The sequence below is a fragment of the Arenimonas aestuarii genome, from assembly GCF_054781715.1.
The window spans coordinates 451,462-504,660 of sequence record NZ_BAAGTW010000006.1; the positions used below are offsets into that span (position 1 = coordinate 451,462).

The window sequence follows — 53,199 nt, forward strand, 5'->3', positions numbered from 1 at the left end:
CGTGGCCGGGCAGGGCCAGTTCGAGGTTGCGCCGAGCGACGCGCGGCTCGCGGCCGTTGGCGCGCCAGGCCAGTTCACCCAGGGCCGTGCCCAGTCCGCGCTGCAGCGCCCGGGGCAGGCGGCCTACGAGCCAGGCGGCGGCATAGAGAAAACGGCTGGCGACGGGCACGGAAGGCATCGCCGGAGTGTAAGGGAATCGCCAAACCGCCCGGCCGGATTGACCGTCCGTGCGGCGCGCGGCGACGATGCCGCCATGATCGCCCTCATCCAGCGCGTGCTTGAAGCCAGTGTCCGAGTCGACGGCGAGGTGGTGGGCGCCATTGGCCCCGGCCTGCTGGCGCTGGTGGCCGTGGAGCCGGGCGACGACGAGGTCCGCATCGCCCGCATGGCCGACCGGCTGCTGGGCTACCGGGTCTTCGCCGATGACCAGGGCCGCATGAACCGGTCCCTCGCCGATACCGGCGGCGGCCTGCTGCTGGTCAGCCAGTTCACCCTGGCGGCCGACACCCGCAGCGGCATGCGGCCCAGCTTCACCTCGGCCGCCAGCCCGGAGGAGGGCCGGCGGTGCTTCGACCGGCTGGTGGAGCTGTGCCGGGCCCGGCACCCGCACCTTGAAACCGGGCGCTTCGGCGCCCACATGCTTGTCAGCCTGGCCAACGATGGCCCAGTCACCTTCCGACTGCAGTCGTAGGCGTCCAAAACCCCCTGTTAATCAAACAGATAGCTAGGCGGGCGGGCGTCCTGTATACTGCGCGGTTCCATTTTCCCTCGTCTCGGGACACGTTTTCATGGCCAACGATCGTCCGGCGCAGCAGTCCGAAATCAAGCAGCTGATCAGCAAGGGCCTCGAGCAGGGTTATCTGACCTATGCCGAGGTCAACGATCACCTGCCCGACGACATCGTCGATGCCGAACAGCTCGAAGACATCATCGGCATGATCAACGGCATGGGCATCGAGGTGCACGAGGTTGCGCCCGACGCCGAGACGCTGCTGCTGTCCGATTCCTCGTCGCAGCGTGATTCCGACGACACCGCCGCCGAGGAAGCCGCCGCCGCGCTCACCGCGCTCGACAGCGAAGGTGGCCGCACCACCGACCCGGTGCGCATGTACATGCGCGAAATGGGCTCGGTCGAGCTGCTCACCCGCGAAGGCGAGATCGCCATCGCCAAGCGCATCGAGGAAGGCCTGAACCAGGTCCACGCCTCGCTGGCCAGCTTCCCGTGGTCGATCCAGCTGCTGCTCGAGGACTACGACCAGCACCTGGAAGGCAAGAAGCGCCTGAACGAAGTCGTGGTCGGCTTCCTGGACATGGAAGAGCCCGAGGCCGTGGTGCCCGACGCGGCCACCGCCAGCGACGAAGACGCCGAATCCGAAGACGACGATGACGCGACCGACGGCGACGACGAAGAAGAAACCGTCGTCGACACCGGTCCGGACCCGGCCGAGGTCGGCCGCCGGATGGACGCGCTCAAGGCGCTCTACACCAAGTTCCAGAAGACCCACGTCAAGTACGGCGCCTCCGACAAGAAGACCGTCAAGGTCCGCGAGGAAATGGCCGCGGAATTCCTGCGCCTCAAGCTGCCGCTCGCGCTGATGGACGCCTTCGTGCGCAAGCTGCGCGAGGTGGTCAATTCGGTCAAGGAACACGAGCGCAAGGTGCTCGACATCTGCGTGCGCGGCGCCCGCATGCCGCGCAAGGACTTCCTGCGCGCCTGGCCGGGCAACGAGATCAACCTCGACTGGGCCGACGAAGTCATCCGTCGCAAGCAGAAGTGGGCTTCCGGCGTGCGCGAGCACAAGGACGAGATCGTCGCCGAGCAGCACAAGCTGGTGGGCATCGAGCAGTCGCTGTTCCTGTCGCTGCCGGACATCAAGGAAATCAACCGCGCCATGGCCTATGGCGAGGCCAAGGCCCGCAAGGCCAAGAAGGAAATGGTTGAGGCCAACCTGCGCCTCGTGATTTCCATCGCCAAGAAGTACACCAACCGCGGCCTGCAGTTCCTCGACCTCATCCAGGAAGGCAACATCGGCCTGATGAAGGCCGTGGACAAGTTCGAATACCGCCGCGGCTACAAGTTCTCCACGTACGCCACCTGGTGGATCCGCCAGGCCATCACCCGCTCGATCGCCGACCAGGCGCGCACCATCCGCATCCCGGTGCACATGATCGAGACCATCAACAAGCTCAACCGTATTTCCCGCCAGATGCTGCAGGAAATGGGTCGTGAACCGACCCCGGAAGAGCTTGCCAAGAAGATGGAGATGCCCGAGGACAAGATCCGCAAGGTGCTCAAGATCGCCAAGGAGCCCATTTCGATGGAGACCCCGATCGGCGACGACGAGGATTCGCACCTGGGCGATTTCATCGAGGACATCAGCATCGAGTCGCCGATCGACGCGACCACGAACCTGGGCCTGATGGAAACGGTTCGCGACGTGCTGGCCGGCCTCACCCCGCGCGAGGCCAAGGTGCTGCGCATGCGCTTCGGCATCGACATGAACACCGACCACACCCTCGAGGAAGTCGGTAAGCAGTTCGACGTCACCCGCGAACGCATCCGCCAGATCGAAGCCAAGGCCCTGCGCAAGCTGCGCCACCCGACCCGTTCGGAACAGCTGCGCAGCTTCCTCGACCTCGAGTAAGTCCGGCTCCCCCGGCTCCCTCGCGGGAGAGGGGCGGCGAGACCGGAAAAACGGCCGCGCAAGCGGCCGTTTTCGTTATACGATTCCCCCCACGGGCCTATAGCTCAATGGTTAGAGCAGGGGACTCATCGAAAGGTGTCGCCGCCCAGGAATGGGCGGACGAGAACGGGATGAATTCAGGGAAACCGCAGCGGCGTGGCGACACGGACGGCGGCAATCCTGAGCCAAGCCGGCGGTACACCGCCGGAAGGTGCAGAGACTACCTGGGGGCTGAAGTGCCCTTGATGACAGGCTAGAGCGTCCCGCACCCCACACGCCTCGGCGAAGGGTGAAGAGATAGTCCGCGCCGGGGGAAACTCCGGGACCACGCGAATCCCTTGGTTCCAGGTTCGAGTCCTGGTGGGCCCACCACATTGGCATCCAGCGGTGTCCAACACATGCAACGCTGGCAGCTTTGGGGGCGTTTGGCCGAATGCAGAATTGCTAAGCGGATCGGGGGTATCTTCGAGGCTTCCGCCAAAAAGGATGGCAGCGGATATCTCGACAATCTCGCCTTGGCGTATATCGCGAGAAGCGAAGACACCAAGCCCTTTGGCAGTGCCTGTATCCCCGAGGTAGCCGATTGGTGCTTTGAATTTAGCGGGGGAGTTGTTCATCTAGCTGTTGCCATCACCCAAGCTGACTACGCGATCAAGCATGGTGGCCGCCCCTACGGGTTTAGCTGAACTTCCTTCTTCACGACGGCGCCATTGCGCGACAAGGTCACGACCACGGTCTGGCCTCGCTTCGAGTCCGTGATTTCGCCAAATCGAGTCTGGTCCGGTATGCGGGTTCCGTCGATATCCAGGAGTACATCCCCAGGAAGGATGTCCGCGTAGAAGGCAGGCGTGTCGTTCACTACCGTCTGGACGACCACAGCCTGGTTCGTCTGCAGTTGCTGCCTTTCCTGATCCTCCAAGTTTCGAACGTATGCGCCGAGGGTGAAGCGCTGGCGGACGAAGTAGGCGGCTGCGTAGTCATTCCGGTGCGTCGTGATGGGGATATAGGTCGTTTGGCTGCCGTAGGTGGTCGTGGTCGAGTTGCCGTAGACGTTTACCGAACCAGCCGAGCCATACGCAGTTGCCGTACCGCTGGTGTACGACGTGGTGGTGGTTGGCGTCGTGATGGGTAGATTGGACGTCACTGATCCGGTGTAGGTCGGGTTGACCACCAGGACGATATCGGCCCCCACGGCTTGACCCTGCTCTAAGGCCGACTGCTCCGACTCGCGGGCACCGCTGTTAAAGCTTGAGTACCCGATGAGCCCATATCCGCGCTGCGCATAGGCAGCGACTATCTGCTCCGGATTGGCAGGGGCTGACTTTTCGAGTGTTGGCATCGGAGGCGCGGGGGCCGCCCGACGCTTTGCGATGTTCTCGGGTGTCACTCCTGGGACGGGGGTATAGAAGGCCTTGTAGCCGCTGCTTGCGCAGCCGGCCAGAACGAGGGTGAGGAGAGCCAGGGCTGTCCCTGCCCGCATGCAATTCTTGGTGTCCACAGTTTTCCCCTGTAACGGCAATCGCTGGGACCCGAGAGCGTGCGGTCCCTATCCGGCGAACGGGCTACCCCAGCCTGTCCGGCCAAGGGTAGACCACCCGCCGTGGACCAGCGGCGAGAATTACTCGCACCCCACCCCATCATTGTCGCGATCAAGATGGCTGCCGTACCCCGGATCGCCCCGCTTGACGGGCGCCGCCCCAGCCTCCCTGGCCTCCGTGCAGTTCACGTAGCTGGTGGAGCTAGCCTTCGCCGCAAATGGCCTCTGCAAGGCCGTGGAAGGGGGTGCCGCACGCGGCTTCGCCTTCGGAGAGTGGCAGTGGTAGTCCCCGGTCTTTCGGTTCGTGTGGCACCCGTCCGCATTTGTCCCGCCGCTGTGGGCCTGAGACTGCCACGCAACCGCACAGGTCGCTAAGACGACGAATAGCTGCGCCATCCTGGGCAAGCGCATATTGGTCACCGATTGGTCGATACCCCTGGCCAACGGAAAGCATGCCACGAGGCGGCCATGCCTAGGCCTCCTTGGGTGGCCGGACTGCCACGGACTTGGCGTTTCGGTTAAGGACACCGGAAGGGGCGATGTCAAAGCCAGATTTCCCGCCACTGTTGCAGGCTGGGTTCCACCCGCTCGATCGAGCGGGCTTGGAGGAGCTGTGTGTGTCCGCGTTTCCAGGGAGTACGACGCGGCGGGAGCTGCTGGACCAGTTTGACGCGTTTATGGGCGAACTCCGTGGCTATGGCCTGAAAGGCCAGATATGGATCGACGGCTCCTTTGTCACTGAGAAACCGGACCCAAGTGACATCGATCTGCTTTGGGTGCCGGAGCCTGAATGTTTGCCACAGTTCACAGCCAACCAAAGTCGCCTGAATCAGCTATTCGGTACTTCGCGTGGGGCGAAGGCCATCTTTCAATGCGATGCTTTTATGGTGAATCCTGGGGACCTGAATCAACTCGCATACTGGCGCGGTCTTTTTGGCTTCTGCCATGACCAAGAGACCCCCAAAGGGCTTATCGTAGCGACACTATGAACAGGATCGCTTGGCTGGAGCAGCAGATCGAGAGTGCAGCGGCCCTGATCCCGCAAGGCAGTAGCGCGGCTGAGCCATTCGCGACACTCGCGAGCGACTCCATGCGAGCTCACTTGGCTGAGCTCCAGCATGATCTCTATCTCGCGAAAGCTGAGCGTGCAAAGGAGCTAGTGACGCTTCGATTGATCGGCCCTCGGCTAAACGCCGGGGCGATCCCGCTGGTGTTTCTGTCCAAGCTGGCAGATAGCTTTAGTCGAGCGATGGAATCGATCTCCTACAAGCTGCAGCATGGGGTGGATGAGAAGCGATCTTCAGAAGCGCTGCAGAACATTTTGGATTTGCGGTTGGCCGATGTCGTTGCGGGTTCTACACAACTGGTCATCACCGGGAATGTGACGCCCGACCTTGCGGGTGACTCCCTTCTGGAGTCTAGCCTCAAGGCGACGTTTCAGCTCCTGCGTTCCGACGCAAGCGAGCTGGCGGCAAATGCACTGAACGCTGGGCCAAAAGGGGCCCGTCAGCTTGGGAAGCTGCTGAAGGAGCTGGAAGACGAGAAGTGTAGCGTTGAGTTGGCATGGACGGACCCGGCAGACGTCAGTCACAGTTGGACGGCATCGCCGTACAGGGTGGCTGAGCTTCGCTATAGGCTGGCGCAGCTTTCTGAGGTTGCGCCGGAGGTGTTGACTGTATTCGCAGAGGTAGAACTGCTCAGCGCGAGAGGGCGAATTACACTGCGAACCAACGATGGCGATAAGATCGCAGCTAAGTACCCGCGTGAACTGTATCCCGCCGTCCAAGAGCTGCATCTCGGTCAGAAGACGGAGTTCAAGGTGCTGCTCAACAGGATGCACAACCCAACAACAGAGCAGGACATTCAAAGCTACACGCTTCTAAGCGTGGGGCCAGCCCTTCCTCAGGTCAGTTAATCGCGTAGGTTGAGCTGGAGCAAACACTCTGAGCATTAGGCAACACCTTCAGCAGCCTCCAGCAGATCCGCTTGAAACTCCGTCCAGTTACGGCAGTTTCTCGCTGCTCGCTTGAGTTGGTCAGTCGGGATGCCAGCCAAGTGAGAATCCTCAAGCATCCCCATGATTCGGTACTCGTCCACGTACACCCGCTTCCGTAGGATTCCTCGGACGTAATACAGGTCCTTGATGTAGGGCTTGGTCTTCTCCAGCTCCCGGATGCGGCAGATCCCCGCAACCCTATTCCAGGCGACCTCGACGGACTCTTGGGTGGGCTTGTCCTCTTTGTACTCAAGGTACTGACTGGTCGCGATCTGCATGGCCTCCATGAGTTCGCCGGCCTCGAATTGCCCCGCCAGCTTCCGCAGGGTTTGGCGGCCATGCTCATTAAGCACGTAGCCCGGGACGAGGCGGCTCCATAGGTCGGCCATCCGGTCCACCGCCAAGGCCCGAAGGTCGCAAAGACCCTCCTTCCACTGGATCATCATTTCCAACTGTTCGCGGCGGTCGCTCAGCTCCTGCAGCTGGTCCCGCTGTTTCTCCAGGACCGTATGGTCCCCCAGCTCGCGCTTGCCCTTTCCGGCATTGCACGGCTCGCACGCTGTAATCAGGTTAAGGATGTCGTTCTTGCCTCCACCCGCAACAGGATGGATGTGGTCAACGACCAATAGGACATCTGGAGCCGACGCCCCACAGTACTGACAACGAAACCCGTCTCGCTTGAAGACCTCAAAGCGAAGGTTCTTGCCTAACCCTTTTCGTTTAGCGGCCACGACGGCATAAACCACCCCTAACCCCGGTTTAGAACAGGCTGGGGGCGGGGAGGGGGCATCTCAAGGGTCTGGATAGGCCTAGGAGGCCCGTAGAGGGGGAGCCGCAGGGAGAGATGCCCCGCTGGCGGGGGCGACCCTACCTCTGGGGTAGTTACCTCGTGCGGCACCCTCTCTGCGCCGGCTCCAATGGAGGGGTTGAGAGGGCAAGACCCCAGGGCCCCATGTGACCAGATCGCCAAAGTTAAGCGGCGGCGAGCAGGACGGAATTAATCACGTACCAGCCCAGCGTCGATAGCCCACCTGCAAGTCCAAAGATGGTGGCTAGCGAGAATGTCCACAACCAATGGTCATTGATTGCATCGATCTCCATTTGTGCATCAAGGAGGTTCGATTTCCCTTTTCGGTAGCGTTGGTAGGCTAAGCCAACAACGAAGGCCTTATAGAGTTCGAAGCCAATAAAGAACACGATGGAGGCGGCAATACACGCGCCCGCGCCCGCAGCCAATGCGGGAGGCATGCCGTCCTTGGCATATACCCACAGTGTGAAGAAGCCGCCATATCCCACCGCGGTGACTAGCTGAGCGTAGTGCTTGTTGTCCTCGCTCGCTCTATCCGCCTGCTGCGTGAGAGTCGCAGCCCTTGCCATTTCAGTGTGTCGGCGCTGTCTGGCCTGTTCCCGGTTGTGGTCTGACTTGCGTTGCTCGGCATTCCTCTTGCTCTGGTTTCTAGCCGATCGATTTGCTGTTTTGGGATCATCGTTGGTAGGCATCATGGCAACTGCGACTCCGTAGCTTGGGCTGAGCGCTAAGTGCAGGGTATGCCCCCCGGAAGCCAAATTCTCGCTAGCATGGCCTTGTCAGCGGGAGGTCCCACCCCGGGCAATCGTAGCCCGGTGGTCGTCTCCCGCTGGCAACCAATCTCGGCCGGCGCGACTGGACTAATCCAGTCTGCCCCCATGCACAACTGCGGCACCCGCTACTGCCTTGCCGTTACGCTATCGACTGACCCTCAGGCGGTCAGGAGAGTCGTTGCCACCTACAACGAGAGTCGGGAGCCCGACGCCCAGGGCCAGCCTGGTCGTGTGACGGCCCGTCAGCTGGTTAGCGTCTTCGTGGACGGCTACCCGGTTCTGCGGCCCTACAAGGACCTCAGGGAAGCCTTAGGCGGCGCCTACACCGTGGTGTCCTTCAGTCGGGCGGCCGGGCCGGCGTGGCACCTGGGCGCCCGCGACTCCAAACTTAGCCTGTCCCGCCGCGCGAGTCAGGAATGAGAGTGCATTTGACCCCTCCGCGGCGACGCAGAATGATACGGTCTCGGGATCACTAGGCGCACAGATGAACTACCCACCTGAAGCAATCCAACACTTTGAAACTGAGCTTCCACGAGTTACGACGAAGCTGATGAGAGCCAGTATCCAGGCTATTGGATTTGCTCAGCAACACCTGAACCAAGCGGATGCCAAGAAGTTCATGCTTCATGGGGTTGCGCGTCGGCTCAACCTAATTCGGCGGTGTGCTGAGCGAATTTTTGAACAATTTCCGCCGGGGCAGGTTGCACCATTAGCGCGAGAGGCGCTGGAGGACGTAAACATATGCCTGCACGCCCTCGTGCTACATGGAAACGCAATTCAAGACAATCTCGCCTGGACGTACACATCTGAGTTCGGCCTAGATTTCCAGCGGTACGACGTATCGCTGTTCAAGGGCAAGCTGAAGAAGCTTCTCCCTCAAGCAATTAGGGACTACCTAGACAAGGCAGACGTTCAGGCGTGGCACGCCATTTACTCAACTGATTTCCGGGATGGGTTGGCACACCGAATCCCGCTTTATGTTCCGCCAGCGCAACTAACAGAAGAGGATGCGGGTCGAGCAGAGGAGTTGCAGAGAGTATTCAACGAGAGCATAACGAGCCCCGATCCTAGAGGTGCAATCGAAGCGCAAGATGAATTGAACTCCTTGGGGGTGGCGTGCCCGTACTTCCTGCACGAGTTGGGAGACAGTCGGATGATTCTGCATCCCCAGGCACTGAGCGACGCCCTAACTGCTGCAGAGCTATCGGACACAATGATTGAGAATTGGGCGCCTCCTGAGTATGCAGCCTAGCCTCCCCAGGGGGGCTAGGTTGGTTCGGGTTCGCCCAGGAGCGTTGAAAAGAGTTCGCGAGAGTTACGCGATTCAAGTCGAGCGGTTCTCCTACATACACCTGCAGGTCCCGTCTGGCACCGCGTGCCTGCCGCCCCGGATGCCATCTGCGCGTGCCGGCCGCCTGAAGAACGGAAGAAGCTGAGCCGTGGGCGGCAACTTTTCTTAGGCTTCTAGCCCACTCGGCCCTTAGCAATCGAGGCGAGATGGCCGGCGATAACGCGAAGCTCGTTCCGAATCTCCTGGACAGTAGTGTTGTTCGGCCCCTTGAGGGCGTCGACTATCGCTTGGTCCGCGCTGGTGCGCGTCGGCATCGATTGAAGGTGCTTGACGCTCAGCACAAATTTCTCTCGGCCGTTGCGCTCGAATCCTATTGCGTTCCTGTACTTGTACGAAAAAGTTACGGTCAGGCCATCTTTCAACTGACTGTCCAACCCGGCGTACTGGCCACCGTTAAATACGAAGCGCTGGCTTGGCGCAACAGAGGGAAAGCCAGAGACAGGAATGGAGCCGGCATCTTTGTCCGGCTTTTCAATACCAAAGCAATTAACAGGAACGGGCACCGAAAGTGCAACCGAATATGCGCTGCCACCGCCAGCATTCTCGATCACCAGATCGATCAGCGAAGGGACGTCAGGATTGGGTTGATAAAATGCTAGAAGCTGAGGCTCTGTACCCTTCGATACGGCCAGATACGCCACCCATACCGCCAGAGCGGTTGTCAGCGGAGTAAATACATACGCAATGAACTCAGCGAGGGACATGAACGGCTCCTTGAGTCTGCTATGGCTTGTGCCGCAGGCGGCCTCAGTCAGCCCACGACATCATCTCGGCCATCGCGCGGTCAAACCCCTCTTGTCTGGCCAAGACATGTGACATTGCCTGTGAACTGGGCCGCGCCTGAATCTCCCTGATGACTGCGATCAATGCTGCCTTGTCCGGGTGCGTCTTGATGAGCGCGGCGATAATGATCCGCAGAGCGTCAACATACCCGGCCGACTCTTGCAGCTGGGCACTGAGGGGTGAATCAGGCAGCAGGTTTTCCATGGTGAACTCCAGTCAACTGGCTAGGTAAATAAAACGGGAGCTATGCTTGGCCAAAGCATTGACGCCGTTGTCGGGTGAGGCCCTACTTGATGCCCCTCGCCCTAAGCCTCTGATACGCATCGCTAAGCGAATGCCTAATGAAAACAAGTTGATCCGGATGTCGCTGAGCAAGTTCTTGAATAGCTAGCCCGTTTGAAAACAACCGCTCCTTCGCTGCTGCGTACCTTTCGTCCGTCTCCTTGATCTTTGCCACCGTTTTCTTCCATGCCTCGGATTCATCCAGGCCTTGAACTAGGACCATCGAATCGCGGAGAGAATGGAATGACCGCCAAGCAAGGGAGCTGGCTTCGCTGGCGTACACGCGCGCTTCCTCAGCTTGCTCAAGCTCAACCACGAGGTCATTTAGGTCGCTGTTGAAAGAGTTCACTTTCGAGTCTCTGTAGGCGAATGCGGACTGGATCCCAAGTTTCTTCCAACGCATACGGTCTAACTAAGCGGCCACCCGCTTCCGCAACGGACCTGCCACTGCAGCGGTCTAATTGACGAAGTTCGATGACCTGGCCAGTCTGGACTTGCCCATGGGCGCGAAGGCATTTGGAAAGTCCAAGCTTCCGGCGAACGGTCACAGCGGGCTCCCTAAGCCACGGCGGGCTGCCCAGTATCACCAGTTCACGAGGCGGGCTCTATCCCACGCACCTTTTGTTGGTGCTTGTGCCCACGGGCAAGCAAGTGACAAAGTGAGTAAGAATGTGAGTAAAGCTAAGCTCTAGCCGTCATCTATGCCAATAGAAACAATTAATTAAGCAGTCCGTATGGTTGCTGGTGGGCCCACCACATTGGTATCCAACGGTGTCCAACCCCGTCCCGCATCCCCCTGTGTTGCGGCAGCTCGCAGATCTCCTGGCCGGAGGCCGATCCAAGGAGCCCCGAGGTGGGTTGCCTCAGGCTTGAAAGCCAATGCGCGTTGCTCGCCGGTTACGCGCTCGTCATTGCAGAAGAGCTGAGTGGTGGCGAGATGCCTCGTCCGGCAACCTTTGGAAGGGCCGATCTACCCCAGGCCGCCCGCCGCTGAGACCAGCTGAACTCCAACGATGACAGCGTTCATGAGCCCATGCGCAGCAATGGCAATGACCAGGCTCCCTGTCCGATAACGTATCCAGCCGAAAACCAGGCCAGAGACGAACAGTGAGACGAAGCCTCCAATATCCGAGTCGTGAGCAAGGGCAAAGGTAGTTGCAGACAAAATGATGGCAGTCCATGCCCCTGTCGATTTCTGGAAGCACTCCTGAATCACGCCGCGGAAAATAATCTCTTCAAGTAGAGGGGCAATCAACAGGCTTCCGAGCAGAGCTTCGGGCTGTGCGAGATAGTGAATCTGGCTTCCCTCAGGGTGCTCTCCCGTCAGTGCCCAATAAAGTAGAGAGACTGAGGAAGCGAGCCACAAGATCGCAAGGCTGAGTGCCGATGCGCGCCGGAACGGGCGGCTCTCCCTGGGCATTCCCTCAAGCAGTCGGGTGCGGACAGTCCAGAGTGCGAGCAGAACAGCTGCGAGGATCAGCGCGTTGCCCACCACATATATCGGCCAATTTATGAGCTTTCGTGACGGGCCACTTGTCGCAGTGAAACCCTGGCCTTCTTCGAGCTTCCAGCGCGAGTCCCGCCTGAAGTAGGAATAGGGATGGCTTTCCGGACTCGCGACATCAGTGCCCATGGTCACTTTGAACCGGCAGACAACAACGTGCCCTGCGGCAGATGACTCTATTCTGGCTCCACCTGCATCAAACGAGGTCCTGCGCTCGCACAGGACCTCGTTCGCTTTGCCAACGCCCAATCCATGACTCTCAACAAGCGAAGTGCCCGATCGAACTGGACTTTCCTCGAAGACTCCCGCAACGGTGATGAGCTTTTCTTGCCCATCAATGGGGCGGAAACCAACGATTTCGCCGGTGAAAAGGATTGCGACCAGTGAGGCAACGATGGCAAAGATTATGACGCGCATGCGTCCTGCTTAGGTCAGACCGGAGTGCAAGAAGTATTGCCCGGAATGACTCCGCATCCAACCTGTTGAGGTGCGGTTCCCTCAAACCTCATGACCTGGCCGGATTGGCGGGCTTCGTTGGCACAAGCTGCCGCGGCATTCATGTAGTCCGTCAACGCCGACCGGTAGGCAGCGGCGCACTCCCACGCGGCATCCCGTCTCTGCGTTTCTTCAATCAGGCCCCAAACAAAGCCAAGGAGCTCAGTGGCACAACTCTCCAGGTTGGAGCAGTCAATGACGCCATCCTCATCCTCTGAGAGCATGTCCAGGAGGAGATCACGCCTGGCAATGCTGATCGTCCCCGAACCGACAACTTGCCCTGCTGCATTGCGGACTACGTATCCACGATTCGACAGGTTGACGAGTGCCTCGAAGTACCGGCCCTCGTCGTCAACGAATGGGATGGTGGCCGACTGAAGCGTGGGGTTGAGGTCGACAAACTCGACCATGGGCGTAGGCTGGCCCAGCGGTTCCCGAGTGAGGGTCATTTCAGGAGACTGGTCATCTCCAAGAGCAACAGAGCTGGCCGGTGATGAGAAGCCAGCGCAAAGCAGTGCCGCAGCGAGAAGTGAAATTTTGGTCACGCGCATATTTCCCTGACTTTAGTGATGGGTTGCGCCCAACTTCATGGCAGTTGGGCTGCGCGATATTAGTTGTAGAGTTCGATTGGCCCTCGTTAGCTCAGGCAGACACGACTGGCTAAGCAGCTCTAACAGAGCGCGCTTCAAGCGGTAAACGGTATTGCGCCGCGGCTGCTTGTGTTAGCCGCGCCAATCAAACTCCCGCACGACAGCGAATATTTCTCGCATGCGTAGTCTTCTGAGCAATTCCGGATCTGCGGTGAAGCATCCCTTGGTCGCCAGCGGCGGGCGTGCTCGCGCACCCGTGGTCGGATGGTTGTCATCCACGGGCACTCGGTCTCGGCCTGCGCGACTGGACTGACCGCGTCTGCGTCCATGCACAACGGCGGCACCCGCTACTGCCTCGCCGTCACCCTCTCGGCTGACCCTCGGAGGGTCAGAAGGGTCATCGCAACCTGCAACGAGACCCGAGAGCCCGTGGCCGGCAAACCAGATCGCCGCGCAGCACCAGCGATTCGACGGTCTGGGTCGCTCACCCTGGGTTTATGCCTGGTGCGAGAGAGTCAGTGTCCAAGACCACCCGGAGACGAACATGACCAGGATTCCTGCCGATTCATTGATCGTAGTCGCCGACGGCGCGGGCGCCCGCGTATTCCGCAACGAGGGCAACGAGCAGAAGATCAAGCTGCACCAGTTCGACATCCTCGAACTCGGCGAAATGATCGACGGCCCCGCGGGCAGCATGCCCAAGGACGCCACCGACCAGCAGATCGTCGAGGCCACCTTCGCCAAGCAGCTGGCCCAGGTGCTCAACGACGGCGCGCTAAACCATCGCTACGAGCGCCTGGTGCTGATCGCCGACCCGACCACCCTGGGCCGCATGCGGCCCCTGCTGCACCATGAAGCGCAGCAGCGCCTCTTGGTCGAAGTGGCCAAGACGCTGACCAACTCGCCGGTGGAAGACATCCAGAAGACCCTGCAGGCGCTCGACTGAGGTTTCCGGGCGGGATGGCTTGACATGCAAATGCGAAGCATTATCATCAAGGCCGATTCCCCAAGGAGCCGGCCATGCACGTCCCCCAGCCCGAACCCGCCCCGATCCCTGCGTCCATCCGTCCTGGCGTCCAGCCCGACCACGACAGCCGCGAACTGATGCGCGGCAATCGCGAGGTGCTCATCCGCCATGGCGACCAGGTCTACCGACTTCGCCACACCCGCAACGACAAGCTGATCCTGGTGAAGTAGGGCGCCAGGCCCGCCATGACCGGCAATCCCGAAACCCACCGGCTGTTCACGCAGGGCCGGCCCCACCCACGCAGTCTCTGCGCCCTGGGGCCGGTGCTCTGCCTGCACGCAGCCAGCGATCCGCATCCGCTGGCCGGCTGGTCGAAGGCGCACTGGGCCGCAGGCTGCGTCCGGCTCGAGGCCGACGGCCCGCGTGAGTCCGTCTGCTTCTACACCACCGGGGGCGAAACCTGCTGGCAGCTGCACGTGCTGCCCGACAGCGATTTCCTGGCCTGGGCCCGCTTGCTCGAAGGCCTGCCGTCATTCGACGGCGGCAGCGTTGCTTCAAAGCATTGGATTGAACGCTGCCGGCGCGTCGTGCGTCCTGCCTGGCGCGCCTGTGCCCTGCGCCTGCATGCGGTGCCTGGCCGCGCGGGGCAGGTCGCCCTGGCTGCCGCAGAGGTACGGCTATCGCCCTTGGGCGCGGACCGCGCGCGCCGCATTCATCAGGACCTGCACAGCGCACTGGCGCCAGCGGCAGGCTGACCGGCTGCAGGTCGCGACGCGGCGGGCATAATGCGGCTTTCCGCCCGAAGAAAGCCCTGCCGATGCCTTTGCTGGAAACCGTAGAAAAAGAAACGGGTGCCAACCCCGCCTGGACCATCCTCTGGCTGCATGGCCTGGGGGCCGACGGCCATGACTTCGCACCAATCGTTCCCGAGCTGCTGCGCCCCGGCTGGCCGGCGCTGCGGTTCGTGTTTCCGCATGCGCCGGTGCGCCCGGTCACGCTCAACAATGGCGTGCCGATGCGCGCCTGGTATGACCTGAAGAACCTCGACCTCGACCAGCGCGCCGACGAAACCGGTGTGCGCGAATCCATCGCCCAGGTCGAAGCATTGATCGAGCGCGAAGACGCCCGCGGCGTGCCGCCCGAGCGCCTGCTGCTTGCGGGCTTCTCGCAGGGCGGCGCCATCGCGCTGGCCGCCGGCGTGCGCCGCGAGCGTGCGGTCGCGGGCCTCGTCGGCCTGTCCACCTACCTGCCGATGGGCTCGACCACGAAAGCCGAGGCCACGCCGCAGGCCCTGGCCACGCCGACCTTCATGGCCCATGGCACCCACGACCCCGTGGTGCCGGAAGCTTTCGGCGCCCGCAGCCGCGACCTGCTCAAGACCCTGGGCGTGGACGTGGACTGGCACAGCTATCCGATGCAGCACAACGTCTGCGCCGAGGAAATCCGCGATCTGGGCGCCTGGATGGACCGGCGGTTCGCCGCGGGCTGAGCCGGCGGCGGCTCTGGGGCATACTTCGGGGATGAAGCTGCTTATCGTCGACGACGAACCGCTGGCTCGCGAGCGCCTCAAGGCGCTGGTGGGGGAAGTGGGTGGGCATGTCATCGCCGGCGAGGCCGAAAACGGCCGCGATGCCGTCGAGCAGGCCGAAGCCCTGGGCGTGGACATCGTGCTGCTGGATATCTCGATGCCGGTTATGGACGGCCTGGAGGCCGCCCAGCACCTGGCCGGCCTGAGGCCCGCACCGGCCGTGGTGTTCTGCACCGCCTACGACCAGCATGCGCTGGCGGCCTTCGAAGCGGCGGCCGTGGACTACCTGGTCAAGCCGGTGCGCCGGGAACGCCTGGCCGAAGCCCTCGAGCGCGCCCGCCGCCAACGCAGCGCGCAGCAACTGCCCGGACTCGGCGGTGGCCAGCCGCGCCAGCGCAGCCATCTCAGCGCGCGCCTGCGTGGCAGCCTGCGCCTGATCCCGGTCGACGAGATCCGCTACCTGCAGGCCGAGGAAAAATACGTGGTCGTGCACCACGCCCGCGGCGAAGACCTGATCGAAGAATCGCTGAAGTCGCTGGAAAACGAATTCGGCGAGCGTTTCATCCGCATCCACCGCAACTGCCTGGTGGCCGCCGACGAATTTGCCGAACTGCGCCGCGGCACCGACGGCCAGGTGCGCGCGATGCTGCGCAACGACGACGCTGCCCTCGAAGTCAGCCGCCGCTGCCTGCCGACGCTGCGCGAACGCTTGAAACACCTCTAGGGGGAGGACCGATGGAAAAGATCCGCCTGGCCACGCGTGAAAGCGCGCTGGCGCTGTGGCAGACCGAACACGTGGCCGCATTGCTGCGCCAGGCGCATCCGGCGCTGCAGGTCGAATTGGTGCCAATGACCACGCGCGGCGACCAGATCCTGGACCAGCCGCTGGCCGAGATCGGCGGCAAGGGCCTGTTCCTGAAGGAACTGGAGGTGGCGATGCTGGAAGACCGGGCCGACGCCGCCGTGCATTCGCTCAAGGACGTGCCAATGGCGCTCGAACCGGGATTCGCACTGGCCGCGGTGCTCGAACGCGCCGACCCTTTCGACGCCTTCGTGTCCAACACCTTTTCCGGCTTCGAGGAACTGCCCTTCGGCGCCCGCGTAGGCACTTCCTCGCAGCGGCGGCAGGCACTGCTGCGCGCGCACCGCCCGGACCTGGTCATCGGTGACCTGCGCGGCAACGTCAATACCCGCCTGGCCAAGCTCGACGCCGGCGATTTCGATGCCATCGTGCTGGCCTGCGCCGGCCTCGAGCGCCTGGGCATGGGCGCGCGTATCCGCGAACGCCTGCAGGCCCCGCGTTTCATCCCCGCGGCGGCCCAGGGGGCGGTGGCGGTGGAAGTGCGCGCCGGCGACGCCGCCACGGCCGCGCTGTTCGCGCCGCTGCACCACGCCGATACGGCGGCTTGCACCAACGCCGAGCGCACGATGACCCGCCTGCTGGGTGGCAGCTGCCGCGTGCCGATCGCCGCCTACGCCACGCTCAAGGGCGACAAGCTCTCCCTCGAGGGCCTGGTCGGCGACGCAAAGACCGGGAAGACCGTGCGTGGTTATGCCAGCGGCCCCGCCAGCGAGCCGGAGAAACTGGGCGAGCAGGTTGCCGACATGCTGGTCGCGCGCGGCGCCGACGCCCTGCTGCCCTGACGCGAAGGCGCTCCTGCCGACCTATCGTGGGTCAGTAATAGAGCATCACCAGGTGCTTCGCTTCGGCGAAGAACAGCCAGCGTTCGACGAGCGCACCCAGCAGCGACCCCAGCACCGCCACCGCCAGCACCGGCGTGGCGGCCTCCGGGAACATCCAGGCCAGCCAGCAGCAAATCACCGGCACCAGGCCGAACAGCAGCACCGCGATCAGGCGAAGCTTGCGTGAGTGCTTGCGCGCCAGCACGAAGCCCATCTCGGTGGTCAGGTAGTTCGCCTCGGTGTGCGGGCGTTCGAACACGCTCACCTCGCGCCCCTCGGGCAGGCCCAGGGCCGAGGCCTTGCTGACCGGCAGCGGCCTGCGGTCGATGCCGCGCCAGTACAGCCACTTCATGAAAGCCAGGACTACCGCCAGCCCGGCCGCCACCACCAGCAGCGGCGCGATGGCCACGCCGCCGGCCAGGCGCTGGCCCAGCATCATCAGCAGCAGTCCGCACAGCAGCGCGAAACCCAGGTATACCGGCAGCACCAGCGGGTGCCGCCAGGCCGGGATCGGCTTGAGCGATGCGTAGATCATCGCCGTGCAGATCACGGTGCCCAGTGCGAAAAGCAGTGCCGTCCAGATCACCCAGCGCACGTCATCGGGCAATCCCGCACCGGCCTCCACGCCGCGCAGGGGCGCCGACAGCCACCAGGTCAGCGCCGCCACCGGCACGTAGACCAGCACGGCCATCACGCCCTCGCGCGAAAGCCAGGACGTGCGCCACTGCGAAAACGCCCGCCAGGCACGCTGGGGCTGCCCCAGGTGTCCCAGGGAGCTGAGCAGGCCGATGGTGAAGAAGGCGGTCGCCCCGGCCAGCAGCCCCAGGAACAGCGCCGGCGTATTGCCCATCAGCGCACCGGGGCGCTCGAAGGCCAGCAGCAGCATTGTCCACACCAACAGGCCGTAGCCGGCGCCGGAGAAGGTGGAGAAGAACAGCACGGAAAAGGCGGGATGCATGTCAGCGGCTCAGGGCGCGGTCGAGCCAGCGCAGCAGCGGGTTGAGTTGCGAGGGGTCGACGGTTTCGCGCGGGGCTTCCGGCGCCGCCGCGGTTTCGCCCGGCGGGCCGGCGCGGCGCGGACGCGGCGGCAGGTAGCGGTTCACCGGCGCGTAGCCCAGTTCGGGCATCAGCGGCGCACCGCCTCGTTCGGCCACCAGCTTAGAAACCTTCGAGTCCGGGTCGCCCAGGTCGCCGAAATGACGCGCGCGCGTCGGGCAGGCCTGCACGCAGGCCGGCTCGCGGGACACCTCGGGAATGGTTTCGTTGTAGATCCGGTCCACGCACAGCGTGCACTTCTTCATGACGCCCTCGACCGCGCTGTATTCGCGCGCACCGTAGGGGCAGGCCCAGCTGCACAGCTTGCAGCCGATGCACTTGTCCTCGTCCACCAGCACGATGCCGTCCTCGGCACGTTTGTAGCTGGCGCCGGTGGGGCAGACGGTGACGCAGGCCGGCGTTTCGCAGTGCAGGCAGCTGCGCGGGAAATGCAGGGTGCTGGCGGGTTGTTCGGCAGTGGCGGCCACGTCGTAGCTGTGCACGCGGTTGAACCAGACCCCGCTGGGGTCCTTGCCGTAGGGCCGCTCGTCGGTCAGCGGGCCGGCGATGCCGCCGGCGTTCCACTCCTTGCACGACACCGCGCAGGCGTGGCAGCCCACGCAGGTGTCGAGGTCGATCACCAGGCCCAGCTTCTTGGCAGAGGGTTTGGGCAGCGACGTCATCAGAACGGGAAGAACTTCGGGATTAGGAACACGGCCATGCCCCAGAAAATGAGGTTCAGCGGGATGCCCATCTTCATGAAGTCCACGAACCGGTAGTTGCCGGCGTTGTAGACCATGGTGTTGGTCTGGTAGCCCACCGGCGTGGCGAAGCTGGTGGAGGCGGCGAACAGCACCGCCACCAGGAAGGGCGTGGGGCTCACGTCCATGGACACGGCCGTGGTGAAGGCGATCGGCGTGATCAGCACGGCCGCCGCGTTGTTGCTCATCAGTTCGGTCAGCAGCGCGGTGGTCAGGTACACCACCGCCAATACGGCCAGCGGCCCGAAGCCGCCGACCCAGTTCACCGAAAAGTCCGCGATGCCCTGGGCCAGGCCGGATTTCTGCATGGCGATGCCCAGCGGCAGCACGCCGGCGAGCAGCACGATCACGCGCCAGTCGATGGCCTGGTAGGCCTGGTCGTTGCCGATGCAGCGCGTGGCCACCAGCGCGATGCCGCCCAGGATCGCCGAGGCCACGATCGGCAGCCAGCCCAGGGCCGCCACCGTGATCGCGGCGGCCATGATGCCGATCGCCAGCCAGGCCTTGCGCTTGGGCAGGGCGGCTTCCTCGCGCTCGTTGAGCACGATCAGGTTGTGGTTGGCACGCAGCACGTTGAGTTCCGACTTGGGCGCCAGCAGCAGCAACACGTCGCCGACGTTCAGGTTCACGTCGCGCAGCTTCTCGCGCAGCACTTCGCCCCGGCGGTGCACGGCCAGCACGGTGGCGTTGTAGGTCCACTGGAAGTCGAGTTCGAGCAGGGTGTGGCCCACCAGGCGCGAGCCCGGCGCGACCATGGCTTCCACCAGCACCTGCGACTGGTCGCCGTCCTCACCGCTGAACTGGCTGTCCTGGAGCTTGAACTCGGGCTCGAAGTCGAGCTTGCTGCTGTCCTTGAGCGTCTTGATCTTCTCGAGGTTGCCGCGCACCAGCAGCACGTCGCCCTCGCGGAGTTCTTCGCCGCGCGGCGACCAGTGTTTCTGTTCGCCGCGCATGAGCTCGAGCACGTACACGGAATGTTTTTCGCCCAGCTGCGCCTGCGCCACCGACTGGCCGATCAGGGGCGACTCCGGCATCACCCGCAGTTCGGTGATGTACTTGCCCAGCTCGTAGGTTTCGGTGATGGCCGCCGGCGCGTGCTTGGGCAGCAGCCAGCGGCGCATCAGCAGCAGGTAAACGAAACCCACGGCCATCGTGATCAGGCCTACCGGCGCGAAATCGAACAGGCCGAAGCCCGGATGGCCCAGGTCCTTGGCCAGCGAGTTCACCAGCAGGTTGGTCGACGTGCCGATCAGCGTGCAAACGCCACCCATCTGGGCCGCGTAGGACATGGGGATGAGGATCTGGGACGGCGACTGCCGGTTGGCCGTCGACGCCGCCAGCACCAGCGGCAGCAGCACCGCCACCGCCGCCGTGTTGTTCACGAAGGCCGAGATCGGGCCGACGATGAGCATCAGCAGCAGCATGAACAGGAAGCCGTTCTTCACCCGCCCGAACAGCCTGCCCAGCGACGCCAGCGCGCCGGTGTGCGCGAGGCCGGCGCTGAGCACGAACATCGCCGCCACCGTAATCGTGGCTTCGCTCGAGAAGCCCGACAGCGCTTCCACCGGCGTCACCAGGCCCAGCACCAGCAGGCTGGCCAGCACCAGCATGGCCACCACGTCCACCGGCAACTTTTCGGTGACGAACAGGGTGACGGCGCCCACCAGCACCACCAGCGTCAGGATGGCATCCATTTCCATCGTCAGGATTTCCTGAAATCGGCGCCGTAGCGCAAGGCGGCATTGTCGCCGTTATCGCCCAGCGCGGCGAACTGCGGATGGCTTTCGTCGGTGGGGCCGGCCTTGTGGATGGCCACGCGCAGGTCGAACCAGGCGGCCTGGCCGGTCACCGGGTCGGCATTGGCGTAACCGCCGTCGGGCAGCTTGTCGGAAATCAGGTGGTTGAGCAGGAAACCCTTGGTGGCCTCCGGCGCGTCCGCCGCCAGCTTCCAGGCACCGCGGCGCTTGCCGATGGCGTTCCAGGTCCACACGGTGTCCGGCTGCACGTTGCCGGCCAGGCGGCACATCACGGTGATTCGGCCGTGGTGGGAGTCCACGTGCACCCAGTCGTCGTTGGCCAGGCCGTGCCGCGCCGCGGTGTCCGGATGCAGGTACAGGAAGTTGCGCGCGGTGATCTGCCGCAGCCAGGCGTTCTGCGAGCCCCAGGCGTGGTACATGAACGGCGGGCGCTGGGTCACGGCGCTCAGCGGGTAACGCTTGAGGTCGAGCTGGCTGCCCTCGAAGGGTTCGTACCAGGTCGGCAACGGGTCGAAGTACTCGGCAACGCGCCCGCGTTCGGCCTCGGGGGGTTGCACCGGCCCGTGGCCCAGCGCCGCGAGCCGGAATTTCTGCAGGGTTTCCGAATACAGCTGCAGCACCACCGGCTCGGCCTTGGCGATGAAGCCCATCTGCTGCGACCACGCCAGGTAATCGCGGTTGGCCATCTTGAAATAGCGCCCGGCCGCGGGCACCTCGGCGCTCCAGAAGCCGCCGTTGGCGCGGTAGCGGTCGAGCTGGTCCGGGTTCGGCGCGCCCTTGCCATGCTGGCTGCCGTCGCCGCGCCAGCCGGCCAGGAGGCCGACACCGGGCGCACGTTCGTGGTTGACGATGTAGTCGGCGTAGTCACGGTAACGCGGGCTGCCGTCGTCCTTGAGCAGCGCCGGCAGGCCGATGCGCGCGCCCAGGTCCAGCAGCACGTCCTGGAAGCCGCGCACGTCGCGGCCTTCGCGCTGGGTACTTTGATCCAGCACCGGATGCCGGATGGCGTCGGCGGCGCGGTCGGCGTCGGAAATCGGCCGGTCCAGCATCGAAATGGCGTCGAAGCGTTCCAGGTAGGTCGTGTCCGGCAGCACCAGGTCGGCGTAGGCGACCATCTCGCTGGCGTAAGCGTCCGAGTAGATGATCTTCGGGATGCGGTACTCGCCGGACTCGTCCTTGTCCGTCAGCCAGCGCATGGTCTCGGCGGTGTTCATGGCCGAGTTCCAGCTCATGTTGGCCATGAACAGGAACAGCACGTCCACCGGTGCCGGATCGGCGGCCCAGGCGTTGCGGATCACGGTGTGCAGCATGCCGTGCACGGCCAGCGGGTAGCGCCAGGAATAGGCGTGGTCGATGCGTCGCGGCTGGCCGTCGGCGTCCACGAGCAAGTCCTCGGGCCCGTGGATGAAACCCAGCGGCGCCGCGTCGAGTGCGCCGTTGGCCTGCCGGGTCTTGCCGGGCCGGTTGGCAGGCGGCACCGGGCGCGGGAAGGGCGGCTGGTAGCGGAAACTGCCCGGCGTATCCACCGCGCCCAGGAGCAGCTGCAGCAGGTGCAGCGCGCGGCAGGTATGGAAACCGTTCGAGTGTGCGCTGATGCCGCGCATGGCGTGGAAGGACACGCCGCGGCCGACCATGCGCTCATGGCGCACGCCGTGCACGTCGGTCCAGGGCTGCTCGATCACCACCGGTTCGTCGAAGGCCGCCGCGGCCAGCTCGTTCGCCAACCGGCGGATGGTCGCCGCAGGCACGCCGCAGCGGTCTGCGACGGCGTCGGGCGAGTACTTCGGGTCCAGGTAGCGTTGTGCGACCAGGTGGAACACCGGCACGGCCCTGCGGCCGTCGGGCAGGGTGAATTCGCCGACGACGGCGGGGTTGATGCCCGTCGCTTCGGCCGGCACGGCGCCCACAGAAGCCTGCCCGCGGTCCCAGCAAAGCCCCCGCCCCTCGGCGTCCCGCGCAAACAACCCGTCATCCGCCCCGCCCGGATTGCGAACCACCAGCCAGTGCGCATTCGTGTAGCGCACCAGGTAGTCGAGGTCGATCTTGTCGGCCTTGAGCAGTTCATGGATCAGCGCGAACGCCAGCAGCCCGTCCGTGCCCGGCCGGATGCCGACCCATTCGTCGGCGATCGCCCCGTAGCCACTGCGCACCGGGTTCACGGCGACAACCTTGGCGCCCCGGCCCTTCATGTGGCCCAGGCCCAGCTTGATCGGGTTGGAATCGTGGTCTTCGGCCACGCCCCAGAGCATCAGGTACTTGCTGTGTTCCCAGTCGGGCTCGCCGAACTCCCAGAAACTGCCGCCCAGCGTGTAAAGCCCGCCAGCGGCCATGTTCACCGAACAAAAGCCGCCGTGGGCAGCGTAGTTGATGGTGCCGTACTGCTGCGCCCACCAGCCGGTCAGGGCCTGGCTCTGGTCGCGGCCGGTGAAGAAGGCCAGGCGGTCGGGGTCCTTGGCGCGGGTCTCGCGCAGCCAGCCAGAGGCCAGGTCCAGGGCCTCGTCCCACTCGATTTCGCGGAACTTGTTTTCGCCGCGCTCGCCCACCCGCAGCAGCGGCTTGTCCAGTCGCGCCGGCGAGTAGTGCTGCATGATGCCGGCCGAACCCTTGGCGCAAAGCACGCCTCGGTTCACCGGGTGCGCGGGGTTGCCTTCGATGTAGCGCACCTTGCCTTCGCGCAGGTGCACGTTGATGCCGCAGCGGCAGGCGCACATGTAGCAGGTGGTCTGGCGGACCTGGTCCCCCACCGGCTTTTGCAGATCGAGGACGGGCTCGTGCATGGCGCGCATTGTGCCGGTCACGGGCGGCGGGTGCGAGGCCCGGCGCCCGCGGTGGCGGGGCAGGGCCCTGAACTGCCATCCTAGGCGCCTAGCCGCCCACCGCCGGACCCGACCCCCATGGACCGCTACGAGCGCATCCTCGCCCTGCACCGCAGCCTCAAGACCGCCCGCTACCCGGTGCCGATCAAGCGCCTGATGGAAGAGCTGGCCTGCTCGCGCGCCACCCTCTACCGCGACATCGCCTTCCTGCGCGACGCGCTGGGTGCGCCGGTGGAAAGCGAAGGCGAGGGCAGCATCCGCTACGACGAAAAAGAGGCCGAACGCTTCGAGCTGCCCGGACTCTGGCTCAACTCCGACGAACTCCATGCCCTGCTGGCCGCGCACCAGCTGCTCGACCGCACCGGCCAGGGCGTGCTTTCCAGCGCGCTGGCGCCGCTCAAGGGCCGCATCGAGTCCCTGCTGGCCCAGCAGGCCGGCGGCAAGCGCTGGCCGGTCGAGCGCGTGCGGGTCATCGCCTCGGGCGTGCGTCGCCGCGACGAACTGGCCTTCCGCCTGGTCGCCAGCGCCGTGCTCGAACGCCGCCAGCTGGAGTTCGACTACCTGGCCCGCTCCACCAACGAGCGCACGCACCGCAAGGTCTCGCCGCAGCGGCTGACGCACTACAAGGACAACTGGTACCTCGACGCCTGGGACCACGACCGCGACGGCCTGCGAAGTTTTTCCGTCGACCGCGTGCAGCATGCACGCCTGCTCGACCCGGCCGCGCGTGACATCCCCGACGAAGAACTCAACCAGCACCTGGCGTCGAGCTACGGCATCTTTTCCGGCGCGCCCAAGGGCATGGCCACCCTGGTCTTTTCGCCCAAGGCCGCGCGCTGGGTGGCCGACGAACACTGGCATTCCAAGCAGGAGGGCCGTTTCCTGCCCGACGGCCGCTACGAGCTGAAGCTGCCCTACAGCAACGCCAAGGAACTGCTGATGGACGTCATGCGCTACGGCGCCGACGCCGAGGTGCTGGAACCGCCGGCCCTGCGTGCCCAGGCGCGCACGATGCTGCAGCTGGCCCTGTCGGCCTATGACCGCTGAGTCCGGACCGGCCGCGCCCGAGCGCGGCAAGCGCGTGGCCCTGGTGCTGGGTGCGGGCGGCGCCCGCGGCATCGCCCATGTCGGCGTCATCCAGGCGGTCGAGGCGCGTGGTTACCGGATCGCCGGCATCGCCGGCTCGTCCATGGGTTCACTGGTGGGTGGCATCTACGCCGCCGGGCGTTTGCAGGAATACGCCGACTGGGCCTGCGGCCTGCAGCGCACCGACGTCCTGCGCCTGCTCGACTTCGTTTACGGCTTTCCCGGCCTGATCCGGGGCGACCGGGTCATCGGGGCCCTGCGCGAACTGGTCGGCGACCACCTCATCGAAGACCTGCCGATGCCCTACGTCGCCGTCGCCACCGACCTGGCGAGCCAGCGCGAAGTCTGGCTGACCCGCGGCAAGCTGTTCGACGCCATCCGGGCATCGATCGCGATCCCGATGATCTTCACCCCGGCGCACATCGACGGCCGCGAACTGGTGGACGGCGGCCTGCTGGCGCCGGTGCCGATCGCCGCCACCCGGCAGATGCGCGTCGACCGGGTGATCGCCGTGGACGTCAACGGCCCCGTGCCCTGGATGAATCCCGCGCTCGAACCCCGCCACGAAGAGATCCTCGCCAGCCACGGCGACGACGAAGAACCGGGGGAGCACGAGGACGGCGGCAGCCTGCGCGAGCGCATGGCCTCGATCTGGGATGGCATCGCCGCCTCGGTGACCCCGTCACGCCGCGCCAATGGCCACGAAAAGAGCCGGGGCGTCATGGACCTGATGTCGCGTTCGCTCGACACCATGCAGGCGCACATGGCGCGCGTGCAGCTGGCCCAGGATCCGCCGGACCTGCTGATCCAGATGTCGCGCGAAGTCGCCACGTTCTACGAGTTCTGGCGCGCCCGCGAGCTGGTGGACGAAGGCCGCGCCGCGGCCGAGAAGGCCCTGGACGCGGCCGGCCTGTAAGCCGGCCGGGCGCCGGACTACTGGAAACCCGGCTGTCCTGCCTGCTCGGGCTTCTGCGGCACCTTCAGGATGGTTTCGGGGTCGTAACCCCAGGCGGCGAAACGCTGGCGCAGGTCCTGGTAAAGGGCCTCGTCCATGACCGGCTTGCGCGAGAAGATCCAGGCCAGCTTGCGCTTGGGATGGCCGATCAGCGCCCAGGAATAATCCGGCGCCACCTCCATCACCAGGTAATCGGCTTTCACCAGCCCCCAGAAGAAGGCGATGCGCCACTGCGCATTGTTGGTGCCCGGCACGATCTCGGCGACGCCGTTCATGGACTTCTCGGGTTCGTCGAAGGCCTTGCGGTAGACGTAGGTGTTGGTGATGCGGCCGTCGTCGCGCAGCGTGTAGACGTCGGCGGCGGCGAGCTTTCCGCGCTCGGCGAAATAGGGAACGTTGGCAATCACCCACCATCGGCCCATGTAGCGCTCGAGGTTGATGTTGGCATCGGTGGTCAGTGGCGGCATGGTTCCCCCGGTGGCGGCGCAGGCGGCCAGCAGCAGCAGCGGCAGGATCAGGGCGAGACGGCGCATGAGCGGCTCCGTTCAGTGTCGTGACAGCGTATCGGCCGCCGGGCGAAGGCCGCGTCAATCCCGTCTCGGTCCGTGAGACATCCGTTTGGGAAGCTGGCTCCACGCCAAACGCAGGAGCTCCCCATGCCCCGCCTCAAGATCGTCGCAAGCCGCCCTGAACCGGAGTTTCCGGTGCTTTCGCGCCTGCTCTGGCAGGCCCTGGCCCTGGGTGCGCTGGTTTCCCTGGCCTTGCTGGCGCTTCCGCTGGCGCCGGGCGGGGCGTCCGCCTTCGGTTTCCTGCCGTTCTGGCTGCTCGCGGCACCCGCCGCAGCCCTGCTCACGCTGCATCGCCGGTTCCTGGCGACGGCGTGGCGTGCGCACCTCGTCCGCGCCACGCCACGCCGCCGCCAGCGTTTTGGCGGCAGCCAGCTGCGCCGGTCTAGTCGCGCACGCCGAGCCGCTTCCTCTCAAGCCGCCTGAGGAACTCCCCCATGATCCGCAGGTACAGGTCCTCGCCCAGGTAGGCATCCTCAACGCCCGCATCGATGCTCGGGTTGTCGTTGACCTCGATGATCACGGTGCGGTCCTTCACCACCTTCAGGTCGACGCCGTAGAGGCCATTGCCGATGGCATTGCTGGCGCGGGTGGCCAGGCGCACCACTTCCGAAGGGGCTTCGCGCACGGGCAGGGTCTTGAAGCCACCCGATCGCACCGCACCCGGCTTGCTGCCCGCCTTGGCCGCATGGTCGTAGATCTGCCAGTGCCCGCGTGACATGAAGTACTGGCAGGCATACAGCGGCTCGCCGTCCAGCACGCCGATGCGCCAGTCGAATTCCGTGGGCATGAACTCCTGGGCCAGCAGCAGCGCGGTCTGCTGGAACAGTCGGTCGGCCGCCGCCTTGAGCTGCTCCGGCGTTTCCACCTTGTGGATGCCGCGGGAAAAACTGCCGTCCGGGATCTTCAGCACCAGCGGCAGGCCCAGCAGGTCGGGCAGGGCGGCCAGCTTGCGCGCATCGTCGCGGAATACGATTTCGGTGCGCGGCGTCGGCAGCTTGCGGCCGCGCAGCCGGTCGTGCAGGTAGATCTTGTTCGTGCAGCGCAGGATCGACTGCGGGTCGTCGATGACCACCATGTCCTCGCGCTCGGCGCGGTGGGCGAACCGGTAGGTGTGGTCGTCCACCGCCGTGGTTTCGCGGATGAACAGCGCGTCGTATTCGGCCAGTCGGGTGAAGTCGCGCCGGCCGATCGGGTCGACCTCGATGTCGAGCTCCTTTCCCGCTTCGATGAACTGCTTGAGCGCCTTCCTGTTGGACGGCGGCATCGCCTCGTCCGGGTTCTGCAGCATCGCCAGGTCGTAGCGGTACTTGCGGCGTGCCCGCGGCTTGCGCCACATCTTCTTGCTGAAGGCGTCCAGCGCGTCGGCGAAGGCGGTTTCCTGGTCGTCGGACAGCATGTGCAGGCTGGCCGGCTTGATCGCCGTGATCTGCCAGACCCGCTGGCGCTCGAACTCGATGCGCAGCACCGGGCAGGGGAAGGTTTCGAACACCTGCTGGGCCAGGTCCTCAAGGGGCGCGTAATGCGTTCGCCCGAAGTAGACCAGCAGGCCGAAGTCGCTGGCGTCGCGCGAGCCTTCGGGCAGGAACTTGCCCAGCTGGGTGTTGAGGTCCTCGATGTCGATGCCGTACAGCGAGCGCCGGCGCAGGTCGTTGATCGTGCGCACGCTCGGGATCACCTTGTGCCCGCGCGCCTCGGCCAGCAGCGACACATAATAGCCGGTGCCCATGTACTTGTAGCTGCGGCACAGGTTGATCACCTGGGTGCGCTCGCCTTCGGCGGCGACTTCGCCACGCAGGTAGTCGGCGGCCGCCACCACGTTGTCGGAAGGGTAGAACGCCCCCCAGTCAGAGGGTTTTTCGACAACGATGACGAGGCGGCTCATGGCGGCAGGCAGGGGGCGACGGCGCAAAGCATGAGCCTTCGCCGCGCGCTTGGATAGACTGCCGCCATGCCTGCCCCCGCCCGCCTGCGCGCCGCCCGACCCGACGACCTGCCGGCACTGCTGGCGCTGGAAGCGCGCTTCCCGGGCGACCGGCTGTCCGCCCGCCAGTTCCGCCACCACCTGGGCAATCCGCGGGCACGCTTTCGCGTGGCCGCCGCCGGCGGGGTCGTGCTGGGTTACCACCTGGTCCTGCTGCGCCGGGGAAGCGGCCTGGCGCGGCTGTATTCGATCGCCGTGGACGAGGCTGCCCGGGGCCAGGGCCTGGGCCGGCGCCTGCTGGCCGATGCCGAAGCGCAGGCTCGCGCCGCCGGTTGTCGCGGCCTGCGCATGGAGGTCCGCCAGGACAATGCCGCCGCCAATGCGCTCTACCAGGCCGCCGGCTACCGATCCCTGGCCGCCCTGCCGGCCTACTACGAAGACGGCGCTCCCGGCTGGCGCTACGGCCGCGACTGGTCCGGGGCATGACTTCAGGCCTACGGCCCCTTAACGGGGCGCCGTGTTAGCGTCGAAGGTCGTTTCAACCATCGGGGATTCCCATGCGCTTTACCGCCCTTGCCTGGCTTGTTGCCGGCGCCCTATCCGTGAACGCCTCCGCCGCCGAGCCCGCCGACATGAACAACGACCCCCACCTGTGGCTTGAGGACGTCGAGGGCGACAAGGCGCTGGACTGGGTCCGCGCCCGCAACGCCGTTTCCGAAAAGCAGCTGGCACAAGATCCGGGCTTCGAACAGGTTCGCCAGGACCTGCTGGACATCCTCGATTCCGACGCCCGCATTCCCTACGTGTCCAAGCGCGGCGAGTACTACTACAACTTCTGGCGCGACAAGCAGAACCCGCAGGGCGTCTGGCGCCGCACCACGCTCGAGGAATACCGCAAGGACGAGCCCGCCTGGGAAGTGCTGCTCGACATCGACGCCCTGGGCAAGGCCGAGGGCGTGAACTGGGTCTGGGGCGGTTCCGACTGCCTGCGCCCGGACTATGACCGCTGCCTGATCGATCTCTCGCGCGGCGGCGCCGACGCCACCGTCACCCGTGAGTTCGACGTATCCGAAAAGGCCTTCGTCGAAGGCGGTTTCAGCCGCCCCGAGGCCAAGGGCAACGTCGGCTGGATCGACATCGACACCGTCTACGTCAGCACCGACTTCGGCGATGGCTCGATGACCGATTCGGGCTACCCGCGCGTCGTGAAGGAATGGAAGCGCGGCACGCCCATGTCCGAAGCCAGGGTCGTGTACGAAGGCGAGAAGACCGACATCTCGGTTGGCGCCTTCCACGACGACACCCCGGGCTGGGAGCGCGACTTCGTTTACCGGGGCCTGACCTTCTACACCAACGAGCTCTACCTGCGCGAAGACAGCGGCGAGCTCGCCAAGCTCGACCTGCCCGACGGGTCGCAGAAGGGCGTGTTCCGCGAATGGCTGACGGTTGAGCTGCGCCAGCCCTGGGAGGTCGCCGGCACCACCCATCCGGCCGGGTCGCTGCTGGCGATCAACTTCGATGACTTCATGAAGGGTGCGCGCGACTTCGAGGTCGTGTTCGCGCCGACCGAAAACAGCTCCCTGGCGAGTTCCGGCGCCACCAAGGACTACTTCTTCATCAATGTCCTTGAGGACGTGAAGAACCGCATCTACGTGCTGACCCCCGGCAAGGACGGCTGGAAGCGCGAGCCGCTGGTGGGTGCGCCGGCGTTCGGAACCGTCAGCATTGGCGCCGTGGACGCCGACGAGTCCAACGCCTACTTCATGACCGTCGCCGACTACCTGACCCCGACCTCGCTGATGCTGGGCGAGATCGGCGAGCAGCCCGAGATCCTCAAGCAGCTGCCGGCCTTCTTCGACGCCACGCCGTACCGCATCGAGCAGCATTTCGCGACCAGCAAGGATGGCACCCGCGTGCCGTACTTCATGGTCTCGGACAAGGACCTGGCGCTGGACGCCGACAACCCGACCCTGCTTTACGGCTACGGTGGCTTCGAGGTCTCGCTGACCCCGAACTACTCGGCCAGCGTCGGCAAGAACTGGCTGTCGACGGGCGGCGTCTACGTGGTGGCCAACATCCGCGGCGGCGGTGAATACGGCCCGCGCTGGCACCAGGCGGCGCTGCGCGAGAACCGCAACAAGGCCTACGAGGACTTCGCGGCCGTGGCCCGTGACCTGATCGCCCGCAAGGTGACGCGTCCCGAGCGGCTGGGCATCCAGGGCGGCAGCAACGGCGGCCTGCTGATGGGCAACATGACGGTGATGTACCCGGAGCTGTTCGGTGCCGTCGTCTGCCAGGTGCCGCTGCTGGACATGTACCGCTACGACAAGCTGCTGGCCGGCGCTTCCTGGGTGGCCGAATACGGCGACCCGGACGTGCCCTCGGACTGGGAGTTCCTGCGCAAGTACTCGCCCTACCAGAACGTGAAGAAGGGCGTTGAGTACCCGCCCGTGCTGTTCACCACCTCCACCCGCGACGACCGCGTGCACCCGGGCCATGCCCGCAAGATGATGGCGCGCATGATGGAACAGGGCCACGACGTCACCTACTACGAAAACATCGAAGGTGGCCACGGTGGCGCCGCCAACAATGCCCAGTCTGCCTACATGGGCGCGTTGGCTTTCACCTTCCTCAAGCAGCAGCTGTTCAAGGGCAAGTAGGACAAACCGCCGCGGGCGTGTCCCGCGTTCCTGCTTTCGTTCTTACCGGCAGGCCGGCTTACCAGCCGGCCTGCTGGAGCAGGAGTTCGGTCTTCGGGTCGGCGGGTTTGGCGACCAGGCCGCCGCGCGGGTTGAGCGCCACCTCGTAGGTGGCGCCGTCGATCATCGGCAGGTAGGCGGCGCTGCCCCAGCGGGCGTCGGCGACCGGCAGGCCGGCCAGCCAGCGCTGGCGGAATTCCCAGAAGTCCCAGCCTTCGCGCAGGTCGTGCACGCTGCGCTGGGCCACCAGCTCCTGCTTGGGATCGCCATAGCGGCCCGACAGCCGTTCGAAGCGATATACCGGCCGCATGCCGGCCAGCTGGCCGGGCAGCGTCCAGCGGATCACCCGCGCGTCGAGCTGCCATTCGTCGCCCAGGATCTCGAACTGCCGGTCCGGCAGGCCCGGTCGGACGAGGGTGGCTTCGAAACGCTGGCTGCCCAGCTGGCGCAGGCTGATCGTCGCCACCGGCACGTCGGCGGTCAGCCAGTGGTACTGGCGCAGCAGGCCACCCAGGCCCGCCAGCAACAGCGCCACCAGCAGCACGAAGGCACCCAGGGCCCGCCCCAGGCCGCCCCGGCGGCCGTGCCGGCGGGTGCGGCGCGGCCGCATCCATGGCAGCAGGCCCAGCAGGGCCAGCAGGCCGGCGGCCAGCAACAACCAGTTCGAAAGCGACATCGCGCACTCCATTCGCCCAGGTCCTGCCGCGGACTATACTCGCCGCATGAAAACCGCCCGCTTAATCATGCTGTTGCTGAGCCTCGCCCTGGTCGCCGCCTGCGGCAACAAGGGCGACCTGGTCCGTCCCGCAGCCTCCGGGGCCGCCGCCGCGCCATGACCGGCGCCGCGACCCTGCGCTTCTCCAAGATGCATGGGGCGGGCAACGATTTCGTCGTGCTCGACCTGCGCGGCGGGCGCCCGGCGCCAAGCCCGGCCCTGGCCCGGGCCCTGGGTGATCGCCATAGGGGCGTCGGCTTCGACCAGCTGCTCACCATCGAAGACCCGGTCCAGCCCGGCGCGGTGGCGCGTTACCGCATCTGGAATGCCGACGGCTCGTCCGCGCAGCAGTGCGGCAACGGCGCCCGCTGCGTTGCCGCCTGGCTGCAGCGGGACGGCGCGGCCGGCACGTCGTCCTTCCTGCTCGAAGCCCCGCCGGGCCCGGTCACGGTGCAGGCCCTGGGCGGGGGCCGCTACGCGCTGGCCCTGGGGGTGCCGCGCTTCGAGCCCGCCGACCTGCCGTTCCGCGCCGAGGCGGCGGAGCACGGCTACCGCTTCACCCTGGGCGGCCGGGACGTGGACTTTGGCATCGCCTCGATGGGCAATCCGCATGCGGTGATCGAAGTGCCCGACGTGGACACGACCGACGTCGCCGTCCTCGGCCCCGCGCTGCAGGCGCGCGAAGAATTCCCCGAAGGCGTGAATGTCGGCTTCGCCCAGGTGCTGGCGCCCGATCGCATCCGCCTGCGCGTGTTCGAGCGCGGCGCCGGCGAGACCCTGGCCTGCGGCAGCGGCGCCTGCGCGGCCGTGGCGGTACTGGCGCGGCGCGGCCGGATTGGCCGCCACGTGTTCGTGCAACTGCCTGGCGGTACCCTTGAAATCACCTGGCCCGGCGATGATTCGCCGGTCACCATGGCCGGACCCACCGCCTTCGTGTTCGAAGGCGACTTCCTGCTGGAGCAAGTCGAATGATCGAAGAAAAGAACGAGCGCCTGGGCGCCCACGAAGTCGCCGCTTTCCTGCGCCGGCACCCGAAGTTCCTGGGCCAGTTCCCGGACCTGGCGGTTTCGCTGGTGGTGCCCAAGGAAGAAGGGCAGGCGGCGTCGCTGGCCAGTTACCAGCTCGACGTGCTGCGCGACAAGAACCGCGAGCTCACCCGCCGGCTCAACGACCTGTTCGCCAATGCCCAGGACAACGAGCGCCTTGCCGTGCGTACCCACCAGCTTTCGCTGGCGCTGATGCGCGCCCGCGGCCCGGCCGAAACCCTGCGCACCATGGTCGCGGTGCTGGGCGAGGACTTCCGCGGCGAAGACGTGCGCGTGGTGCTGTTCGACGCCGTCGACGGCCTGCAGGCCGAATGGCTGCAGGTGATCCCGGAGAAGGACGCCGCGCTGACCCCCTTCCGCGATTTCCTCGCCGGCGGTGAACCGCTCACCGGGCGGCTCAACCAGGACAAGCTGGCGCTGCTGTTCGGCGACGACCAGGCCCGCGCCGCGTCCGCCGTGCTGCTGCCGCTGCCCGGCCTGGGCATGCTGGCCGTCGGCAGCGCCGACGCCAACCGCTTCTTTCCCGGCATGGGCACGCTGTTCCTGCGCCTGATGGCCGAATCGCTGGTGACGGCGCTGGGTCGTCCGCCGACGGACTGACATGGCCCCCGACACGCCGCTGCAGCCCGAGATCGACGCCTTCCTGGCCTGGCTCGCGGTCGAGCGGCGCATGTCGAAACACACGCTCGATGCCTACCGGCGCGACCTGGCCGACCTGTCGGGCTGGATGCGCGACAACGGCATCACCCTGTGGGCCGGCCTGCGCCAGGAGGCCCTGCGCGGTTACGTCGCCGGCGCCCACCGGCGTGGCCTGTCGGGCAAGAGCCTGCAGCGCCGGCTTTCGGCGGTGCGCAGCCTCTACCGCTTCCTCAACCGCGAACACGGCACCCAGCTCAACCCCGCCCTGGGCCTGCGCGCGCCGAAGTCGCCGCGCAAGCTGCCGCAGGTCCTGGACCCCGACGAAGCCTCGCGCCTGGTCGAAGTGTCCACCGATGGCCCGCTGGGCCTGCGCGACCGGGCGATGCTGGAGCTGTTCTATTCCTCGGGCCTGCGCCTGTCGGAACTGTGCGGCCTGCGATGGGGCGGCCTGGACCTGGCCGATGGCCTGGTGACGGTGCTGGGCAAGGGCGAAAAGAGCCGCGTCGTGCCGGTGGGCAGCCATGCCCGCAAGGCGCTGGCGGACTGGAAGCAGGCCTGCGCGCCCTCGTCGCCGCAGGTGCCGGTGTTCCCGGGCCGGCAGGGCGGGCCGATCAGCCCGCGAACGGTGCAGGCGCGGCTGCGCACGCTGGCGATGCAGCAGGGCCTGTTCAAGCGCGTGCACCCGCACTTGCTGCGGCACAGTTTCGCCAGCCACGTGCTGGAATCGAGCGGCGACCTGCGCGGCGTCCAGGAACTGCTCGGGCACGCCGACATCGCCACCACCCAGGTCTATACCCACCTCGACTACCAGCACCTGGCCAAGGTCTACGACGCCGCCCATCCCCGCGCCCGTCGCAAGAAGGACGGTTGAAGGCGCCGGGCCCCGCCCCCAATTGATGCCTGTCCCCCCACGGAACCGCCCATGGACCCCACCGTCTTCCACGCCACCACCATCCTCTCGGTCCGCCGCGGCAACCGCGTCGTCGTCGCCGGCGACGGCCAGGTCACGCTGGGCAACACCGTCATGAAGGGCAATGCCCGCAAGGTCCGCAAGCTGGCGGGCGGCAAGGTGGTCGCCGGTTTCGCCGGTGCCGCCGCCGACGCCTTCACGCTGTTTGAAATCTTCGAAGGAAAACTCGACCAGAACGGCGGCCAGCTGGTGCGCGCGGCGGTCGAGATGGCCAAGGAATGGCGCACCGACCGCCGGCTGGGCAAGCTCGAGGCGCTGCTGGCGGTGGCCGACAAGGACACCTCGCTGGTGATCTCCGGCAATGGCGACGTCATCGAGCCCGAGGATGGCATCGTGGCGATCGGTTCCGGCGGCCCGTACGCGCTGGCCGCGGCGCGGGCGCTGTACAACCACACCGACCTCGACGCGCGCACGATCGCCGAGAACGCGCTCAACGTCGCCGGCGACATCTGCATCTACACCAACCGCAACATCGTGATCGAGGAACTCTGATGTCCGAGCTGACCCCCCGCGAGATCGTCGGCGAACTCGATCGCTACATCATCGGCCAGGCCGGCGCCAAGCGAGCCGTCGCGATCGCCCTGCGCAACCGCTGGCGGCGCATGCAGCTCGAGCCGTCCATGCGCGACGAAGTGATGCCCAAGAACATCCTGATGATCGGCCCCACCGGCGTCGGCAAGACCGAAATCGCCCGTCGCCTGGCGGCGCTGGCCAACGCGCCCTTCGTGAAGGTCGAGGCCACGCGGTTCACCGAAGTCGGTTACGTCGGCAAGGACGTCGAGCAGATCATCCGCGACCTGGCCGACATGGCCGTGAAGATGTTCCGCGAACAGGCCAAGCAGCGCGTGCACACCCAGGCCGAGGAGCGCGCCGAAGACCGCATCCTCGACGTCCTGCTGCCCAAGCGCCGCGGCCCGGGTTTCGCCATCGAGGTCAATTCCGAAGGCGAGAACGAAACCCGCAACAAGCTGCGCCGTCAGCTGCGCCAGCGCGAACTCGACGACCGCGAGATCGAACTCGAGCTGCAGCCGCCGATGGGCGCCGGCATGGACATCATGACCCCGCCGGGCATGGAGGAAATGGGCCAGCAGCTGCGCCAGATGTTCCAGTCCATGGGCGGCGGCAAGGCGCAGAAGCGCACCCTGGCCGTCAAGGCGGCGCTGCCCATGCTCATCGAGGAAGAGGCCGGCAAGCTCGTCAACGAAGACGAGGTGCGCGCCCAGGCCATCACCGCCTGCGAGCAGAACGGCATCGTCTTCATCGACGAAATCGACAAGGTCGCCAAGCGCCAGGACGTGCAGGGCGGCGACGTCAGCCGCGAAGGCGTGCAGCGCGACCTGCTGCCGCTGGTCGAAGGCTCGACGGTGAGCACCAAGTACGGCTCGATCAAGACCGACCACATCCTGTTCATCGCCTCGGGCGCCTTCCACGTGGCCAAGCCGTCCGATCTCATTCCGGAGCTGCAGGGGCGTTTCCCGATCCGCGTCGAGCTCGGTGCGCTCAGCCGCGACGACTTCAAGCGCATCCTCACGGAGCCAAAGAACGCGCTGGTGCGGCAGTACATGGCGCTGCTGGCCACCGAGGGCGTGAACATCGGCTTCGATGAGAGCGCCGTCGACCGCCTGGCCGAGATCGCCTTCCTGATCAACGAACGCCAGGAGAACATCGGTGCCCGCCGCCTGCACACCGTGCTCGAGAAGCTGCTGGAAAAACTCAGCTTCGAGGCGCCCGACAAGGGTGGCCTGTCGCTGATGGTCGACAAGGCCATGGTCGACGAGCAGCTGGGCGATGCCGTCCAGGACCCCGACCTGAGCCGCTACATCCTCTAGGCCCCCGGGCCGGAGTCGACCCTCCCATGCGAATCGAGCAGGCAGTTGTCAGGTTTCCGGCGCAGGCCGGGTCTACCGCTTCAAGTGTTCCCTGGAGCCGACATGCCCGCCGTTTCCGCCGTCTCCAACCTGGCCGCCGACCGCCCGGCACCGCGCTCCCGGCCGGTGCCTGAGCCGCGGCCGGCCATGGCGCAGGATGCGCCCCGCATCGAGGACGTGCTGCGCGAGCACGGCCCGATGCTGGCGCGCATCGCCGGCAGCTACGAAGCCGAGCCCGCGCGCCGCGACGACCTGCTGCAGGAAATCAGCCTGGCGGTCTGGAAGGCGCTGCCGGCCTGGCGCGGCGACGCCTCCCTGCGCACCTTCGCCGCCCGCGTGGCGCACAACCGCGCCCTGGACCACCTGGCGAAGGAAAAACGCGCCCAGGGCGACGAGCTGCACGACGAACATCCGGACCCGGTCGCCAACCCCGTCCGTCACGCCGAAGCGCACCAGCAGCGCAGCGACCTGGTCGCCGCCGTTCGCCGGCTGCCGCTGGGCCAACGCCAGGTGGTGGTGCTGGCGCTGGAGGGCTTTTCGCAGCGCGAAATCGCCGACAGCCTGGGGCTGGAGGAAAACACCGTGACGCAGCGCCTGTCCCGCGCGCGCCGCCAACTCAACGAGTGGCTGGGAGACGGCGCATGAATCCGAACACTGACTGGGACGCGCTGTCCGCCACCTGGCGGCAGCAGGACGCGCCGGCCATCGACGTCGAGGCCCTGCGCCGCGAAGCCAGCCGCCGTGGCCGCACCCTGCGCCGCACCGTGTGGCTGGAAACCGGGCTGACGGCCCTGGTCGTGCTGTTCTGTGCGCTGGTCACCCTGGCGCCAGGCAGCGATGGGTTCGAGCGGCGCCTGTTCGGAGGCCTCGCCGTGCTGATGGTGGCCTACCAGGCCTACATGGTCTGGCTGCGGCGCCGCGAGTGGAGCGAAGCCGGCCTGGACGCCACGGCCCTGCTGGACCTGGAGCTTCGCCGCTGCGCGACGACGCTGCATTACTGGCGATTCGGCATGTGGACCGTGTTGCTGATGTGGCTGGGCCTTTATGGATTCTGGCTGTGGCTGCTGGCCCAGGATGGCGAACCCAGCCGCGCGGCCGGCCTGGTGGGCGGCCTGTACATCAACGTGCTGGTGATCCCGCTGATGGGCCTTTACGGCCTGTGGCGATGCCGGCTGGCCCGCCAGCGCCGCGAGCGCCTGCTCGCCCTGCGCGAGCAGGCGCGCGAGCCCTAGAATGCCGCGATGACCAACCCGCCGCGCCCCACCGACATCGTCCTGCACAAGGCCTCGCACCTGCTGGAGGTGGCGTTCGACGACGGCCGCCGCTTCCGGCTGCCCTGCGAGTATCTGCGGGTGGAATCGCCCAGCGCCGAAGTCCAGGGCCACGGTCCGGGCCAGAAGGTGCTGGTGGCCGGCAAGCGCGACGTCAACATCCGCGCCATCGAGCCGGTCGGCCACTACGCCGTGCTGCTGCGCTTCGACGATGGCCACGAGAGTGGCCTCTACAGCTGGCGCCTGCTCGCCACCCTGGGCGAAGAACACGACACCCGCTGGCCCGCCTACCTGGCCGCCCTGGAAGCCGCCGGCCTGTCGCGCTAGAGCAGTTCCAGCAGGCGCCCGGTCGGCCGGCCGATGACGGCCCGGCCGCCCACCTCCAGCACCGGCCGCTCGATCAGCTTCGGGTGCGCCGCCAGCAGCGCCGCCCACTCCGCGGCCGGACGCTGGTCGTCGGCCGACAGCCCCAGGGCCTTGGCCTCGTCCTCCTTGAAGCGCACCAGCTGCCGCGGGTCGCCGCCCAGCTTGCCCAGCAGGACCAGGAGGTCGGCCGGGGAGGGCGGCTGCCCCAGGTAATCGACCACGTCGGCCGTCACGCCGCGGTCCTGGAGCAGTTTCATGGCCTCGCGCGACTTGCTGCAGCGGGGGTTATGCCAGATCCGTATCGTCTTCATGGGCCCATGATGCCAAAACCCGGCTCTGGCCCCGGTTTATACTTGCGGCATGGACGAGAAGAGCGGCGAGCAGACCACCCACTTCGGTTTTCGCGACGTGCCGGTGGGCGAGAAAAAGAAGCTGGTCGGGCAGGTGTTCAGCTCGGTCGCGCGCCAGTACGACCTGATGAACGACCTGATGTCCCTGGGCATCCACCGGGTCTGGAAGCGTTATTTCGTGGGCACCTCCGGCGTCAAGCGCGGTGACCGCGTGCTCGACCTGGCCGGCGGCACCGGCGACATCGCCGCGCTGCTGCACGAGCGCGTCGGCGCCACCGGCAGCGTCGTGCTGGGCGACATCAATGCGCAGATGCTGGGCGTGGGCCGCGACCGCCTCACCGACCGCGGCCTGGTGCGCGGGGTCAAGTACGTGCAGCTCAACGCCGAAGCCCTGCCTTTCCCCGACGCCAGCTTCGACCTGGTCACCATTGCCTTCGGCCTGCGCAACGTCACCGAAAAGGCCAACGCGCTCAAGGAAATGCACCGGGTCCTGAAGGTCGGCGGCCGCGCCCTGGTGCTGGAATTCTCGCAGGTGAAGCCGGAATGGTTCCGCCCGGTCTACGACTTCCACTCCTTCCAGGTGCTGCCGCGCCTGGGCAAGCTGTTCGCCAACGACGCACACAGCTACCAGTACCTGGCCGAGTCCATCCGCAAGCATCCGCCGCAGGACGAACTCAAGGCCATGATGGAAACGGCCGGTTTCGGCCGCTGCGATTACCGCAACCTCAGCGCCGGCATCTGCGCGATCCACTCCGGCTACAAGCTGTAGGGGCGCCGCCAGGCGCGCAGTCGGTCAGTCCGCGCGCACCCGCCAGGCTTCGGTCAGCGAGATCAGCCCCTGCCGGGCCAGGTTCACCGCTGCCTGGGTCAGCGGCACCATGCCTTCCTCGAGCGCCGTCGCGTGGATCCTGTCGGCTTCGGCCCCCGGCACGATGAGCGACTGGATGCGCGGCGTGACCACCATGAACTCGTACACCGCCCGGCGCTTGAACAGACCCAGGCCCTCGCAGTGCGAGCAGCCGCGGCCGGCGTGGAAGACTTCTTCCGGCCCGACGCCCAGGCTTTCGCGGATATGCGGGTCCACGTCCTCCACGTCCTTGCAGTAGGTGCAGGTCAGCCGCACCAGGCGCTGCGACATCACCGCCAGCAGCGAGGCGCGCAGCAGGTAGGCCTCCACGCCCAGGTCCAGCAGGCGCGTCACCGTCGTGGCGGCGGTATTGGTGTGCAGGGTGGACAGCAGCAGGTGGCCGGTAAGCGCGCTTTCCACGGCGATGGCGGCGGTTTCGCGGTCGCGGATCTCACCGACCATGATCACGTCCGGGTCGTGGCGCAGGAAGTTGCGCATCGCGCTGGCGAAGGTGAACTGCGCGGCGCGGTTGACCTGCATCTGCTGGATCTCGTCGATGTAGAACTCGACCGGATCCTCGATGGTCAGGATGTTGATGCGCTGTTTGCGGAGCTCCAGCAGCATCGCGTAGAGCGTCGTTGACTTGCCGCAGCCGGTGGGTCCGGTGGTCAGGAACATGCCGTGGCTGCGCCCCATCACGTCTTCGATGCGGCGGCGGTCGTCTTCGGTCAGGCCCAGCTGGTCCAGGTCCCACAGGCTTTCGTTGGTGTCGAGCAGGCGGATAACCACGCTTTCGCCAAACACCGCCGGCAGTACCGAAATGCGCAGGTCGACTTCGCGGCCGTCGTCGAGCGTGAACGTGGTGCGGCCGTCCTGGGGTTTGCGGTGTTCGGCCAGGTTCATCGAACCCAGCACCTTCACGCGGCTGGTGACGGCCGGATGCAGGCTGCGCATCAGCCGGCGCACGGGGACCATTTCGTCATCGATGCGGTAAAGCACGTCGGTGCCGTTTTCGCCGGGGCGCAGGTGGATGTCGGACGCGCGCCGGGCCACCGCGTCGGCGATCAGGCCGTGCACGATGCGCACCACCGGCTTTTCCCGGGACAGCCGCTGGGCTTCCTGCTCGCTGGTTTCCACGGTGGTGCCGGCGGGGTCCACGCCAAGCTGCCGGGCGATGTCCTGGTCCTCGACGCGGTCGTAGTGCCGGGCAATGGCTTCGCGGATCTCGCGGGGCGTCGCCAGCAGGGCGCGCACGCGCTGGCGCGACAGGAAGTCCAGGGTGCTCAGGGCCTCGTTGTTGCCCGGGTCCTCCATCGCCACGGCGACGTTGCCGCCACGCACCAGCAGCGGTACGGCGCGCAGGCTGCGGGCCACTTCCGGGCGGATCAGGCTGGTGGCGGCCTGGTCGGGCGCCAGGTCGTCCAGCCGCACCAGGGGTACGCCCAGGGCGCGGGCCTTGTGGAAATGGGCCTCGGTGGTGTCGTCCCCCAGGGCCAGCCAGTCATCGGGCTCCAGCCCGCCATCGTCGTGGTTCCAGGGCGAACCGGTGGACGAAGACTCCAGCCACTGGGCCAGGGCCCCGGGCTCGGTGATCAGGGTCGGGCTGCGCGGCGGGGCTGGGCTGGACATGGGCGGGCTCGGCAGTGGCTCCCGTCCAGTATGCCGCGCCTTCAGGGTGGCTTATTTGTCCCAGGTCAGGTTTACCGGGCGGGCCGGGAACCGGGCCCGGCCTGCGATAGAATCGGACGGTCCCGCCGTACGGAAACGCCCATGCGCCGCCTCAGCCTGATTCTCGCCCTGCTGCTGTCCCAGCCAGCCTTCGCCCAGGCCACCGCCCAGGCCCCGGCCGATGGCGACCGCCGCAGCGATGAACACTCCTACGCCCAGCCCGACAAGGTGCGCATCGCGAACCTGGGCCTGGACCTGGCCGTGGACTTCGCCGAGCGCCAGCTCGAGGGTCACGCCACGCTGGGTCTGGACTGGGTGGACGAAGAGGCCCGCGAACTGGTGCTCGACACCCGCGACCTGGCCATCGAACGCATCGAAGGCCGCAACGGTGACCGGAAGTGGCGCGAACTCGAATTCGTCCTGGCCGAGGAAGACGAACGATTCGGCAGCAAGCTCACGATCGCCATGCCGCGCCAGTACGAGCAGGTGCGCATCCACTACGCCACGTCACCCGAGGCATCCGGCCTGCAGTGGCTGGCACCCAGCATGACGTCCGGCGGTGCGACCCCCTTCATGTTCAGCCAGTCGCAGGCCATCCACGCCCGCAGCTGGGTGCCGCTGCAGGACACGCCCTCGGTGCGTTTCACCTACACGGCGCGCATCCGCACCCCGGCCGACGTGATGGCGCTGATGAGCGCCGACAACGATCCGGCGGCCGAGCGCGACGGCGACTACCGCTTCACCATGCCCCAGGCCATCCCCAGCTACCTGATGGCGATCGCCGCGGGCGACCTGGTGTTCAAGCCGATCTCCGAACGCGCCGGCGTCTGGGCCGAGCCGCAGGTCATCGACCGCGCGGTGAAGGAGTTCGAAGACACCGAGAAGATGATCCAGGTCACCGAGTCGCTGTACGGACCCTACCGCTGGGGCCGTTACGACCTGCTGATCCTGCCGCCGTCCTTCCCCTTCGGCGGCATGGAAAACCCGCGCCTGAGCTTCATCACGCCGACGGTCATCGTCGGCGACAAGTCGCTGGTGTCGCTGATCGCACACGAGCTGGCGCATTCGTGGTCGGGCAACCTGGTCACCAATGCCACCTGGAAGGACATGTGGCTCAACGAAGGCTTCACCAGCTACGTCGAGAACCGCATCGTCGAGGAACTGTTCGGCAAGGCCCGGGCGGACATGGAGTTCGTGATCAGCCGCAACGGGCTGCGCGAGGAGCTCAAGGACGTGCCCGAAGCGCAGCAGGTGCTGATGCTGCCCGCGCGCGTCGGCTCCGACCCCGAGGAAGCGCTGGGCGCGGTGGCCTACGACAAGGGCGCCTGGTTCCTGCAGTTCCTGGAGCAGCGTTTCGGTCGCGAAAGCTTCGACCCCTTCCTGCGTGCCTGGTTCGACCAGCACGCTTTCCAGTCGGCCACCAGCGAGCAGTTCCTGGCCTTCCTTGAAAGTGAGCTGATGGCCAGGCAGCCCGGTGCCGTCACCCGCGAGGAAGTGATGGCCTGGATGACCGAGCCCGGCATTCCCGCGTTCGCGCCCAGCATCGACTCGCCGCGTTTCGCCGCCGTCGACGCCGCGCGCGCCGACTGGCTGGAAAGCCGCGAAACCGCCCGCGACCTGCCCACCGCCGAGTGGACCACGCAGGAATGGGTGCACTTCCTGGAAGGCATGCCCAAGGCGCTGGAGCCCGCGCAGATGGTCGAACTCGACCAGGCGTTCCGCTTCACCGGCACGTCCAACGGCGAACTGGCCCAGCGCTGGTACCCGCTGTCCGAGCGCAGCCAGTACTTCGAGGCGCGGCCGGCGATGTCGCTGTTCCTGCGCAAGATCGGCCGGCGCAAGCTGATCATGCCCACCTACGAAGCCCTGGTCGCCAGCGAGGAAGGCCTGGCCTTCGCCACGCAGGTGTACGAAATGTCCAAGGCCGGTTACCACCCGATCACCCGCGGGTCGGTGGAATCGGTGCTGGCCAAGGCCCGCGAGGCCGCGGACGCAGGAACGCAATGACGTCCGAGCGTCCGGCGAGTTCGCGCAACAAGCTGCTGCTGGCCGGTGCCCTGGGCGTCACCATCGGGGCGCTGGGGCTCGCCGCCAGCGCGCCGGAACGTCTCCTGCAGGCCGAGTTTGCGCGCCAGCGCTGGCTGGCCGGTGCCGACCCGCTGGATTTCGACATCGCCGGCCACCGCTGGGCGACGGTAGCCGCCGGCCCGCGCGACGCGCCGCTGCTGGTGCTGGTGCACGGTTTCACCGGCAGCAAGGAAAACTGGCTGCCGCTGATGCGCGAACTCTCGCGCAGCCATCGCGTCATCGCGGTGGACCTGCCGGGCTGGGGCGAAAGCGACCGCCTGGCCGGCGCCGACTACGGTCCGGTGGCCCAGGCCGCGCGCCTTGCGGCCTTCATCAAGGCGCTGCCGCAGGCGCCGGAGCTGGTGGTCGGGCATTCGATGGGCGGTCAGATCGTCGGCCTGCTGGCCTCGCGCCACCCCGAAACCGCGCCGCGCATCGTGCTGATGTCCTCGGCCGGCGTGCGCTACGAAGAGAACGCCTTCGCCAACGCCGTGCTGGCGGGTGACAACCCCTTCCAGGTGACCAACCGCGCCGAACTCAAGCGTTACCTGGGCATTGTGTTCGCCGACCCGCCGTTCGTGCCCTGGCCGGCCAGCGAAGCCCTGGTGCGCCGCCGCCGTGCGGACGCGGACTTCGAACAGCGCGTGCTCGATGGCATCGGCCGCGGCCCGGACGCGTTCGCGCTGGAAGCCGAACTCGGCAACATCAGCGCGCCGACCCTGCTGCTGTGGTGCCGCGAGGACAAGGTGATCGACATCAGCGCCGCCGAAGTTTTCGCCAGGGGCCTGCCGCAAAGCCGCACCGTGATCCTCAGCGGCTGCGGCCACATGCCGATGATGGCCCAGCCGCGCCAGGTCGCCGAAGCTCTCACCGCCTTCGTGCAGTAGGCGGGCCCTGGCCCGTTTCCTGGATGAAAAAAAGGCCGCCCGGAGGCGGCCTTTCTACTCAAGCAGCGCGGGGCTTATTCGCCGGCGCGCGACTCGTCGCGGGCGGCCTTGAACGCGTTGCCTTCCACGTAGTTCGGCCAGGCGTCGTTGCCGGCCAGTTCGCGGCCGACGCCGTACAGCGCCTGCAGGTCCTGCACGACGCCGCGCAGGTCCCAGTTCGGGTCGAACTCGTCGGCGGCCTTGTGGTAGGCCACGGTCTGGTAGTTGGCCTGGATCTCGCGGCCATACTCCTTGCCCTTCTCGACATGGTCGATGCCGCCCTTGGCGTACAGCGCCGGCACGCCGAACTTGGCGAAGCTGAAGTGGTCGGAGCGGAAGAAGAAGCCCTTCTCCACGCTGTCCTCCTCAACCAGGGTGCGGCCCTGTGCTTCGGCGATCGGGCGCAGCACCTCGTCGAGCTCGCTGTTGCCCAGGCCGATCACCACGAAGTCCTTGGTGGGCCCGACGACGGACATCGCGTCCAGGTTCACCACGGCCACCGTGTCCTTGAGCGGGATCACCGGGTTGGCGGCGTAGTACTTCGAACCCAGAAGGCCCGATTCTTCCAGCGTCACCAGCAGGAACACCACCGAACGCGCGGGCTGCGGGTCCTGCACGGTGAAGGCTTCGGCGATCTCCAGCACGCCGGCGACGCCGGTGGCGTTGTCGATGGCGCCGTTGTAGATGTGGTCCTCGCCCTCGGAACCGGCCGACACCGCGTTGCCGTCGCCGCCGTGGGTGGCGCTGTGGTCGCCCAGGTGGTCCCAGTGCGCGGTGTAGACGATGGCTTCGTCCGGGCGCTCGGTGCCCGGCAGCTTTGCCAGGATGTTGCGCGAGCTGCCTTCCTTGATGCTCGAGTTGAGCGTGGCGCTGAAGGTCGCCTCGCCCAGGTCGACAGCCGTGAAGCCCGGCTGGTTGGCGGCGGTGCGCTGCTCGGCCAGGTCCAGCCCGGCGTCGGCGAACAGCTGCTCGGCCACTTCGCCGGTGATCCAGCCCTGCATCGGCAAGCGCGGCTCGGGATCGGACGAGACGGGCAGGTCGTACTGCGCGCCCGACCAGCTGTTCTTCACCACGTCCCAGCCGTAGCCGGCGCCGGCGTCGTCATGGATGATCAGCGCGGCGGCGGCGCCCTGGCGGGCGGCCTCTTCGTACTTGTAGGTCCAGCGGCCGTAGTAGGTCATCTTCTTGCCGCTGAAGAGATCGGTGCTGTCGACGTGGAAACCCGGGTCGTTGACCAGCATGACGACGGTCTTGCCCTTCACGTCCAGGCCTTCGTAATCGTTCCAGCCGGCTTCGGGCGCGTTCACGCCGTAACCGACGAACACCATTTCACTGGCGTCCACTGTCACTTCGGGCTGGGCGCTGCGGGTGCCCAGGGCCATCTGGGTGCCGAAGGCCAGCGGGCGTTCTTCACCACCGAGGGTGATCTTGGCGCTGGAGGTCGATTCGTCGGCGGTGGTTTCCACCATCGCCACGTCCTGGAACCAGCTGTCGCCATTGCCCGGCTTCAGGCCCAGGCGCTCGAACTGCGCCACCAGGTAGTCGGCGGTCATCTGCTCGCCCGGGGTGCCCGGGGCACGGCCGCCGAACGCATCGGACGAGAGCACCTTCACGTGGGCCGCGAAGTCCTCGGCGGAGATTTCCGGACCAAAGCCGTGGTCGGCCGACGGTGCGCTGGTCGCGGCCGGAGCGGCAGCGGTGCCGGTCTCGTCCGCCGGTTCCGACGACGGGCTGCAGGCCGACAGGGCCAGCGCCGCGGCGGCAAAAAGCAGGGTGTGTTTCATGCGTGGGGTCTCCAGCTGAACGGAAACCCCGATTCTAGCGCCAATGGGCCGGGGGCCAGCGTCGGCTGTTCAGCGGCCCCTGCGACCCGGCCGGGAGACCCGGCCCTGGCCCTGCTTTCCGGTCAATCCGCGCGCGGCGCGTCCGGGCTGTCGATCATGCGCGGCGCGATGCCCGACTGCTTGCCGACTTTCGCGTCGGGGTGCACGTAGAGCTCGACTTCCTGTTCGAACACCATCTCGCCGCCCACCACCGAGCCGGCAAGGATGACGATCCGCGGCGCGCGCTTGCGCTCGAACGACCACCAGCGCGTGTTGGGCTTCTCGACGCGAATGCCACCTTCCACGGTCGAGGCATCCAGAGTGATGTCGCCGTGCCGGGTCGCCAGCTGGCCGCCCACGCGGGCATGGTCGAAGATCAGGGCCCCGTTGACGTTCTCGACGTTGCCGACGATCTCGGCGCCCGCTTCAGCGCGCACGCTGCCATTGACCGCCTCCACGTCGCCTTCGATGCGGCTGTTGCGGCCAAGCCTCACGGCGCCGTTCACCACATCCAGTTCACGGGCGCTGGCGCCGTCCTCGAGCCGGATGCCGCCATTGACGGTCTCGGCACCGCCGACCTTGGCGTTGGCCTGGATGGTGATGCCGCCGTTGACCGTTTCGACCTGGCGCACCGTGGCGCCTTCCCGGATCGTGATGCTGCCGTTAACGGTCGAAAGCGAGCCGTACTCGCCACCGGCCTCGGCGGTGACGCTGCCGTTCATCTTGTCGATGTCCTGTTCGGCGAAGGCCGGCGTGGCGGCCAGGGCCAGCGAGAGGGGGATCAGGGCGGCGAGTGGACGAATGCGCATGGTGTAGCTCCTTGAAAAGTACCGGGTCCGATGCGGCTCCCGGGCGGGGGGTTTAAAGACCCAACAGGCCGACTATCCCCGCCAGCGCTACAATTCGCCCGTGCCACACGTCCCGGAGTCCCACTTGCCTGCCCAGAACCGCCCCAAGCCCCTGCTCTTGCTCATCCTCGACGGCTGGGGCCACCGCGAGGACCCCGCCGACAACGCCCTGGCCCAGGCCCGGCTGCCCAACTGGCGCCGCCTGCTGGCCGACTGCCCGCACACCCTGGTGCACACCGAAGGCAAGCACGTGGGCCTGCCCGAGGGCCAGATGGGCAATTCCGAAGTCGGCCACATGAACATCGGCGCCGGCCGCATCGTCTACCAGGACCTGACCCGCGTGGACGCGGCCATCGAGGACGGCAGCTTCTTCGCCAATGCCGAGCTGGTGGCCGCCTGCCGCGCCGCCAAGGCCGGCGCCGGCACCCTGCACCTGTTCGGCCTGCTGTCGCCGGGCGGCGTGCACAGCCACCAAGACCACCTGTTCGCCATGATCGAACTGGCCCGCCGGGAAGGCGTGGCCGACATCGCCGTGCATGCCTTCCTGGACGGCCGCGACATGCCGCCGCGCTCGGCCGAGCCCAGCCTGCAGCGCCTGCATGCCCTGTGCGACGAAGGCGACGTGCGCGTGGCGACGGTCATCGGCCGCTACTACGCCATGGACCGCGACAAGCGCTGGGACAGGCTTGAGCGCGCCTGGAAGGCCATCGTCGAAGCCGACGCCGACGACACCGCATCAGACGCCGTCACCGCGCTGCAGGCCGCCTACGGCCGCGGCGAAAACGACGAATTCGTGCTGCCCACCGTCATCCGCGGCCACCATCCGATGCGCGACGGCGACGCCGTGGTGTTCATGAACTTCCGCGCCGACCGCGCCCGCCAGCTCACGTCCGCTTTCGTCGACCCGGGTTTCGACGGCTTCGCCCGTCGCGTGCCGAAGCTGGGCCGCTTCGTCTGCCTCACCGAATACGACGCCAGGCTGCCGGCCCCGGTCGCCTTCGGTCCGGAGGACCTGAAAAACACCCTGGGCGAGGTGCTGGCGGCCAATGGCCTGAGCCAGCTGCGCATCGCCGAGACCGAGAAGTACGCGCACGTCACCTTCTTCATGAGCGGCGGCAAGGAAGCGGTGGTCGCCGGCGAGGAACGTGCGCTGATCCCGTCGCCCAAGGTCGCCACCTACGACCTGCAGCCCGAAATGAGCCTGCCCCAGCTCACCGCGCGCCTGACCGACGACATCCGCGCGCGCAGGCACGACGTCATCATCTGCAACATCGCCAACCCCGACATGGTTGGCCACAGCGGCATCCTCGCCGCCGCGATCAAGGCCGCCGAAGCCGTGGACCACGCGCTGGGCGCCATCCGCGGCGCGTTGGCGGAGGTCGGCGGCGAAATGATCGTCACCGCCGACCACGGCAACCTGGAAATGATGCGCGACCCGGACACCGGCCAGCCGCACACCTCGCACACCGTCGGCCCGGTGCCCTTCGTGTATTGCGGCCGCAGGGCACGCCTGCGCGACGGCGGCGCCCTGCGCGACATCGCACCGACGATGCTGGCCTTGCTGGGCCTGGCCAAGCCGGACGAGATGAGCGGCCAGCCGCTGGTGGAGCTGGTTTGATCCGTCGCCTGGTGCTGGCCGCCTGCCTGGCCGCGACGGCCGTTCCTGCCGCCGCCCAGCCAGCCGAGCGCGAAAAGAAGGAAGCCGCCGCCGAGCAGCAGCTGCAGACGCTGCGCCAGCAGATCAAGGCCATCACCGCCGAACAGCGCCAGCTTGAGGGCGAGCGCAGCGAGGCCAGCAAGGCCCTGCGTGACGCCGATGCCCAGGTCGGCGACGCCGTGCGTGCCTTGCGCCGAACCGAAGCCGGCATCGCCACCACGGAAATCGAGCTTCGCGACCTGCAGGCCGAACAGGCGCGGCTTGAAGCCGGCCTGACCGAACAGCGCGAGGCCCTGGCCGCCCTGGTGCGCTCGGCCTACGCGCTGGGCCGCCACGAACAGCTCAAGCTGCTGCTGGCCCAGGACCGCATGGCTGACCTGGCCCGGGTGCTGGCCTACCACCGCTACTTCCAGGCCGACCGCCAGGAACGGATCGCCGGCCTGCTTGACGAACTGCAGGCCCTGGCCAGCGTCGCCCAGCGCATCCAGGACCAGCGCGACGTGCTGGCCGCCGCCCTGGCCCAGCAGCAGGCCGACCTGGCCGCGCTGGAGGGCCAGCGGGCCGAACGGGCCACGGTGCTGGCCACGCTTGAGTCGGGCTTCAAGGACCGGGCCGCCCGGCTGGCCGCCCTGGGCCGCGACGAAAAGACCGTACTCAAGCTGCTCGAACAGCTGCGCGACGCCGTCGCCGACATTCCCCGCCAGGTGGACGACAATCGGCCTTTCGCCGGCCGCCGCGGCCAGCTGGGCCGGCCGCTGGCCGGCAGCGTGCTGGCCGCCTTCGGCGGCAAGCTGCCCGACGGCCGCGGCAGCGACGGCTGGCTGGTCGCCGGCACCGCCGGCGCCGAGGTCCGCGCCGTGGCGCCGGGGCGGGTGGCGTTTTCCGACTGGCTCAAGGGTTACGGCCTGCTGGTCATCGTCGACCACGGTGACGGCTGGATGAGCCTGTACGCCTTCAACGACGCCCTGCTCAAGGACGTCGGCGACTGGGTTCGCGCCGGTGACCCGCTGGCTACCGTCGGCAGCTCCGGTGGCCAGGGCCGCCCGGCCCTGTACTTCGAGCTGCGCCGCAACGGCCAGCCCCAGGATCCCAAGCCCTGGTTCAGGCCCTGACCCACATCGCCCCGCTGGGCGCATAATCTCCCCATGCGCCAACTACTTGCGTTCAGCTTTGTGCTCCTGCCCGCCCTGGCCTTCGCCCAGGCGCCGGTGCCCGTGCCCGCCCCGGTGGATGCCACGGACCCGGTCATGGCCCAGACCCTGCCGGCCGACGTGCCGCTGGCCGAAATCCGCCGTTATGTCTCGGTCTACAACGCGGTCAAGGACGCCTACGTCGAACCGGTGGACGACCAGCAGCTGATGAAGTCCGCCCTGCGCGGCCTGCTGTCCGACCTCGATCCGCACAGCGCCTACCTGGACAAGGACGAAGCCGAAGCCCTGCTCGACGACACCCGCGGCGAATACGTCGGCATCGGCGTGGAAACCGAACGCCGCCCCGACGACACCCTGCTCGTGGTGGCGCCCATCGACGGCACGCCCGCCCACCGCGCCGGCCTGCGCGCCGGCGACGTCATCGTCGCCATCGACGGCGAACCCCTGAGCGGCAACACCAAGCCGCACCACGACCTGCGCGGCGAAGCGGGTGAGCCGGTCACCATCACCATCACCCGCACGGGCGAGGTGGAGCCACGCGACATGACCATCGTGCGCGAGGCCATTCGTGTTACCTCGGTCACCAGCCGCCTGCTCGAGCCCGGTTACGCCTACCTGCGCATCAGCACCTTCCAGACCGACACCGGCCCGCAGATGCGCCGCCAGTTGCGCAAACTGGCCGACGACGCGGAAGGCTCGGTGCGCGGCCTGGTGCTGGACCTGCGCTCGAACCCGGGCGGCCTGCTCAGCGCCGCGGTCGAAGCCGCCGACGCGCTGCTCGACGACGGCCTCATCGTGCGCACGCAGGGTCGCCTGCCGTACTCCAACACCAGCTTCCACGCCCAGGCGGGTGACCTGATCGACGGCGCGCCGGTCATCGTGCTGGTGGACACCGGCACCGCCAGCGCTGCCGAGGTGCTGGCCGGTGCGCTGCGCGACCACGGTCGCGCCAGCATCATGGGCTCGCGCACCTACGGCAAGGGTTCGGTGCAGACCGTGGTGCCGCTGGACAACGGCGATTCCATCAAGCTCACCACCGCGCGTTATTACACGCCCAGCGGCGTTTCAATCCAGGCCCGCGGCATCCTTCCGGACATCGTGCTGCGCGGCGAAGCCGCCCGCGGCATGCGCGAACAGGACCTGGCCGGCCACCTCGCCGGCGAAGCCGAAGCCAAGGCCAAGGCCGGCGAGCTGATCGAAGGCGATACCGCCATCAGCAGCGCGCTCGACGCGCTCAAGGCCGGCACCGCCACGGCCCGCGCGCGCCGGCGCTTCTAGGTCTTCAGGCCGCGCGCGGCGCGGCGACGACAAGCAGCGAAAGCGGCCGGCCCGTGTTCGGGTCCGGGGGCTCGCGCAGGCTTTCAACCACCCACCCGGCTTCGCCCAGGTCCGCGACCCAGCGGGACAGCGTGCGGAAGAACCACGGCATGGCCTCCTTGAAACGACCGGCGCCGAACGCGGCGAAGGATTCGCTGCGCCAGCCGTCCGCATAGTCGCCGTCGCCGCAGGCCTGCCACGGATGCACGGTGTGCACCACCAGCCGGCCCCTTGGCGAAAGCCGCCGCCGCAGCGCCGCAAGAAGGGGCACGATGTCTTCGCCAAGCAGGGCGAAGTTGCAGGCGATCACGTCGAAGGGCCCGGACACGGCATTGCCATCCGCCAGCGTGGCGTAATCGATCAGCTCGAAGTCGCCGCCACCGGCCTCGCGGGCCGCTGCCAGCAGCCGCGGCGACGCATCGATGCCCGTGCAGGCGACGCCGCGCCCGGAGAGCGCGCGGCACAGCCAGCCTTCGCCGCAGCCCACGTCCAGCAGCGTGTCCGGCGCCAGTCCGGCGATCACCGATACGACGGCGGCATTGGTGCCCAGGCGCCGGCTCTCGATGCCGTCGCTACGCACGATGTCCGTCCACGCGTCGGCGTTGGCCAGCCAGCTGCGGGTGATCGCCTCGTCCTTCATGGCCGATGCCTCAGTGCGGGCCCGACACGTTCTCGAGGATCGGCTGCTGCTGGCGCAGCCAGTCGTTGGCCAGCTCGCTCCAGGGCCAGATGCCCTCGACCGTCGGGTACACCAGCTGCAGCATCCTGAAACGCGGCCCGTCGTGCAGCCAGACGTTGAATCCGAACAGCGCCTCGTGGTGCGAAGGATCCACCGGACGCAGCACGCAGTCGGTGTCCTTGATGAAACCCTGCAACACCTGTCCGGCCTCGAAGCGTTCGCCCTCGCGCACGCGCTTGTTGTAGTGGTGCAGCAGCCGGTGCGCGACCGGCGCGGGCTGCCCGAAAACGCAGACGTCGGGGCTGTCGGACGTGCGGCCGATGCCCACGCTGTAGGCGAACGACGGGTGCGGGCCGTTGCCCTGCACCTGGATCACGTGGCAGCCGTACTTGCGGATGTCTTCTACGATGCGTGCCTGGGCGGCGGCGAGGTCCATCAACCATTTCCTGCCTGTCTGGGGCGCACAGGTTAGCGGATGCGGCTCAGCGGCGGAAACGCACCACCAGCGCCACGCCGCCGACGATGGCCAGCGCGGCCAGCGCCAGGCGCAGGGTGGCCGGCTCACCCAGCCAGGCCACGCCGGCCAGCGCCACCAGCAGCGGCACGCACAGCTGCAGCGTCGCAGCCGTGCTGGCCCGCAGTGCGGGCAGGGCCGTGTACCAGACGGCGTAGCCCACGCCGGAAGCCAGTGCGCCGGACGCCAATGCATAGCCGACGCCGGCGGCATCCATCCGTGTGCCTTCCCACATCAGAAACCAGAACACAGCCGCGAACGGCAGGCAGCGCAGGAAGTTGCCCGCCGTCACCCGGATCGCATCACCCCCGCCCTGGCCGCGCAGCGAATACACGCCCCAGGCAACGCCCGCGGCCACCATCAGGGCCGCCGGTCCGGGCGGCGGAGCCGTCAGCCCCGGCAGCAGCAGGCCGGTGAGCCCGCCCACCGCCAGGGCCAGCCCCAGCCACTGCCAGGCCGCCAGCCGTTCGCCGCGCCAGAGCCCGCGGCCGATCATCGTCACCTGCACGGCGCCGAACAGCAGCAGGGCGCCGGCACCCGCCTCAAGCTTCACGTAGGCCAGGGAGAAGAACGCGGCGTAGGCGAAGAGGGCCAGGGCCGAGCGCCAGTTGCCGCTGCCAGCAGCCCCCTTCCGAAGGCTCGTGGCGAGGATCCACAGCACCAGCGCTCCGGACGCCAGCCGCAGCGCGGTGAAGCTGGCCGGGTCCATGCCACCGTCGCGCAGGGCCAGCCTCGCCAGCAGCGAGTTGCCGGCGAAGGCCAGCAGCGCCAGGGCGACGGCGAGGGCCAGGCGCGGGCCGTGCAGTGGAGTCATGGCTTCCGACCGGCTCCCGGGTCCCAGCAGGCCGGCGCGACGGCAAAGATCAGCAGCGACGCCAGGTACACGCTGCCCGATACCGGATCACGCGAGGCGATGTACTCGCCCGGCGAGCCGGGGCCCAGGAACCAGGCCACCAGCAACTCCGCGGCAACAAGCAGCGCGAAGGCGAACAGCCCGGCCAGCAGGCGCGAACCCCGGCCGAGGTCGGCATGACGCTTCGCCAGCCGCCACGACGCCCATGCGATGACCGCCAGCATCACCGGCATCTCCATCAGTTCAGCCGTGCGCACGCCGAACCGGGGCACCAGCAGGGGCAGCCGGATGAAGGCAAGCGCGAAGCCAGCGCCGAAGACGATCAGGAAATAGGTGAAACCGGGTTTCAGGATCCTCAACACGCCCAGTACTCCCGCATTCCACAGGTGGCCATCCCGGCGCCTAGGGCCATACCAGCCAGCCGGCGGCGGCCAGGTTCAGGATAACCGTCAGCCAGAAAAGGGTCTGGAACGGCTGCTTGGCCGTCTTGTGGCGAAACTGCTGTTGCGCGACAAGCGCGCCCGGCCAGCCGCCCAGCATGTCGACCAGGTGCAGGCTTGTTTCGGGGGTGCGCCGCCTGCTGGCCCGGGCAGCCGCCTTGTCCGCCCGGTACATCAGGTACGACACGGCGCTCAGGCCTAGATAGCCTGCAGCCAGCAGGATGGGCAGGCTTCCGAAGCCCGCGGCGGCTACAACGCCGGCGAGGGCGCCGCCGCCGAAGGCCGCCCTCGGGAAACGTGCGGCGCTATAGGCCACGCACCCGGCACGCCACCAGCAGGAGACCAAGGCCAACTATCCAGGACCAGGTCGCGAAGGGCTGGGGAATCGACGCAAGGCCGAACTGTGCAACCAGCGCAACGATGAACAGCACGAGGCAGATAACCCAGACTGCCGTGGTTGGAGCGCTCGCGGAATTACGCATTGCACGTCCTTTGGTGGGTGGAGCGGAAGCCGCAGTCTATAGGCTTTCAGACCCAGCGCCTGACCGCGTCCCGGTACCGTGCGTACGCTTCGCCGAACTTGCCAAGCAGCAGCCGTTCTTCC

The 53,199-nt window shown here is 66.9% G+C and carries 58 protein-coding genes (2 of these 58 cut by a window edge); 32 read left to right on the plus strand and 26 right to left on the minus strand.

Going from position 1 to position 53,199, the window contains the following annotated elements:
* Window positions 1–178: the 5' end (the start) of an LpxL/LpxP family acyltransferase gene (locus tag ACYVJH_RS11575; protein WP_460454795.1), read on the minus strand. Its footprint begins 731 nt before the window's first position; the window shows 178 of its 909 coding nt (coding positions 1–178); its start codon is at window positions 176–178; its stop codon lies off the left edge, out of view.
* A gap of 75 nt (window positions 179–253) precedes the next feature.
* Between ACYVJH_RS11575 and dtd the strand changes: the two genes are divergently transcribed.
* The 3 genes from dtd (at window position 254) to ACYVJH_RS11590 (ending at window position 3,370) form a co-directional block, all read left to right on the plus strand.
* Window positions 254–691: a D-aminoacyl-tRNA deacylase gene (gene dtd / locus ACYVJH_RS11580; protein WP_460454796.1), complete on the plus strand. Its 438-nt coding sequence runs from the start codon at window positions 254–256 to the stop codon at window positions 689–691.
* A 97-nt stretch (window positions 692–788) separates the two neighbouring features.
* On the plus strand, window positions 789–2,645 hold the full coding sequence (rpoD, locus tag ACYVJH_RS11585) for an RNA polymerase sigma factor RpoD (RefSeq protein WP_188663192.1): 1,857 nt from the start codon (window positions 789–791) through the stop codon (window positions 2,643–2,645).
* Between the two features lie 437 nt (window positions 2,646–3,082).
* On the plus strand, window positions 3,083–3,370 hold the full coding sequence (locus ACYVJH_RS11590; RefSeq protein WP_460454797.1) for a hypothetical protein: 288 nt from the start codon (window positions 3,083–3,085) through the stop codon (window positions 3,368–3,370).
* Here the strand turns inward: ACYVJH_RS11590 and ACYVJH_RS11595 are convergent.
* Together ACYVJH_RS11595 and ACYVJH_RS11600 are read right to left on the minus strand one after the other, a co-directional pair.
* Entirely contained in the window at window positions 3,355–4,182 is an 828-nt protein-coding gene (locus ACYVJH_RS11595; RefSeq protein WP_460454798.1) for a PDZ domain-containing protein, read from the minus strand. The genes ACYVJH_RS11590 and ACYVJH_RS11595 overlap by 16 nt on opposite strands.
* 120 nt (window positions 4,183–4,302) lie before the next feature.
* Window positions 4,303–4,632: an excalibur calcium-binding domain-containing protein gene (locus ACYVJH_RS11600; protein WP_460454874.1), complete on the minus strand. Its 330-nt coding sequence runs from the start codon at window positions 4,630–4,632 to the stop codon at window positions 4,303–4,305.
* 128 nt (window positions 4,633–4,760) lie between these two features.
* Here ACYVJH_RS11600 and ACYVJH_RS11605 point away from each other — a divergent pair, with 128 nt between their 5' ends.
* Together ACYVJH_RS11605 and ACYVJH_RS11610 are read left to right on the plus strand one after the other, a co-directional pair.
* The gene (locus tag ACYVJH_RS11605) at window positions 4,761–5,210 is read left to right on the plus strand and encodes a DUF6932 family protein (protein WP_460454799.1); all 450 of its coding nucleotides are present in this window, start codon (window positions 4,761–4,763) and stop codon (window positions 5,208–5,210) included.
* Window positions 5,207–6,136: a hypothetical protein gene (locus ACYVJH_RS11610; RefSeq protein ID WP_460454800.1), complete on the plus strand. Its 930-nt coding sequence runs from the start codon at window positions 5,207–5,209 to the stop codon at window positions 6,134–6,136. Before ACYVJH_RS11605 ends, ACYVJH_RS11610 begins: the two co-directional genes overlap by 4 nt.
* Before the next feature lie 35 nt (window positions 6,137–6,171).
* Here ACYVJH_RS11610 and ACYVJH_RS11615 read toward each other — a convergent pair whose 3' ends face one another.
* Together ACYVJH_RS11615 and ACYVJH_RS11620 are read right to left on the minus strand one after the other, a co-directional pair.
* The gene (locus ACYVJH_RS11615; RefSeq protein WP_460454801.1) at window positions 6,172–6,963 is read right to left on the minus strand and encodes an HNH endonuclease; all 792 of its coding nucleotides are present in this window, start codon (window positions 6,961–6,963) and stop codon (window positions 6,172–6,174) included.
* Between the two features lie 226 nt (window positions 6,964–7,189).
* Window positions 7,190–7,720: a hypothetical protein gene (locus ACYVJH_RS11620; RefSeq protein ID WP_460454802.1), complete on the minus strand. Its 531-nt coding sequence runs from the start codon at window positions 7,718–7,720 to the stop codon at window positions 7,190–7,192.
* Between the two features lie 562 nt (window positions 7,721–8,282).
* Between ACYVJH_RS11620 and ACYVJH_RS11625 the strand changes: the two genes are divergently transcribed.
* The gene (locus ACYVJH_RS11625; RefSeq protein WP_460454803.1) at window positions 8,283–9,050 is read left to right on the plus strand and encodes a hypothetical protein; all 768 of its coding nucleotides are present in this window, start codon (window positions 8,283–8,285) and stop codon (window positions 9,048–9,050) included.
* Window positions 9,051–9,262: 212 nt separating this feature from the next.
* Here the strand turns inward: ACYVJH_RS11625 and ACYVJH_RS11630 are convergent, their stop codons facing one another.
* The 4 genes from ACYVJH_RS11630 to ACYVJH_RS11645 form a co-directional block, all read right to left on the minus strand.
* Entirely contained in the window at window positions 9,263–9,853 is a 591-nt protein-coding gene (locus tag ACYVJH_RS11630) for a hypothetical protein (RefSeq protein WP_460454804.1), read from the minus strand.
* 43 nt (window positions 9,854–9,896) lie between these two features.
* Window positions 9,897–10,136, minus strand: a complete 240-nt coding sequence (locus ACYVJH_RS11635) for a hypothetical protein (RefSeq protein ID WP_460454805.1) — start codon at window positions 10,134–10,136, stop codon at window positions 9,897–9,899.
* 1,048 nt (window positions 10,137–11,184) lie between these two features.
* Complete coding sequence (locus ACYVJH_RS11640; RefSeq protein WP_460454806.1) at window positions 11,185–12,135, minus strand: lysostaphin resistance A-like protein; 951 nt, start codon at window positions 12,133–12,135, stop codon at window positions 11,185–11,187.
* Window positions 12,136–12,149: 14 nt separating this feature from the next.
* Window positions 12,150–12,758 carry a hypothetical protein gene (locus tag ACYVJH_RS11645; protein ID WP_460454807.1) on the minus strand — a complete coding sequence of 203 codons (609 nt, stop codon included), beginning with the start codon at window positions 12,756–12,758 and terminating at the stop codon, window positions 12,150–12,152.
* Window positions 12,759–13,347: 589 nt separating this feature from the next.
* On the opposite strand from ACYVJH_RS11645, the gene ACYVJH_RS11650 reads away from it, so the two are divergent.
* From ACYVJH_RS11650 to hemC, 6 genes are all read left to right on the plus strand, one after another.
* The gene (locus ACYVJH_RS11650) at window positions 13,348–13,749 is read left to right on the plus strand and encodes a host attachment family protein (RefSeq protein WP_460454808.1); all 402 of its coding nucleotides are present in this window, start codon (window positions 13,348–13,350) and stop codon (window positions 13,747–13,749) included.
* A 74-nt stretch (window positions 13,750–13,823) separates the two neighbouring features.
* A complete protein-coding gene (gene hemP / locus ACYVJH_RS11655) occupies window positions 13,824–14,000 on the plus strand; it encodes a hemin uptake protein HemP (RefSeq protein ID WP_460454809.1) in 177 nt (58 codons plus the stop codon).
* 15 nt (window positions 14,001–14,015) lie between these two features.
* Window positions 14,016–14,525: a Hemin transport protein gene (locus ACYVJH_RS11660; RefSeq protein ID WP_460454810.1), complete on the plus strand. Its 510-nt coding sequence runs from the start codon at window positions 14,016–14,018 to the stop codon at window positions 14,523–14,525.
* A 62-nt stretch (window positions 14,526–14,587) separates the two neighbouring features.
* Window positions 14,588–15,259, plus strand: a complete 672-nt coding sequence (locus ACYVJH_RS11665; protein ID WP_460454811.1) for an alpha/beta hydrolase — start codon at window positions 14,588–14,590, stop codon at window positions 15,257–15,259.
* Window positions 15,260–15,290: 31 nt separating this feature from the next.
* Window positions 15,291–16,022 carry a LytR/AlgR family response regulator transcription factor gene (locus ACYVJH_RS11670; RefSeq protein ID WP_460454812.1) on the plus strand — a complete coding sequence of 244 codons (732 nt, stop codon included), beginning with the start codon at window positions 15,291–15,293 and terminating at the stop codon, window positions 16,020–16,022.
* Window positions 16,023–16,033: 11 nt separating this feature from the next.
* The gene (gene hemC / locus ACYVJH_RS11675; protein WP_460454813.1) at window positions 16,034–16,942 is read left to right on the plus strand and encodes a hydroxymethylbilane synthase; all 909 of its coding nucleotides are present in this window, start codon (window positions 16,034–16,036) and stop codon (window positions 16,940–16,942) included.
* A gap of 31 nt (window positions 16,943–16,973) precedes the next feature.
* On the opposite strand, the gene ACYVJH_RS11680 is transcribed toward hemC, so the two are convergent.
* Genes ACYVJH_RS11680 through ACYVJH_RS11695 form a run of 4 tightly spaced genes read right to left on the minus strand, consistent with a single transcriptional unit; the run spans window position 16,974 to window position 23,311 of the window.
* Window positions 16,974–17,939, minus strand: a complete 966-nt coding sequence (locus tag ACYVJH_RS11680) for a dimethyl sulfoxide reductase anchor subunit family protein (RefSeq protein WP_460454814.1) — start codon at window positions 17,937–17,939, stop codon at window positions 16,974–16,976.
* 1 nt (window position 17,940) lies between these two features.
* Window positions 17,941–18,699: a 4Fe-4S dicluster domain-containing protein gene (locus ACYVJH_RS11685; protein WP_460454815.1), complete on the minus strand. Its 759-nt coding sequence runs from the start codon at window positions 18,697–18,699 to the stop codon at window positions 17,941–17,943.
* Window positions 18,699–20,477 carry an SLC13 family permease gene (locus ACYVJH_RS11690; protein ID WP_460454816.1) on the minus strand — a complete coding sequence of 593 codons (1,779 nt, stop codon included), beginning with the start codon at window positions 20,475–20,477 and terminating at the stop codon, window positions 18,699–18,701. The genes ACYVJH_RS11685 and ACYVJH_RS11690 overlap by 1 nt, the downstream gene beginning before the upstream one ends.
* 2 nt (window positions 20,478–20,479) lie before the next feature.
* Window positions 20,480–23,311 carry a molybdopterin oxidoreductase family protein gene (locus ACYVJH_RS11695; RefSeq protein WP_460454817.1) on the minus strand — a complete coding sequence of 944 codons (2,832 nt, stop codon included), beginning with the start codon at window positions 23,309–23,311 and terminating at the stop codon, window positions 20,480–20,482.
* 117 nt (window positions 23,312–23,428) lie between these two features.
* Here ACYVJH_RS11695 and ACYVJH_RS11700 point away from each other — a divergent pair, with 117 nt between their 5' ends.
* Both ACYVJH_RS11700 and ACYVJH_RS11705 read left to right on the plus strand, forming a co-directional pair.
* On the plus strand, window positions 23,429–24,397 hold the full coding sequence (locus ACYVJH_RS11700; protein ID WP_460454818.1) for a helix-turn-helix transcriptional regulator: 969 nt from the start codon (window positions 23,429–23,431) through the stop codon (window positions 24,395–24,397).
* A complete protein-coding gene (locus ACYVJH_RS11705) occupies window positions 24,387–25,352 on the plus strand; it encodes a patatin-like phospholipase family protein (protein ID WP_460454819.1) in 966 nt (321 codons plus the stop codon). The genes ACYVJH_RS11700 and ACYVJH_RS11705 overlap by 11 nt, the downstream gene beginning before the upstream one ends.
* 17 nt (window positions 25,353–25,369) lie before the next feature.
* Here the strand turns inward: ACYVJH_RS11705 and ACYVJH_RS11710 are convergent, their stop codons facing one another.
* The gene (locus tag ACYVJH_RS11710) at window positions 25,370–25,924 is read right to left on the minus strand and encodes a lipocalin family protein (protein ID WP_460454820.1); all 555 of its coding nucleotides are present in this window, start codon (window positions 25,922–25,924) and stop codon (window positions 25,370–25,372) included.
* Between the two features lie 123 nt (window positions 25,925–26,047).
* Here ACYVJH_RS11710 and ACYVJH_RS11715 point away from each other — a divergent pair, with 123 nt between their 5' ends.
* On the plus strand, window positions 26,048–26,383 hold the full coding sequence (locus ACYVJH_RS11715; RefSeq protein ID WP_460454821.1) for a hypothetical protein: 336 nt from the start codon (window positions 26,048–26,050) through the stop codon (window positions 26,381–26,383).
* On the opposite strand, the gene ACYVJH_RS11720 is transcribed toward ACYVJH_RS11715, so the two are convergent.
* Window positions 26,343–27,842, minus strand: coding sequence for a RimK family protein (locus ACYVJH_RS11720; protein ID WP_460454822.1), 1,500 nt, complete (start codon window positions 27,840–27,842; stop codon window positions 26,343–26,345). The genes ACYVJH_RS11715 and ACYVJH_RS11720 overlap by 41 nt on opposite strands.
* Window positions 27,843–27,908: 66 nt before the next feature.
* On the opposite strand from ACYVJH_RS11720, the gene ACYVJH_RS11725 reads away from it, so the two are divergent.
* Both ACYVJH_RS11725 and ACYVJH_RS11730 read left to right on the plus strand, forming a co-directional pair.
* Complete coding sequence (locus tag ACYVJH_RS11725; protein ID WP_460454823.1) at window positions 27,909–28,367, plus strand: GNAT family N-acetyltransferase; 459 nt, start codon at window positions 27,909–27,911, stop codon at window positions 28,365–28,367.
* A 71-nt stretch (window positions 28,368–28,438) separates the two neighbouring features.
* A complete protein-coding gene (locus ACYVJH_RS11730; protein ID WP_460454824.1) occupies window positions 28,439–30,541 on the plus strand; it encodes a prolyl oligopeptidase family serine peptidase in 2,103 nt (700 codons plus the stop codon).
* A 58-nt stretch (window positions 30,542–30,599) separates the two neighbouring features.
* Here ACYVJH_RS11730 and ACYVJH_RS11735 read toward each other — a convergent pair whose 3' ends face one another.
* Window positions 30,600–31,256 (minus strand): hypothetical protein, encoded by a 657-nt coding sequence (locus ACYVJH_RS11735; protein ID WP_460454825.1) that lies wholly within the window; start codon window positions 31,254–31,256, stop codon window positions 30,600–30,602.
* 46 nt (window positions 31,257–31,302) lie between these two features.
* Here ACYVJH_RS11735 and lptM point away from each other — a divergent pair, with 46 nt between their 5' ends.
* From lptM to ACYVJH_RS11780, 9 genes are all read left to right on the plus strand, one after another.
* Window positions 31,303–31,416: an LPS translocon maturation chaperone LptM gene (gene lptM, locus ACYVJH_RS11740; RefSeq protein ID WP_460454826.1), complete on the plus strand. Its 114-nt coding sequence runs from the start codon at window positions 31,303–31,305 to the stop codon at window positions 31,414–31,416.
* On the plus strand, window positions 31,413–32,267 hold the full coding sequence (gene dapF, locus ACYVJH_RS11745) for a diaminopimelate epimerase (protein ID WP_460454827.1): 855 nt from the start codon (window positions 31,413–31,415) through the stop codon (window positions 32,265–32,267). Before lptM ends, dapF begins: the two co-directional genes overlap by 4 nt.
* A complete protein-coding gene (locus ACYVJH_RS11750; protein ID WP_460454828.1) occupies window positions 32,264–32,941 on the plus strand; it encodes a DUF484 family protein in 678 nt (225 codons plus the stop codon). The genes dapF and ACYVJH_RS11750 overlap by 4 nt, the downstream gene beginning before the upstream one ends.
* Before the next feature lies 1 nt (window position 32,942).
* The gene (gene xerC, locus ACYVJH_RS11755) at window positions 32,943–33,851 is read left to right on the plus strand and encodes a tyrosine recombinase XerC (RefSeq protein ID WP_460454829.1); all 909 of its coding nucleotides are present in this window, start codon (window positions 32,943–32,945) and stop codon (window positions 33,849–33,851) included.
* 51 nt (window positions 33,852–33,902) lie between these two features.
* On the plus strand, window positions 33,903–34,442 hold the full coding sequence (gene hslV, locus ACYVJH_RS11760; protein ID WP_460454830.1) for an ATP-dependent protease subunit HslV: 540 nt from the start codon (window positions 33,903–33,905) through the stop codon (window positions 34,440–34,442).
* On the plus strand, window positions 34,442–35,779 hold the full coding sequence (hslU, locus tag ACYVJH_RS11765) for an ATP-dependent protease ATPase subunit HslU (protein ID WP_460454831.1): 1,338 nt from the start codon (window positions 34,442–34,444) through the stop codon (window positions 35,777–35,779). Before hslV ends, hslU begins: the two co-directional genes overlap by 1 nt.
* 102 nt (window positions 35,780–35,881) lie before the next feature.
* On the plus strand, window positions 35,882–36,463 hold the full coding sequence (locus ACYVJH_RS11770) for an RNA polymerase sigma factor (RefSeq protein ID WP_460454832.1): 582 nt from the start codon (window positions 35,882–35,884) through the stop codon (window positions 36,461–36,463).
* Entirely contained in the window at window positions 36,460–37,050 is a 591-nt protein-coding gene (locus tag ACYVJH_RS11775) for a hypothetical protein (protein ID WP_460454833.1), read from the plus strand. The genes ACYVJH_RS11770 and ACYVJH_RS11775 overlap by 4 nt, the downstream gene beginning before the upstream one ends.
* Window positions 37,051–37,059: 9 nt before the next feature.
* Complete coding sequence (locus ACYVJH_RS11780; RefSeq protein WP_460454834.1) at window positions 37,060–37,416, plus strand: gamma-butyrobetaine hydroxylase family protein; 357 nt, start codon at window positions 37,060–37,062, stop codon at window positions 37,414–37,416.
* Here ACYVJH_RS11780 and ACYVJH_RS11785 read toward each other — a convergent pair.
* Window positions 37,413–37,766, minus strand: a complete 354-nt coding sequence (locus ACYVJH_RS11785; RefSeq protein WP_460454835.1) for an ArsC/Spx/MgsR family protein — start codon at window positions 37,764–37,766, stop codon at window positions 37,413–37,415. The two genes, ACYVJH_RS11780 and ACYVJH_RS11785, sit on opposite strands and share 4 nt — an antisense overlap.
* Window positions 37,767–37,815: 49 nt before the next feature.
* Here ACYVJH_RS11785 and ubiE point away from each other — a divergent pair, with 49 nt between their 5' ends.
* On the plus strand, window positions 37,816–38,574 hold the full coding sequence (gene ubiE, locus ACYVJH_RS11790; protein WP_460454836.1) for a bifunctional demethylmenaquinone methyltransferase/2-methoxy-6-polyprenyl-1,4-benzoquinol methylase UbiE: 759 nt from the start codon (window positions 37,816–37,818) through the stop codon (window positions 38,572–38,574).
* Between the two features lie 24 nt (window positions 38,575–38,598).
* Here ubiE and ACYVJH_RS11795 read toward each other — a convergent pair whose 3' ends face one another.
* A complete protein-coding gene (locus tag ACYVJH_RS11795) occupies window positions 38,599–40,281 on the minus strand; it encodes a GspE/PulE family protein (RefSeq protein WP_460454837.1) in 1,683 nt (560 codons plus the stop codon).
* Between the two features lie 141 nt (window positions 40,282–40,422).
* On the opposite strand from ACYVJH_RS11795, the gene ACYVJH_RS11800 reads away from it, so the two are divergent.
* Together ACYVJH_RS11800 and ACYVJH_RS11805 are read left to right on the plus strand one after the other, a co-directional pair.
* Entirely contained in the window at window positions 40,423–42,327 is a 1,905-nt protein-coding gene (locus ACYVJH_RS11800) for a M1 family metallopeptidase (protein WP_460454838.1), read from the plus strand.
* The gene (locus tag ACYVJH_RS11805) at window positions 42,324–43,274 is read left to right on the plus strand and encodes an alpha/beta fold hydrolase (RefSeq protein ID WP_460454839.1); all 951 of its coding nucleotides are present in this window, start codon (window positions 42,324–42,326) and stop codon (window positions 43,272–43,274) included. The genes ACYVJH_RS11800 and ACYVJH_RS11805 overlap by 4 nt, the downstream gene beginning before the upstream one ends.
* Before the next feature lie 74 nt (window positions 43,275–43,348).
* Here the strand turns inward: ACYVJH_RS11805 and ACYVJH_RS11810 are convergent, their stop codons facing one another.
* Together ACYVJH_RS11810 and ACYVJH_RS11815 are read right to left on the minus strand one after the other, a co-directional pair.
* The gene (locus ACYVJH_RS11810; RefSeq protein WP_460454840.1) at window positions 43,349–45,097 is read right to left on the minus strand and encodes a M28 family metallopeptidase; all 1,749 of its coding nucleotides are present in this window, start codon (window positions 45,095–45,097) and stop codon (window positions 43,349–43,351) included.
* Window positions 45,098–45,219: 122 nt separating this feature from the next.
* Complete coding sequence (locus ACYVJH_RS11815; protein ID WP_460454841.1) at window positions 45,220–45,945, minus strand: DUF4097 family beta strand repeat-containing protein; 726 nt, start codon at window positions 45,943–45,945, stop codon at window positions 45,220–45,222.
* 124 nt (window positions 45,946–46,069) lie between these two features.
* Between ACYVJH_RS11815 and gpmI the strand changes: the two genes are divergently transcribed.
* Genes gpmI through ACYVJH_RS11830 form a run of 3 tightly spaced genes read left to right on the plus strand, consistent with a single transcriptional unit; the run spans window position 46,070 to window position 50,070 of the window.
* Window positions 46,070–47,602 carry a 2,3-bisphosphoglycerate-independent phosphoglycerate mutase gene (gene gpmI / locus ACYVJH_RS11820; RefSeq protein ID WP_460454842.1) on the plus strand — a complete coding sequence of 511 codons (1,533 nt, stop codon included), beginning with the start codon at window positions 46,070–46,072 and terminating at the stop codon, window positions 47,600–47,602.
* Window positions 47,599–48,753: a murein hydrolase activator EnvC family protein gene (locus ACYVJH_RS11825; RefSeq protein WP_460454843.1), complete on the plus strand. Its 1,155-nt coding sequence runs from the start codon at window positions 47,599–47,601 to the stop codon at window positions 48,751–48,753. Before gpmI ends, ACYVJH_RS11825 begins: the two co-directional genes overlap by 4 nt.
* Window positions 48,754–48,786: 33 nt before the next feature.
* Window positions 48,787–50,070: a S41 family peptidase gene (locus tag ACYVJH_RS11830; RefSeq protein WP_460454844.1), complete on the plus strand. Its 1,284-nt coding sequence runs from the start codon at window positions 48,787–48,789 to the stop codon at window positions 50,068–50,070.
* A 4-nt stretch (window positions 50,071–50,074) separates the two neighbouring features.
* Here the strand turns inward: ACYVJH_RS11830 and ACYVJH_RS11835 are convergent, their stop codons facing one another.
* The 6 genes from ACYVJH_RS11835 to ACYVJH_RS11860 all read right to left on the minus strand — a co-directional run.
* Complete coding sequence (locus ACYVJH_RS11835) at window positions 50,075–50,749, minus strand: class I SAM-dependent methyltransferase (RefSeq protein WP_460454845.1); 675 nt, start codon at window positions 50,747–50,749, stop codon at window positions 50,075–50,077.
* Between the two features lie 10 nt (window positions 50,750–50,759).
* Window positions 50,760–51,224 carry a DUF4262 domain-containing protein gene (locus ACYVJH_RS11840; protein ID WP_460454846.1) on the minus strand — a complete coding sequence of 155 codons (465 nt, stop codon included), beginning with the start codon at window positions 51,222–51,224 and terminating at the stop codon, window positions 50,760–50,762.
* A gap of 46 nt (window positions 51,225–51,270) precedes the next feature.
* Window positions 51,271–52,116, minus strand: coding sequence for a DMT family transporter (locus tag ACYVJH_RS11845; RefSeq protein ID WP_460454847.1), 846 nt, complete (start codon window positions 52,114–52,116; stop codon window positions 51,271–51,273).
* The gene (locus tag ACYVJH_RS11850; RefSeq protein WP_460454848.1) at window positions 52,113–52,517 is read right to left on the minus strand and encodes a hypothetical protein; all 405 of its coding nucleotides are present in this window, start codon (window positions 52,515–52,517) and stop codon (window positions 52,113–52,115) included. The genes ACYVJH_RS11845 and ACYVJH_RS11850 overlap by 4 nt, the downstream gene beginning before the upstream one ends.
* 40 nt (window positions 52,518–52,557) lie before the next feature.
* A complete protein-coding gene (locus ACYVJH_RS11855; RefSeq protein ID WP_460454849.1) occupies window positions 52,558–52,911 on the minus strand; it encodes a DUF1294 domain-containing protein in 354 nt (117 codons plus the stop codon).
* Between the two features lie 212 nt (window positions 52,912–53,123).
* Window positions 53,124–53,199 carry the 3' end of a methyltransferase family protein gene (locus ACYVJH_RS11860; RefSeq protein ID WP_460454850.1) on the minus strand. The gene runs 386 nt beyond the window's last position, so only the last 76 of its 462 coding nucleotides appear in the window; the start codon falls outside the window, past its right edge; it ends in the stop codon at window positions 53,124–53,126.

Coding starts and splice junctions, on each gene's coding strand:
- ACYVJH_RS11725 (WP_460454823.1), top strand. CDS start 27,909: ATGCCTGCCCCCGCCCGCCTGCGCGCCGCCCGACCCGACGACCTGCCG.
- ACYVJH_RS11605 (WP_460454799.1), top strand. CDS start 4,761: ATGTCAAAGCCAGATTTCCCGCCACTGTTGCAGGCTGGGTTCCACCCG.
- ACYVJH_RS11730 (WP_460454824.1), top strand. CDS start 28,439: ATGCGCTTTACCGCCCTTGCCTGGCTTGTTGCCGGCGCCCTATCCGTG.
- xerC (WP_460454829.1), top strand. CDS start 32,943: ATGGCCCCCGACACGCCGCTGCAGCCCGAGATCGACGCCTTCCTGGCC.
- ACYVJH_RS11640 (WP_460454806.1), bottom strand. CDS start 12,135: ATGCGCGTCATAATCTTTGCCATCGTTGCCTCACTGGTCGCAATCCTT.
- hemP (WP_460454809.1), top strand. CDS start 13,824: ATGCACGTCCCCCAGCCCGAACCCGCCCCGATCCCTGCGTCCATCCGT.
- ACYVJH_RS11690 (WP_460454816.1), bottom strand. CDS start 20,477: ATGGAAATGGATGCCATCCTGACGCTGGTGGTGCTGGTGGGCGCCGTC.
- ACYVJH_RS11650 (WP_460454808.1), top strand. CDS start 13,348: ATGACCAGGATTCCTGCCGATTCATTGATCGTAGTCGCCGACGGCGCG.
- dapF (WP_460454827.1), top strand. CDS start 31,413: ATGACCGGCGCCGCGACCCTGCGCTTCTCCAAGATGCATGGGGCGGGC.
- ACYVJH_RS11805 (WP_460454839.1), top strand. CDS start 42,324: ATGACGTCCGAGCGTCCGGCGAGTTCGCGCAACAAGCTGCTGCTGGCC.
- hslV (WP_460454830.1), top strand. CDS start 33,903: ATGGACCCCACCGTCTTCCACGCCACCACCATCCTCTCGGTCCGCCGC.
- ACYVJH_RS11685 (WP_460454815.1), bottom strand. CDS start 18,699: ATGACGTCGCTGCCCAAACCCTCTGCCAAGAAGCTGGGCCTGGTGATC.
- ACYVJH_RS11795 (WP_460454837.1), bottom strand. CDS start 40,281: ATGTCCAGCCCAGCCCCGCCGCGCAGCCCGACCCTGATCACCGAGCCC.
- ACYVJH_RS11835 (WP_460454845.1), bottom strand. CDS start 50,749: ATGAAGGACGAGGCGATCACCCGCAGCTGGCTGGCCAACGCCGACGCG.
- ACYVJH_RS11680 (WP_460454814.1), bottom strand. CDS start 17,939: ATGCATCCCGCCTTTTCCGTGCTGTTCTTCTCCACCTTCTCCGGCGCC.
- ACYVJH_RS11620 (WP_460454802.1), bottom strand. CDS start 7,720: ATGATGCCTACCAACGATGATCCCAAAACAGCAAATCGATCGGCTAGA.
- ACYVJH_RS11780 (WP_460454834.1), top strand. CDS start 37,060: ATGACCAACCCGCCGCGCCCCACCGACATCGTCCTGCACAAGGCCTCG.
- hslU (WP_460454831.1), top strand. CDS start 34,442: ATGTCCGAGCTGACCCCCCGCGAGATCGTCGGCGAACTCGATCGCTAC.
- ACYVJH_RS11750 (WP_460454828.1), top strand. CDS start 32,264: ATGATCGAAGAAAAGAACGAGCGCCTGGGCGCCCACGAAGTCGCCGCT.
- dtd (WP_460454796.1), top strand. CDS start 254: ATGATCGCCCTCATCCAGCGCGTGCTTGAAGCCAGTGTCCGAGTCGAC.
- ACYVJH_RS11610 (WP_460454800.1), top strand. CDS start 5,207: ATGAACAGGATCGCTTGGCTGGAGCAGCAGATCGAGAGTGCAGCGGCC.
- ACYVJH_RS11815 (WP_460454841.1), bottom strand. CDS start 45,945: ATGCGCATTCGTCCACTCGCCGCCCTGATCCCCCTCTCGCTGGCCCTG.
- hemC (WP_460454813.1), top strand. CDS start 16,034: ATGGAAAAGATCCGCCTGGCCACGCGTGAAAGCGCGCTGGCGCTGTGG.
- ACYVJH_RS11695 (WP_460454817.1), bottom strand. CDS start 23,311: ATGCACGAGCCCGTCCTCGATCTGCAAAAGCCGGTGGGGGACCAGGTC.
- ACYVJH_RS11840 (WP_460454846.1), bottom strand. CDS start 51,224: ATGGACCTCGCCGCCGCCCAGGCACGCATCGTAGAAGACATCCGCAAG.
- ACYVJH_RS11810 (WP_460454840.1), bottom strand. CDS start 45,097: ATGAAACACACCCTGCTTTTTGCCGCCGCGGCGCTGGCCCTGTCGGCC.
- ACYVJH_RS11775 (WP_460454833.1), top strand. CDS start 36,460: ATGAATCCGAACACTGACTGGGACGCGCTGTCCGCCACCTGGCGGCAG.
- ACYVJH_RS11665 (WP_460454811.1), top strand. CDS start 14,588: ATGCCTTTGCTGGAAACCGTAGAAAAAGAAACGGGTGCCAACCCCGCC.
- ACYVJH_RS11735 (WP_460454825.1), bottom strand. CDS start 31,256: ATGTCGCTTTCGAACTGGTTGTTGCTGGCCGCCGGCCTGCTGGCCCTG.
- ACYVJH_RS11710 (WP_460454820.1), bottom strand. CDS start 25,924: ATGCGCCGTCTCGCCCTGATCCTGCCGCTGCTGCTGCTGGCCGCCTGC.
- ubiE (WP_460454836.1), top strand. CDS start 37,816: ATGGACGAGAAGAGCGGCGAGCAGACCACCCACTTCGGTTTTCGCGAC.
- ACYVJH_RS11720 (WP_460454822.1), bottom strand. CDS start 27,842: ATGAGCCGCCTCGTCATCGTTGTCGAAAAACCCTCTGACTGGGGGGCG.
- ACYVJH_RS11625 (WP_460454803.1), top strand. CDS start 8,283: ATGAACTACCCACCTGAAGCAATCCAACACTTTGAAACTGAGCTTCCA.
- rpoD (WP_188663192.1), top strand. CDS start 789: ATGGCCAACGATCGTCCGGCGCAGCAGTCCGAAATCAAGCAGCTGATC.
- ACYVJH_RS11660 (WP_460454810.1), top strand. CDS start 14,016: ATGACCGGCAATCCCGAAACCCACCGGCTGTTCACGCAGGGCCGGCCC.
- ACYVJH_RS11700 (WP_460454818.1), top strand. CDS start 23,429: ATGGACCGCTACGAGCGCATCCTCGCCCTGCACCGCAGCCTCAAGACC.
- ACYVJH_RS11630 (WP_460454804.1), bottom strand. CDS start 9,853: ATGTCCCTCGCTGAGTTCATTGCGTATGTATTTACTCCGCTGACAACC.
- lptM (WP_460454826.1), top strand. CDS start 31,303: ATGAAAACCGCCCGCTTAATCATGCTGTTGCTGAGCCTCGCCCTGGTC.
- ACYVJH_RS11590 (WP_460454797.1), top strand. CDS start 3,083: ATGCAACGCTGGCAGCTTTGGGGGCGTTTGGCCGAATGCAGAATTGCT.
- ACYVJH_RS11670 (WP_460454812.1), top strand. CDS start 15,291: ATGAAGCTGCTTATCGTCGACGACGAACCGCTGGCTCGCGAGCGCCTC.
- ACYVJH_RS11785 (WP_460454835.1), bottom strand. CDS start 37,766: ATGAAGACGATACGGATCTGGCATAACCCCCGCTGCAGCAAGTCGCGC.
- ACYVJH_RS11600 (WP_460454874.1), bottom strand. CDS start 4,632: ATGCGCTTGCCCAGGATGGCGCAGCTATTCGTCGTCTTAGCGACCTGT.
- ACYVJH_RS11830 (WP_460454844.1), top strand. CDS start 48,787: ATGCGCCAACTACTTGCGTTCAGCTTTGTGCTCCTGCCCGCCCTGGCC.
- ACYVJH_RS11800 (WP_460454838.1), top strand. CDS start 40,423: ATGCGCCGCCTCAGCCTGATTCTCGCCCTGCTGCTGTCCCAGCCAGCC.
- ACYVJH_RS11845 (WP_460454847.1), bottom strand. CDS start 52,116: ATGACTCCACTGCACGGCCCGCGCCTGGCCCTCGCCGTCGCCCTGGCG.
- ACYVJH_RS11770 (WP_460454832.1), top strand. CDS start 35,882: ATGCCCGCCGTTTCCGCCGTCTCCAACCTGGCCGCCGACCGCCCGGCA.
- ACYVJH_RS11705 (WP_460454819.1), top strand. CDS start 24,387: ATGACCGCTGAGTCCGGACCGGCCGCGCCCGAGCGCGGCAAGCGCGTG.
- ACYVJH_RS11635 (WP_460454805.1), bottom strand. CDS start 10,136: ATGGAAAACCTGCTGCCTGATTCACCCCTCAGTGCCCAGCTGCAAGAG.
- ACYVJH_RS11715 (WP_460454821.1), top strand. CDS start 26,048: ATGCCCCGCCTCAAGATCGTCGCAAGCCGCCCTGAACCGGAGTTTCCG.